Consider the following 45647-nt stretch of genomic DNA (forward strand, 5'->3'; position numbering starts at 1 on the left):
GAGACGGCGTCGTACTCGCCGGTCTTCATCAGCTTGACCATCTCGTCGGAGCTGGCGGCGACCTTGGAGTTCACCCGGCAGCCGGTCTGCTTCTCGAAGTCGGTGACCCAGTCGACCTTGGGGTCGTTGGAGCCGTCCTCGACGTAGCCGGCCCAGGCGATCAGGTTGACGCTGCCCTCGGACCTGCCGAGTTTCGACGGCGCCTTGAGATCAGGGGGGTTGAGGCCGCCGGCCGCCGAGCCGCCGCCGGAGTCGCAGGCGGTGGCGGCCAGCAGGAGTGCGGCGGCACTGGCCGCGACCTGGAGGGTTCGGGTGAGGCGCACGTCGTTCTCCCAATCGAGGTGGAGCGTCGAGGTGGAGCGGGATCAGCGGTGGTCCGGGACCGGGACGGTGTGGCGGCGGTTCCACTGGAGGCGCACCCGGGTGCCGCGGTAGGCGGCCACGTCCTCGGCGGAGGTCTCCAGGTTCTGCTGGAGGGCGGTGAGGCGGCCGCCGGCGTCGAGGTCGACGAGGAAGCGGGTGGCGTCGCCGAGGTAGACGACCTCGGCGACGGTGCCGACGGCGGTGGTGTGCTCCGGCTCGTCGGGTTCGGCGGACTCCTTCAGCACACGGATCTTCTCCGGGCGGATGCTGTAGATGCCGGGGGTGCCGACGACCCGCTGGGCGGACTCGCCCTCCAGCAGGTTGGAGGTGCCGACGAAGGAGGCGACGAACGCGGTCGCGGGGCGTTCGTAGATCTCGGCGGGGGCGCCGACCTGTTCGATGCGGCCCTGGTTGAAGACGGCGATGCGGTCGCTCATCGTCAGGGCCTCCTCCTGGTCGTGGGTGACGAAGACGAAGGTGATGCCGACCTCGCGCTGCAGGGCCTTGAGCTCGACCTGCATCTGCTCGCGCAGCTTCAGGTCGAGGGCGCCCAGCGGTTCGTCCAGGAGCAGCACCCGCGGCCGCCCCACCAGGGCGCGGGCGAGGGCGACGCGCTGGCGCTGGCCGCCGGAGAGCTGTGCGGGCCGGCGCTTGCCGAAGCCCTCCAGCCGGACCTCGGTGAGGGCCTTGCGCGCCCGTACCAGCCGCTCGGCCTTGGGGACCTTGCGGACCTTGAGGGGGTAGGCGACGTTCTGCTCGACGGTCATGTGCGGGAAGAGGGCGTAGTCCTGGAAGACCGTGTGCACGTCCCGCTCGAAGGGGGCGAGGCCCGTGACCTCCTGGCCCGCGAGCTCGATGCGTCCGGACGTAGGTGTCTCGAACCCGGCGATCATCCTCAGGACCGTGGTCTTGCCGGACCCGGACGGCCCGAGCATCGAGAAGAACTCGCCGTCCCCGATGTCCAGGTCGACCCCGGCCACGGCGTCGGTCTCCCCGAACGACTTCCGCAGATCCCGCAGCCGGATCGCACTTCCCTCCATGCAGGGGAACCTTTCTGGCGCTGTCCTCGTTTCACGGAAAGATATGAAGTCATAGTTCAAAGCTCAAGGCCCCCTTAGGGTAAAGCTTGAGTCAACACGGAAGGTGGTGGCCGTGAAGCAGCAGCAGACGGACGGCGGCGCCCGCGGAGCCGTCTTCGCCCCGGTCGACAGCCGGGCGCGGGTGGACGCGGTCGTGCGCCGCATCGGCGACGCCATCGAGCTCGGCCTGCTCGCCGACGGCGAGCAGCTGCCCGGCGAGACCGAGCTGGCCGGCCGGCTCGGGGTGTCCACCGTGACGCTGCGCGAGGCCCTCATGGCCCTGCGCCAGCAGGGCCTGGTCACCACCCGCCGCGGCCGCGGCGGCGGCTCCTTCGTGTCCCTCCCCGAGGTCCCCGGCGAGGAGCGCCTCAGGGCCCGCCTGCGCGGCTGGAGCACCGAGGAACTGCGCGACCTCGGCGACCACTGGGCGGCCCTGTCGGGCACGGCGGCACGACTCGCCGCCGAGCGCACGGAACCGGACGACCTCCTGCAACTGCGCCGCACGGCCGACGAGTTGGCGCACGCCCAGGACGCACCGGCCCGCAGCCGCGTATACGGCCGCTTCCACGTCGAGCTGGCCGCGGCCGCCCAGTCGGCACGCCTGACCCGGGAGCAGGTGGCCCTGCAGACCGAGGTCGGGGCCCTGCTGTGCCTTGTGCTCGGGGACGACGAATATCGTGAAGAGGTGGCGGACCGTCACCGCGCCGTAATCTCCGCCGTGCAGGATGGGGCCCACGATTCGGCCAGGCAGCTGGCCGAGCGGTGCGTCCTGGAGTCCACGACGCGGCTCATCGCCGTACGGATGTCCCTCTAGCCGCGCCGCGTCCGGTCACCGTCCGCTGGAGGGCGCGCATGAGGCTCGCGACCACGGCGCTCGGCACGGCAGCGGAGGAGTCGGTCGCGGCCGGGGTCGGCACCGCCCTTGAGCACGTGTTCGAAGCCGTCTCCGCCACCCGCTCCGAGACGGCCGCCCTGCTGGCCCGGGTGGCCGCCGAGGGCCGCCGCCCCGCCACCGTGGACCTCGCGGCCCTGCGCCCCGGCCTGCACACGCGGCTCGCCCGCATGGAGCTGGTGTCGGGGGTGGGCTTCGTCGCCGCGCCGGGTCTGCTCGGCGACGTACCGGCCTGGCTGGAGTGGTGGCAGTCCGACGCGCAGGGGGACGTCCGCCCGCTCCTGCTCGACCTCGACCCCGACCACTCGGCCTACGCCGACTACACGCACTGGGACTGGTTCGCCCTGCCCCGCGACACCGGCGAGCGCGCGGTGGCGGGACCGTACGTCGACTACCTCTGCTCCGACGAGTACAGCCTCACGCTGTCCGCGCCGGTCGAGCTGGAGGGCCGGTTCGCCGGGGTCGCCGCCGCCGACGTCTACCTACGGCACTTCGAGGCGGCCGTCCTGCCTCTGCTACGGCGGCTGCCCCGCCCGGCGCACCTGGTCAACGCGCGCGGCCGGGTGGCGGCCTCAGCGGACCCGGCGCATCTGGCCGGCTCCCTCACCAAGGGCCCGGACTTCGCCGCCGTGCTGGAGCGGCGGCGGCCCGCGACGGCCGGCGGCGCCCTCCTCGTCCCCTGCGGGGGCGTGCCGCTCGTCCTGGTGACGCACCCACCACTGACATGACACCGTCGGCGACCTGAACGCCGACGGGGCCAGGTCAGCGCTCGGCGGCCGGCACCACCCGCAGGTGCGCGCCCGCCGACCGCGTCCTGGGCGACCGCGGACGGTCGCGCCGGGTTTCCCGCAGCACCAGCGTCCACCGTGTGTACCCCATCTCGCGCAGGGTCCGCGGCGTCTCGTCGACGACCCGGCAGTCCGTGGCGCCCCATCGCGGATCGGGGTGGAGCAGGGGCCGCACCGCGCCGTCGTGCTCCACGGCCCGCTCCCCCACCACGCTCATCCAGCGGGGCAGGCCCTGCCGGTAGGCGGCGTCCATGATGGGATCCTGGGCGATGTCCCGGCGGATGGCCTGCAGACCGTGATCCTGGCCGTACCGCTCCACGGCGGCCGCGAAATGGGCCAGCATGGGCAGGCACCAGCTCGACTCGTGCTCGCCGAGCACGGTCCCCGCGTCGGGGTGGAACAGGACGAAGCGCAGGAAGTTCTCGCCCGGCATGGCGGAGGGGTGCGGACCCACCCCGCCGAAAAGTGACGCGAAAGCGTTGTTGGAGAGAACGACGTCCCACCGGTGGTCGAGCACGACCGACGGAAAGGGAACGGCGTCCAGGAGGGTGGCGTAGTCCTGCAGGTACGCCTGGGCCCCAAGACTCTCGGGGACGGGCCGCGGTGCCGGCCGCCGCCCTCCTGCCTGATGTGCCATCGGGAGGTCACCCCTCTTGCCTATGCGGCCTTCACGCGGCGCCTTGATCCTGCGGCCCGGACGCGAGTCGTGTCAACTATCGTGGCATTTCATGCTCGTTGACGGCTGAAACTGGCCACAGTTGTGGCGAGACCTGGATGTGAGTTCGAAACTCCCGGTAATGTCCGTCGAGTTCACGGCAACCGCTTGTGAGAATCCTGTTGGGAAACGTAGGAGATCTGTCGGTGACGGACGGCATCGAGGCTCCGGGCACCACGCCGGCGACCGCCGCGCTCTCGGCAGTCGTCGCTCGCGTCGGCACGCTCGCCGACCGGCTCGGCGTGCCGCACACGGAGATCTTCGACACCCGCCGTCTCTCGGCCGCCTCCGGTGTTCCCGAACCCGTCGTCAAGGCCCTCCTCGGCGGCCGCCCGGCCGGCGAACCGGACGTCCAGGCCCGCTTCCTGCAGCGCCTGGACCTGCTGCGCCGCACCCGGCTGAAGCCCAACGGCCGCAGGTACACCCAGCAGGAGATCGCCGACGGCGCGGGCATGTCCCGCCAGCAGGCCGGGGCCCTGATCAACGGCGACCGCCGCCCGACCATGGAGCACTGCGACGCCATCCAGCGCTTCTTCCGCGTCCACGCGGGCTTCCTCACCGCCGAGGACCCCGAGGCCCTGACCACCGCGCTGCAGAGCACCGAGCAGGACCTCCTGCAGCGGCTGGCCGAGCGCGACGAGGCCGGCACCGCCGCGGACCCGCTGGAGAAGCTGCTGCAGGACCACGGCGTGCGCGGCATCGCCTGGCGGGCCGCCCAACTGCCCACCGACCAGCACCGCGACAAGGTGGCCGAGTGGCTGGACATGCTCCTGGAAGGCGTCAAGCGACCCGAGGGCTAGGGCCTGACGTTCGGATCAACACGACAGGCCCTGGAGCCCTCGGCGGCTCGCTCGGCGTGCCGGTGTCACGTGGCGCTGCGTTCGCTCGCCTCCCGCAGTCCCCGCTCCGCTCCGCGCGCCGGGCCCTGGCCGACCAGCAGCTCCCGCCACCGCTCCCGGCTCCAGTGCGCCGCCTCGGTGCCCTCCGTGAACTCCTCGACCAGCGCCACGAACCGCCCCGGATCACTGTGGAACGGGAAGTGCCCGGCACCCTCGAAGATCTCCAGCCGACTGCCCGGCATCGCCTCGTGCGCCCGGTACGCGTGCCGCACCGGCACCACGCTGTCCCGGTCGCCCCACAGCAGCATGGTCGGCATGCCCTGCGTCAGGTAGCAGCGGTCGAGCATGGTCACCACCTGGCCGCGCCAGTCGACCACCGCCCGCAGTGTACGGATGAACGCGTTGCGGGACGTCTCGTCCGGCAGCGCGTCCACCAGCGTGAGCAGTTCGGAGGCGTCCTGCCCGAGATCGGTGTCCAGCAGTCTCATCAGCCGTACCGCCGCCCCCACTTGCCACCGCATTCCCGGCAGTCGCAGCGCGGAGAGCGCCAGATGGGCTCCGGGCAGCGACACGAACCGCAGGACGGGGTTGACCTCCCGGCCCACTCCGCCCGCGCTGACCAGGATCAACCGCTCGGTCCGCTCGGGGAACTGATAGGCGAACTGCATGGCCACGCCGCCGCCCAGGGAGTGCCCCACCAGCGTCGCCGACTCGATGCCGAGAGCGGTGAGCAGATCGCGCACGCCGTTCGCGTACGCGGCCACCGAGTAGTCGGCCCGGGGCTTGTCCGAGTCCCCGTGGCCGAGCAGGTCGGGCGCGATGACCGTGTGCGTCCGGGCGAGATCGGGGATCAACTCGGCCCAGGTGGCCGAGGAGTCGCCGATCCCGTGGATGAGCACCAGCGCCGGCCCCTGTCCCGCCCTGCGGAAGGCACGCCGGTATCCGTGCACCACGCGATGGTGCAGCTGAAGTTCGCCGTCGCGCACCGGACGCAGCCGTGCGGCGCGCACCGGACGCGGGAGCGGGACGTCGACCATGCGCACGCCTCCCCTTCCCGGGCCGCCCCAAGGCGGCCGAAAGCCCTTGGCTCCAGCCTAGAACCGCTTTCCGACAAGGGATTTCGGGGACGTTTCACCTCCGCTAAGCGGGCGAACCGAAGCGTCCTCGAAGCCCGTTGTCAGTGGCGGACGGCAAGCTGGACCCACGCACTCGAGTGAATGCGTGACCGATGACGCCGACACGGGGAGAGCCGACGATGCCGACTGCTGTACTGACCGACCGCGAGCGCACCGCCGTCCAGGCCTACCTGCGGCTGTTGCACACCGTACGAGCCGCCTTCGACGCTCCGCCCGGTGAGGTCCGACCACCCGTGGTACCGCCGTCCGTGCTCGCCGAGGCGGAGCAGGCGCTGGCGGCGGCGGGACTGACGGGGAACGAGGAGGAGTTCTTCCGGCTGCTGCAGAGCTGGTGTCCGGAGCCGTGAAGCCGTGGGGCGAGAGCGCCGACCGGGGGCTCAGGCGGGGTGCGGGACCGTGACCGCCGTCGCCACGAGCCCTCGCTGCGCGGTCCAGCGGCCCTCGAAGTGCCCCAGCCTGCGACCGCCCACCACCGGTCCGGGGACGAGGAGTTCGGCGCGGAAGCCGCCGTGCCGCGGCCGGCCGGCGCCGGCGAACACCTCGATGTCGGCCTCGGTGAAGTCCAGCCAACGCCCGGTGAGGGGGAACCACGCCTTGTAGACGGACTCCTTGGCGCTGAACAGGAGCCGGTCCCAGTGCACCTCGGGGCGCTCCTCGGCGAGGCGGCGCAGCCGTGCCGTCTCGCCGGGCAGGAACACGGCGTCCAGGACCCCGTCCGGCAGGGGCTGGTCGGGTTCGGCGTCGATGCCGATGGAGGCCAGGTCGGTGAGGCGGACCACGGCCGCGGCGCCGTAGCCGTCGCAGTGGGTCATGCTGCCGGCCAGGCCGGCGGGCCAGCGGGGCGCTCCGCGTTCGCCGGGCAGCAGGGGCTGCGGGGGGACGCCGAGCTTCTCCATGGCGCGGCGGGCGCAGGTGCGCACGAGGGTGAACTCGTGGCGGCGCTTGGCCACCGCCCGGCTGACGACCTCCGCCTCCTCCGGGTACAAGTGTCCGGGCTCGGTGCCGTCGTCGCCGTGCGCCTCCACGACCACCACCTCGTCCGGCAGCAGCTCCTCGATCACCCGTCCCCGACCTCCCTCGTCCGGCCCCGGCCGCACGGCTCGTCCCCAGGATCCCTCATCCGGTGTCGCCGTTGCGCGGCAGCACCGGCCGCAGCCGTGCCGGTGGCAGCGACCGCTCGCGCCACTCCCGGGGGTAGCCGACGGAGACCTCCTCGAAGCGGACGCCGTCCTGCCAGGTCGTCCGGGGGATGTGCAGATGGCCGTAGACCATGGTCCGCACGCGGTGGCGCAGGTGCCAGTCGGCGGTCAGCGCGGTGCCGCACCACATGGCGAACTCCGGGTACCACAGCACGTCGCAGGGGTGCCGGTGCAGGGGGTAGTGGTTGACCAGGACGGTGGGCAGGTCGCCCGGGAGGGCGGCGAGCCGGCGTTCGGTCGCGGCGACGCGGGCCCGGCACCAGGCCTCCCGGGACGGGTAGGGGTCGGGGTGCAGGAGGTATTCGTCGTTGCAGACGATGCCGGTGCCGTGCGCGTGGGCGAGTCCCTCGTCCTTGGTGGCGCAGCCCGCCGGCAGGAACGAATAGTCGTACAGGAGGAAGAGCGGTGCGACGGCCACGGGCCCGCCGGGGCCCTCCCAGACAGGATAGGGGTCCTCGGGTGTCGTGACGCCCAGGTCACGGCACATCTCGACGAGGTGGTCGTAGCGGGCGACGCCGCGCAGCGCGACGGGGTCCTTCGGATGCGTCCACAGTTCGTGGTTGCCCGGCGCCCAGATCACCCGGGCGAACCGGCTCGCGAGGGTCTTCAGCGCCCAGCGGATGTCGGCGACGGTCTCCGAGACGTCGCCGGCGACGAGCAGCCAGTCGCCGTCGGACCCGGGGCGCATCGCCTCCACCAGGGCCCGGTTCTCCGGGTACCCGACGTGCAGGTCGCTGATGGCCAGCAGCTGCCCGGCGCCCTCGGCCGTCGACGTCACCTCTCGCCCCCTCCACGCCTGTCACACGTGCGGACGCGACCCACGGGACCACATTCGCGGCGTGCGGACAAGGCGGCATCCGGGGCCGTGCGCAGGTCCGCGCGGGGGCGGGCCGGTGCGGTCGGGCGGTAGCGGCCGATCCGTAACACGCGCGTTGCACGCGCAGCCCCGGGAAAGCCGTATGATCGCCCCACCACCACCGCTATGCATCTCCCTTCACAGGGGCGGTTTGGTGACCCTCCATCTCCCCTGCCCGGGCACGGGCTGCTCCGCCCTGCCCGCGAACCGTGAAAGGACGGCTTGCATGGTCTCTCGCGTACGCGTCTGGCTCAACCGCACGTACGCGGAGAACGTGTTCTTCATGGATCAGCTGCGGCGAAATCCGAGTGATCGCGCGGTCGAGATCCATGCGACGCACGGCGACGCGGACTCGCCCGTGCTGGCCGCCGCCGACACCGCCGAACTGGAGCCGGAGGGCCTGTCCTCCGCCGCCTACGTCGAGTACGCGCTCGCCCAGTGCCGGCGCCGCGGCATCGACGTGTTCGTGCCCCGGCTGGAGCAGTCGGCGATCGTCGCGCACCGCGCGGACTTCGAGGCGGTCGGCACGGCGCTGCTGGCGCCGCCGCCGGAGGCCGTGGCCGTCTTCGAGGACAAGGTGATCGCCTACGAGGCCGTGCAGGCGATCGGGGTGCCGGTGCCGCCGTGGTGGCGGGTCCGCGGAGTCGACGAACTCGTCGCCGCCGTCGAAGAGTTGGAGGCGGCGGGGCACAAGGCGTGCTTCAAGCCGGCGTCCGGCGCGGGCGGGGTGGGCTTCCGGGTGATCACGCGTGCGCCCTTCTCGATGGCGCAGCTGACCGGCTTCCCGAGCCCGTACGTGCCCTTCGACCTGGTCGTCTCCGCGCTCAAGGACAGCGACGAGCCGGTGGACTGGCTGGTGATGCCGCGGCTGGAGCAGCCGGAGGTGTCGGTGGACTGCCTGACCGGGCCGGACAACCGGGTGCGGCTGGCCATCGGCCGGACGAAGAACGGCCGTCGGCGCGGGTTCACGCTCAACGAGCAGTGGCTGGAGCCGGCGCGGCGGATCGCTGAGGGCTTCGGGCTGCACTACCTGTCCAACATCCAGTTCCGGATGTTCGGTGACCGCCCGGTGCTGATGGACGTCAACACGCGGCCCGCGGGCGGGCTGCACCAGCTGTCGCTGTGCGGGGTCAACGCCCCCTGGGCGGCTGTGCAGTTGGCGCTCGGGGAGGACCCGGGCGAGATGGCGCCGCCCTTCCTGGGGCAGGACTACACGGTGGTGTCGGGGCCCCGGCCGCTGCGTGCGGTCTCCCTTCCCCAGCAGCGGGCCGAGGAGACCGGGACGCTGCTTCCGGCGGTGCCCGCGCAGACGTCGGAGCCGGTCGAGGTCACGCCTTCCGGGGCGGCCGGCCGGGCCATCGCGCCCGCTTAGGGCCTGCCGTTTGGATCCGCTCGGGTCGGCCACGACGCACCGTCTCCTGCAGCCGACCTGATCCAAACGACAGGCCCTAGATCTCACCTCCACACCGGTCTGGACCAATCGCGGCGCAACGTCTTGACACCGTGACTGGTCCAGACCAACTTGGTTGCGCACACCCTGCTCTTCTCTCTGCACTCCCGAACACCCCCATTTCCCCAGGGAGATCGCGTGCGCGACACACTCAGACGTTCCAGACACCGGCTCCTCGCCCTGGTCGGCTCCGCCGCTCTCGCGCTCGCCGGGGCCATCGCCCTCCCGGGCACGGCCCAGGCGGCCAACATCCTGACCAACCCCGGCTTCGAGTCCGGCAGCCTCTCCCCCTGGACCTGCACCGGGAACCTCGGCTCGGTCGTCTCCTCCCCCGTCCACGGCGGCTCCAAGGCCCTGCAGGGCGCGGTCACCGACAGCGACAACGCGCAGTGCACCCAGACCGTCGCGGTGCAGCCCAACACCACCTACTCGCTCAGTGGCTGGGTGCGCGGCTCCTACGTCTACCTGGGCGTCAACGGCGGTGCGTCGACCTGGACCACCTCGCCGTCGGCGTACAGCCAGTTGAGCGTCTCCTTCACCACCGGTGCCTCGCAGACCAGCGCGCAGATCTATGTGCACGGCTGGTACGCGCAGGGGACGTACTACGCCGACGACATCAGCCTCGACGGGCCCGGCGGGGGCGGCGGGGACACCCAGGCGCCCAGCACGCCCACCGGGCTGACCTCCACGGGCAAGACGTCGTCGAGCGTGTCGCTGAAGTGGAACGCCTCGACCGACAACGTCGGCGTCACGGCCTACGACGTCTACAGCGGCTCCAACAACGTGCTCTCCGTCTCCGGCACGTCCGCGACGGTCAGCGGGCTCTCGCCCAGCACGGCCTACACCTTCACCGTCAAGGCGCGGGACGCGGCCGGGAACACCTCCGGCGCCTCCAACTCCGTGAGCGTGACGACCGACGCGGGCGGCGGGGGCGGGACCGGCTTCAAGCAGGCCGCGCCGTACCTGTACGAGGGCTGGGGCGACCCGCCGAACCCGTCGACGGTGATGAGCGCGACCGGCGTCAAGTGGTTCACGATGGCGTTCGTGCTGGACTCCGGTGGCTGCACCCCGGCCTGGGACGGCAGCCGGGCGCTGACCGGCGGCGTCGACCAGACCGCCATCAACCAGATCCGTTCCGCCGGCGGTGACATCGTGCCGTCGTTCGGCGGCTGGCAGGGCAGCAAGCTCGGCGCCAACTGCTCCTCCGCGAGCGCGCTCGCCGGGGCCATCCAGAAGGTGATCGACGCCTACGGCCTCAAGGCCGTCGACATGGACATCGAGAACACGGACGAGTTCGAGAACGAGGCCGTGCAGGCGAAGATCCTGACCGCGCTGAAGACCGTCAAGGCCAACAACCCCGGCCTGAAGACGATCGTCACCTTCGGGACCACCACCACCGGGCCGACCTACTACGGCAACCGGCTCATCGAGCAGGCCCAGTCGCTCGGCGCGAACATCGACGTCTTCACCATCATGCCGTTCGACTTCGGCGGCGGCTCGGACATGTACGGCAACACCGTCAACGCGGCCGAGGGCCTGAAGGCGAAGCTGAAGTCGACGTTCGGCTGGGACGACGCGACCGCCTACGCGCACATCGGCATCTCCGGCATGAACGGCCTGTCCGACCAGCAGGAGAACACCACCCCGGCGATCTGGACCCAGATCAAGGACTGGTCCAACGCCCACCACATCGCGCGGCTCGCGTTCTGGTCGGTCAACCGCGACCGGCCGTGCCCGGGCGGGGGCGTGGTGAGCAACTGCTCCGGCATCAGCCAGAACAACTGGCAGTTCACCTCGATCACGGCCGGCTTCACCGGCTGAGCCGTCGCCGTCAGGGGCGTGGGGGTGTCCCGACCGGATACCCCCACGCCTTCGCCAACTCCGCCAGCCGGGGCGGCAGTTCGGCCCCGGCGTCGGCGGTGCGGGCGGGCTGGACGCGGCCCGACCTGATGGTCGCGGACCAGTCGCCGAGCTGGGGCCGGAAGGTGCCGTGGTCCTTGCCGCCGTAGTCGAGCATCGCGGGCTCCCACGCGACGCCGAGGTAGGCGCACAGGGCGCGGGTCGCGCCCTCCGGGTCGGCGGTGAGGTCCTCGTACCGCAGCACGTGGGCGTCCAGGTTCCGCCGCGCCTCCTCCAGTTTCTCGGCGTAGCCGAGGACCTCGGCGCGGACGGCCGCGTGGTCGGGGTCGGTGCGCCGGTCGGTCAGCGAGGCGATGACGGCGCCGGGGTGGCGGAGCAGCAGGATGTACCGGGCGTTGGGCCAGCATCGGTGCAGGCGCGGCCAGATGAGCGCGTTGGGCGGCGTCTTGTCGACGATGACGTCCTTGCCGCTGCGGGTGAGTTCGAGATGCAGCACCCGGTCCCACAGCAGGTGTTCGAGTTCGTCCTTGTCGAGTTGGAGGGCTTCCATCGCGTCCGCGGTGAACTCGCGGGAGAGATGGACGTGCAGGGTGCGCAGGTGCATCTCGTGCGGGGCGCGGACGCGGCTGTGGCTGTTGAGCAGCACCCTGAGCAGGGTCGAGCCGGAGCGCACCGAGGACAGCACGAAGACCGGCGACTCCACCAGCCGCGGGGCGGGCGGGGCCGCGTAGGCCGGCTTCGCGCCGCGCGGGGAGGGGATGGCGTCGAGCGTCCGCCGCGGCGGACTCACGGCCTGCGCCATCAGCCTCCCCCGCCGCCTCAGACCCTTTCGTATCGCGGACATACGCCGGTCACGCACGCTGACACCTCTCTCTTGCCGTTGGCCCGCATCCCAGAGGGGGCGGGCGAACGGCAGGTGTCGCGCAGCAGAACGGCCCTGGTCGCAGACCTCCACGAGGCGTCTGCGACCAGGGCTTTTACCGCTTTCTTAAGATTCGATGGAAATCATCGCCGGACGGGTCAGCCCCGTCGCAGCCTGAGCGTGAGGATCTGGAAGGGCCGCAGGGCGACCGGGACCCCGTCCTCGGTCGTCTCCGCGTCCTCCAGCGGGCGCTCCAGCAGGTCGGTCACCTGGGCCCCGGCCAGCGGGAAGCCGGTGCGCAGGACGCCGGTCGCGCGGCCGCCCCGGGACTCGTAGAGCCGTACCACCACGTCGCCGGACTCGTCGTCGGCCAGCTTCACGGCCTCGACGGTGACGCCCTCGCCGTCGACCGAGACGACCGGCTGGTGCACGCCCGCCGAATCGGCCACCCGCAGCGGCAGGTTGAGGGCGTAGCCCTCGGCCACCGCGTCCTCGATGCTCGCACCGGGCAGCAGGGAGTAGGTGAGGCGGTGGCGGCCCTGGTCGGCGCCCGGGTCCGGGATGCGCGGGGCGCGGACCAGGCTGAGGCGGACCGTGGTGGTCGTACCGCCGTCCTCGCGGACCGTGCGGGAGACGTCGTGGCCGTAGGTGGAGTCGTTGATGACCGCGACGCCGTAACCGGGCTCCCCGACGTGCACCCAGCGGTGGCCGGAGACCTCGAAACGGGCCGCCTCCCACGTGGTGTTGGTGTGCGTGGGCCGCTGGATGTGGCCGAACTGGATCTCTGCGGAGGAGTGCGCGGCCCGGATGTCGACCGGGAAGCCCGCCTTGAGGAACTTCTCCGCCTCGTGCCAGTCGATGTCCGTCTCGAAGTCGATGCGGGGGCTGCCGGCGCGCAGCGTGATCGTCTGGACGATCTTCGAGCCCTTGCCGAAGGAGCGCGTGACGCGGATCGAGCCGAGCAGCGGGTCGTCGTCGACGACCTCCACGGAGTCGGCGTCGAGGAGGTCCGTGTAGCGGTTCTTGTAGTGCTTGTCGACGTCCCAGGCGTCCCAGTAGTTGGGCAGGTCGGTGTGCAGGCGCAGCAGGTTGCCCGCCTCGGCGAGGACCTCCCGGCCGGCCCTGAGGTCGAGGACGGACGAGAGGGTGCCGTCCTCGGCGACCTCGACCCGGACCAGGCCGTTGTCGAGGACGCGGCCCTCCACCGTGACGGGGGCCGGGGGTTCGGCCGCCGCGACCGGCGCGCTGCCGTTCGCGGGCACCTCGACGAACGTCGGGAAGCCCGTCGCCGTACGGATGACCTCGGCGCGGTCGAAGGGGCTCGTGTTGAACACCCGGGTGCCGCCGGCGCCCAGCGCGGCCACCGCCTCGGCGGTCAGGGCCTCCAGCTCCTCGGCCACGCGCGCGTATTCGGCCTCGGCCTCGCGGTGGACCCAGGCGATGGACGAGCCGGGCAGGATGTCGTGGAACTGGTGCAGCAGGACCGTCTTCCACAGCCGGTCCAGCTTCTGGTACGGGTAGGCGTAGCCCGGCGCGTGCAGCGCGGCGGTGGTCGCCCACAGCTCCGCCTCGCGCAGCTTGTGCTCGCTGCGGCGGTTGCCCTGCTTGGTGCGGGCCTGCGAGGTGTAGGTGGCGCGGTGCAGCTCCAGGTAGAGCTCGCCGACCCACACGGGCGCGTCGGGGTACTCGGCGCGGGCCTTGGCGAAGAACTCGTCGGGGTGCTCGACGACGACCTTGGGCGAGCCCTCCAGGTCGGCCAGCCGGCGGGCCCGCTCCATGATCTCGCGGGTGGGGCCGCCGCCTCCGTCGCCCCAGCCGAAGGGGGCGAGGGAACGGGTGGCGTTGCCCTTCTCGGCGTAGTTGCGGACCGCGCGGGACATCTCCTCGCCGCTGAAGCGGGCGTTGTAGGTGTCGACCGGCGGGAAGTGGGTGAAGATCCGGGTGCCGTCGATGCCCTCCCACCAGAAGGTGTGGTGGGGGAAGGTGTTGGTCTGGTTCCAGGAGATCTTCTGGGTGAGGAACCACTCGTTGCCGGCGAGCTTGGCGAGCTGCGGGTAGGCGGCGTTGTAGCCGAAGGAGTCGGGCAGCCAGACGCCCTTGGTCTCGATGCCGAAGTGCTCGATGAAGAACCGCTTGCCGTGGATCAGCTGGCGGGCGATGGCCTCGCCGCCGGGCAGGTTGCCGTCGGACTCCACCCACATGCCGCCGACCGGCGCCCACTGGCCCTTCTTCACGGACTCCTGGATGCGGGCCCACACGTGCGGGTAGTTGTCGCGCACCCACTCGTACTGCTGGGCCTGCGAGCAGGCGAAGACGAACTCCTCGTACTCGTCGGCCAGGGCGGTGACGTTGGAGAAGGTGCGGGAGGTCTTGCGCTTGGTCTCCCGGATCGGCCACAGCCAGGCGGAGTCGATGTGGGCGTGGCCGACGCCGGAGACGATGTGGGCGCTGGCGTTGGCGGGCTTGGACAGCACCGGCCGCAGGGCCTCGCGCACGGCGGCGGCCGAGCCGGCGACGTCGTCCAGGTCGAGCAGGTCCAGGGAGCGGTCGAGGGCGTGCAGGATCTCGTGCCGGCGCGGGTCGTGCTCGCCGAGCTCCACCATCAGCTCGCGCAGCACCTGCAGGTCGAGGTCGAGGTGGAAGACCTCCTCGTCGAGGACGGCGAGGTCGGCGCGCCGGAAGGTGTACAGCGGCTTGTCGCCGGCCGTGAGGACGTCCCCGAGCGGGGTCGGCGCGGTGAAGTCGTTCGCGAGGATGTCGGGGTTGGAGGCCGCCTCGACCAGGTAGTCGATCGGCTCGCCGCCGGCCGCCGGGTTGGCGACGGGTACGTACTGGTTGAGCGGGTTGACCGCCTTCAGCGGGCGTCCGTCGGGCAGGTGGACCAGGGCCTCGGCCTGGTTGCCGGGCCAGTCGCCGGTGAAGCCGAGGTCGATGACCGCCTCGACGCGCCGGCCGGCCCACTCCGCGGGCACCTGTCCGCTCATCCGGAACCAGGTCGTGCCCCACGGCGGGCCCCAGGGGGTGTCCATGGCGAAGGGCGCGTAGCGCTGGGACGCGGCCTCCTCGAAGGAGACGGGCTCGCCCGGCGCCTGCCAGGACTCGACCGACATCGGGACGGTGGCCGCGTAGAGCGCGGGCTTGATGCGCTGGGTGTGGAGGCGCTCGGCGCGCTCCTCGATCCGGCGGCGTTCGTCGTGCATCAGGGGTCTCCAGTGAGGCGGCGGGAGTGGCGGGGAAGGACCTGGAAAGCGCTTTCCAGGTGCCGGTCACCTAAGGTACGCGAGGCCAGGATGGACCGCGGTGTAGCCCTCCACCAGACGTCGGGCCACGTTCACGGAGTCGACCAGCGGGTGCAGCGCGAACGCCTTGGCGGCCGTGGTGCGGGAGCCGGACTCGGCGGCGGCCAGCACCTCGCGCTCGACGGCCTTGACCGCGCAGACCAGGCCGGTGGCGTGGCCGGGCAGCGGGTCGACGGCGACCGGGTGGGCGCCGTTCGCGTCGACGAGGCAGGGCACCTCGATGACCGCCTCGGAGTCGAGCACCGAGAGGGTGGTGCGGTTGCGGACGTTGAGGATCAGGGTGGTGCGCTCGTCGCGGGCGATGGCCCGCATCAGGGCCAGGGCGACCTTCTCGTAGCCGCCGGAGAGGTCGTCGGCGTCGCGCTCACCGGCGCCGGCGGTCTCCCGGTTCTCGGCCATGTACGTCGCCTCGCGCTCGGCGCGGGTGCGGTCCCACAGCTCCAGGGCGGAGCCGTCCGAGCGCTCGACCTGCTCGTAGAAGCCGGCCTGCTGGTCGCGCAGGAAGGTACCGCGGGTGCGCTCGGCCTGCTGGTAGGAGCGGACGGCCTCGCGGTTGAAGTAGTAGTAGTGCAGGTACTCGTTCGGGATCGCGCCGAGGGAGCGCAGCCAGTCGACGCCGAAGAGCTTGCCCTCCTCGAAGGAGCCGAGCAGGTCGGGGTCGGCGAGCAGGCGCGGCAGCTCGTCCCGGCCGGCGACGCGCAGGCCGCGCACCCAGCCGAGGTGGTTGAGGCCGACGTAGTCGATCCACGCCTCCTTCGGGTTCGCGCCGAGCACCCGGGCGATACGGCGGCCGAGGCCGACCGGCGAGTCGCAGATGCCGATGACGCGGTCGCCGAGGTGGCGGGACATGGCCTCGGTGACCAGGCCGGCGGGGTTGGTGAAGTTGATGACCCAGGCGTCGGGGGCGAGGCGGGCCACGCGCCGCGCGATGTCGACGGCGACGGGGACGGTCCGCAGGCCGTAGGCGATGCCGCCGGCGCCGACCGTCTCCTGGCCGAGGACGCCTTCGGCGAGGGCGACCCGCTCGTCGTCCGCCCGCCCCTGCAGGCCGCCGACGCGGATCGCCGAGAAGACGAAGTCGGCGCCGCGCAGGGCGTCGTCGAGGTCGGTCGTGGCGGTCACCGCGGGCGCGTCCGCGACCGGGGCGGCCTGCTCGGCCAGCACCCGGGTCACCGCGGCGAGCCGGCCGGCGTCCAGGTCGTGCAGCACGACCTCGGTGACCCTGCCCTCGCCGCGGTCGCCCAGCAGGGCGCCGTACACGAGCGGCACACGGAACCCGCCGCCGCCCAGAATCGTCAGCTTCACTTGCGCACCTTTCCTGCCACGACGACCTCGACGCCCGCCTCCTGGAGGGAGGAGCGGGTCACCGGGTCGGCCGGGGCGTTCGTGACCACCACGTCCAGGTCCTCGGGACCACAGACCTTCGCCATGCCCGTACCCGGGAACTTGGCGGCGTCCGCGAGCAGGACGACCTTGTCGCTCGCCTTGATCATGGCCCGTTTCACCGGCACCTCGACGACCGTCGTGTCCATCACCTGCCCGCCGGGACGCACTCCACTGGTGCCCAGGAAGAGCCAGTCGGCATGCAGCTGGCGCAGGTTGTCCTCGGTGAGGAAGCCGACGAGGGAGCGGTACTCGCGGCGGACCATGCCGCCGAGCAGGACCAGCTCGATGCCCTCGTCGTCGGCGAGCTCCTCGTAGACGACGAGGTTGCTGGTGATCACCGTCAGCCGGCGGCCGTGCAGCTGCCGGGCCAGCCGGTAGGCCGTGGTGCCGATGTCCAGCAGCACCGACTGGCCGTCCGCGACCATGGCGGCGGCCCGCTCGGCTATGGCGTCCTTCTCGGCCACGCGCACTTCGGCGACCTCGGCGAAGGGCTGGTCGCCCTCCTCCACGACGGCGCCGCCGTGCACGCGGGTGAGCAGGCCGTCCTCCTCCAGCTTGACCAGGTCGCGCCGGATGGTGGCGGGACTCACGGCCAGCTGCTCGGAGAGATCGGTCACGGACGCGGGGCCGCCGGAGCGCAGGGCCCGCAGGATGAGTTGGTGTCGTCGTTCTGCCAGCACGCCGTGCACACTACTCGTCATCTTCAATCAAATCTATGCTCGCTTCTGCTCGGGTATTGACCAATCTCATGGATCGGCGCACGATTCCCGTCATCGAAATTGACGGGTTTTGACGAGAGGCGTTCCCGTGGACGACGACAGGCCCGATGTGCTGCTGACCGGGCTGCTCTTCTACGACCTCGTCCTCACGGGGCTCGGGAAGCCGCCGACGCCGGGCGAGGAGATCTGGACGGCCGGCATGGGCTGCGGCCCCGGCGGCATCGCCAACCTCGCGGTGGCCGCGTCCCGGTTCGGTCTGCGCACCTCGCTGGCCACGGTCTTCGGCGACGACTTCTACGGCGAGCTGTGCCGGGACGTGCTGTGCGACCAGGAGGACATCGACCTCTCGCTCTCCCGGACCGCGGACGGCTGGCCCACCCCCGTCACCGTCTCGCTCGCCACCGGCGACGACCGGGCGCTCGTCACCCACGGCCAGGAGCCGCCGTACTCGCAGGACGCGCTGATGGGCGACCCGCCCGAGGCCCGCACCGCCCTCGTCCACCTCGAGGCCGAACCCCGCGAGTGGCTCACCAGGGCCGCCGCCAACGGCACCCGCATCTACGCCGACGTCGGCTGGGACCCCACCCAGGAGTGGTCCACCGACCTCCTGGACCAGCTCAAGCTGTGCCACGCCTTCCTCCCCAACGAGACCGAGGCGATGGCCTACACCCGCACCGACAGCGCGGTCGCGGCCCTCGGCACGCTCGCCGAACTGGTGCCGGTGGCCGTGGTCACCCGGGGCGGGGCCGGGGCGGTCGCCGTCGACCAGACCACCGGCGAGTACGCGGAGGTGCCGGCCCTCGCGGTCGACGTGCTGGACGCGACGGGCGCCGGTGACGTGTTCGGCGCGAGCTTCGTCGCGGCCTCGCTCGGCGGCTGGCCGCTTCAGGAACGGCTGCGGTTCGCCGTCCTCGCGGCCGGGCTGTCCGTCCAGCGGCACGGCGGCGCGCTCGCCGCCCCCGGCTGGTACGGCGTCGACCGCTGGTGGCGGTCGCTGACCGATCCCGGGCTGCGGCGCGCCTACGGCTTCCTGGCCGACCGCCTTCCCGCGGACCCCGGCCCGCCCGTGCGGTACGCCCCCGTCACCCCGCCGGCCCGCCACCCCTGACCGCGCGGCTCCCCCACGAGCCCCGCGGACGCTAGCCCCTCCTACGAACGTTGCGAAAAGACCCGAAAGGCGGTGGGAGCTGTGCGGCTCTCACGAAGAGGCCTGCTGCGCGCGGGCCTGGCCGGTACGGCCGCCACGGCGCTCGGCGGCCTGACCTCCGGCTGCGCCGTGCCGACCGGTTCCACCGGCCGGAACATGGTCCTGTGGTACTGGGACGGCGGTCTCGGCGACACCGTCGTGAAGAAGGCCAAGGCCCGCTACGACTCCTCGGTCGACCTCCAGGCCATCAAGATCGGCGGCTACTACCGCTCCAAGCTGATCACCACGCTGGCCGGCCGTGCCCACATCCCCGACATCGCGGGCCTCAAGGGCGAGGACATGGCCTCCTACCTGCCCGACGCCGACCAGTTCGTGGACCTGCGCACGCTCGGCGCCGACAAGTACGAGAGCCGGTACCTGCCGTGGAAGTGGCGGCAGGGCATCGCCGACGACGGCAGGATGGTCGGCTTCCCCATCGACTGCGGCCCGGTCGCGCACTTCTACCAGTACGAGGTCTTCCGCAAGGCCGGACTGCCCTATGAACCCGCCGACGTCTCCAAGGAGTTGAACACCTGGGAGAACTTCTTCGCGGCGGGCGAGCGGCTGCGGAAGCGAATCCCCGGCACCTCGCTGCTGACCGACGTCAACTCGGTCTTCGAGAACGTGGTGCAGCAGGGCGCCAAGCGGTACGTGGACAAGGACCGCCACTTCATCGGCGACCAGGAACACGTGCGCCACGCCTGGGCGCTGGCGGTAGAGGCCAAGCGACGCGGGATCGTCTCCAACCTCGTCACCGGCACCCCGGACCAGATCTCCGCGGTGGACACCGGCAAGCTGCCCAGCCAGCTCGGCGCCTCCTGGGCGACGTACGACATCAAGAACGGCAATCCGAAGACCAAGGGACGATGGCGGATCGCCGACATGCCGGTGCGGCCGTCGAACAACGGCGGCTCGTTCCTGTCGATCACCAAGGCGTGCCGGGAACCGCAGCAGGCGTTCGAGATCATCTCCTGGATGCTCGACGCGGCCAACCAGGCCTCGGGTTACGTCGACGCGGGCCTGTTCCCCTCCACGCCCGCCTCCTACGGGCTGCGGCAACTGCGCGAGCCCGACCCGTTCTTCGGCGGCCAGGTCACGACGGACGTCTTCGGTCCGGCCGCGCAGAAGATCGCCGTCGCCTACAACAGCCCGTTCGACGTCGCGCTCGGGCAGCCCATCAAGGACGAGATCAAGAACGTCGGCGTCCTCGGCAAGGACCCGGACAAGGCCTGGAGTGACGCCATGAGCAAGTGCCGGCGCATCGCGAAGCACCTGGGGGTGAGCCACTGATGGCCACCGCCCTGGAGAAGCCCCCCGTCGTCGCGGAGCGCACGCCGACGGCCCGTCCCCGCTCGGGGATGCGCAAGTACTGGCACCTGTACGCCGCGATCTCCCCCTTCTACCTGCTCTTCCTCGCCTTCGGCCTGGTCCCCGTCGGCTTCTCGCTCTACCTGTCCTTCCACCGCTGGGACGGTCTCGGCTCCATGGAGTGGGCGGGCCTGTCGCAGTACCGCTACCTGCTGAGCGACAGCGACTTCTGGAGCTCGATCGGCACCACCCTGATCATCTGGGCGCTGGCCACCTTCCCCATGATCTTCCTGGCGATGGTCACGGCGGTGATGCTCAACTCCGCGGTCCGCTTCAAGAACGTCTACCGCTTCGCCTACTTCCTGCCGAACGTCACCTCCGTCGTCGCGATCGCCATCGTCTTCGGCTCGGTGTTCTCCACCAACTTCGGCCTGGTGAACGCCCTGTTGCAGGCCGTGGGGCTGGACCAGGTGGCCTGGCTGAACACCCCCTGGGGCATCAAGGTCGCCATCGCGACGCTGATGACCTGGCAGTGGACGGGCTACAACGCGATCATCTTCCTCGCGGGCCTGCAGACCGTCCCGAGCGAGCTGTACGAGGCGGCGCGGGTGGACGGCGCGAACCCCGTGCAGACGTTCTTCCGGATCACGCTGCCCCTGCTGCGCCCGACCCTGCTGTTCGTGCTGGTGGTCTCGACCGTCACCGGTCTGCAGAGCTTCACCGAGGCGCAGGTGCTGCTGCAGAACACCTCGAACGACTCGACGTTCTCCGGCGGCCCGGGCCACGCGGGCCGGACGATGGTCCTCTACTTCTTCCAGCAGACCTTCGACAACAACGACTTCGGCTACGGCGCCGCCGTGGCGTGGGGGATCTTCCTCGTCGTCGTCATCTTCTCGATCATCAACTGGCGCCTGGTGCGGCGCCGGGGCGAAGACTAGGGAGGCCGGGACACCATGGCATCCATCCAGGACACCAAGCGCCCCAAGGGCATCAGGGGAACGCGCGGCCGGGGCGTCGCGCTGCACGCGGTCCTCGTCGCCGGACTGCTGCTGTCGGCCTTCCCGTTCTACTGGGCCGTCATCATGTCGACGCACACGTCGACCGAGATCTTCTCCTACCCGCCGAAGCTGCTGCCCGGCCCGCACTTCCTGCGCAACGTCCGCGCCCTCTTCGACAACGTCGACTTCTTCGGCTCGATGCTCAACTCGCTGCTGGTGGCGGGCTCGGTGACCGTTCTGGTCCTGTTCTTCGACTCCCTCGCCGCCTTCGTCTTCGCCAAGTTCCACTTCCCCGGCCGCAGGCTGCTGTTCGGGCTGCTCATGCTGATCTTCATGGTGCCGACGCAGCTGGCCATCATCCCGCAGTTCGTGATGATGGCGAGGATCGGCTGGATCGGCTCGATGACGGCGCTGATCGTGCCGGCGGCGGCCAACGCCTTCGGCATCTTCTGGATGCGCCAGTACATGCGCAGCGCCATCCACGACGAGCTGCTGGACGCCTCGCGCATCGACGGGGCGCACTTCCTGCGCCAGTACTGGCACGTGGCCCTCCCGGTGGTCCGGCCGGGCCTGGCCTTCCTCGGCATCTTCACCTTCATGGGCCAGTGGAACGACTACGCCTGGCCGCTGGTCGCCCTCACCAACCCCGACAACGTCACCCTCCAGGTGGCCCTGTCCCAGCTCAACGGCGTGCACGGCACCACCGACTACGGCATGGTGATGACCGGCGCGCTGCTCGCCCTCGTCCCCCTGCTCATCGTCTTCGCGATCGGCGCCAAGCAGATCATCGGCGACCTCGGCAAGGGGGCCATCCGTTGAGCGACCCGCTCCTCGCGCTGCGCCCCTGGGAGGCCCCCGAGGTGACCTCCTGGGGGCGGCTGCCGATGAACGCCGTCGACCGGCGGGCCGGGGCGCTCTGCCTGGACGGCGACTGGCGCTTCCAGCTGCTGCCCGCTCCGGGCGCGCCGGCCGACGGCGCCTGGTCGTCGTCGTACGTCCCCGGTGCCTGGACCATGCAGGGCACGGACGACCTGCCGCAGTACACCAACGTCCGCATGCCGTTCGACGACATCCCGCCGCACTCCCCCGCGGCCAGTCCGACGGGGGTGTACGAGCGTGACGTGGACGTGCCCGCCGAGTGGGCCGGGCGGCGGATCGTGCTCCAGGTCGGCGCCGCCGAGAGCGTGCTGCTGGTGCACGTCGACGGCCGGCCCGTCGGCCTCTCCAAGGACTCCCACCTGGCCGCCGAGTTCGACCTCACCGGCGTCGTCCGCCCGGGCGGGCGGTCGGTGCTGCGGCTGACGGTCGTGAAGTGGTCGGACGCCTCGCACATCGAGGACCAGGACCAGTGGTGGCACGGCGGCCTCACCCGGTCGGTGCTCCTGTACGCGACCGACCCGCTGCACCTCGCCGACGTCACCGTCAGGGCGCGGCGGGACGGGGAGCTGCGCGTCGACTGCCGGGTGCGCGACGCGCGCGGCCCGCTGCCCGCCGGCTGGTACGTCAGCGCCGAGCTGGACGGCCGGCTCCTCACCCAGGACGCCGAGTTCGACCGGGTCAACGCCGAGGACGACCGGGTCTCCGGCTTCCTCGGCGAGGCCCGCGTGCACTGCCTCGTACCCGAGGTGCGCACCTGGAACGCCGAGACGCCCGAGCTGTACGGCCTCACCGTCCGCCTGCACCGCGCCGACGGCACCCTCGCCGACGCCTCGCACCACCGGGTCGGCTTCCGCGACGTCGAGATCGCCGGCCGGGACCTGCTGGTCAACGGCGAGCGCGTGTACATCCGGGGCGTCAACCGGCACGACTTCCATCCGCTGACCGGCCGGACGGTGTCGTACGACGACATGCGCGCCGACCTGGTCCTGCTCAAGCGCTTCGGGTTCAACGCGATCCGCACCTCCCACTACCCGAACGACCCGGCCCTGTACGACCTCGCCGACGAACTCGGCTTCTACGTCGTCGACGAGGCGGACATCGAGTCCCACGACCACGCCCACGAGATCGCCGACGACCCGCGCTACCTGAACGCCTTCGTCGACCGGGTCTCCCGGATGGTGCTGCGCGACAAGAACCACCCGTCGGTGATCATCTGGTCGCTGGGCAACGAGTCCGACTACGGCGCCCACCACGACGCCGCGGCCGGCTGGGCGCGCCGGCACGACCCGACCCGGCCCCTGCAGTACGAGGGCGCCGCCAAGCTCGACTGGGCGGCCACGGACGACTGCTCCGACATCGCCTGCCCCATGTACGCACCGCTGGAGGACTGCGTCGCCCACGCCCTGTCGGGCCGGCAGACCAGGCCGCTCATCCAGTGCGAGTACTCCCACGCCATGGGCAACAGCAACGGCACGCTCGCGGACCATTGGGCGGCCATCGAGTCCACTCCGGGTCTTCAGGGCGGGTTCATCTGGGAGTTCTGGGACCACGGCATCCTGCAGCGTGTGAACGACGGCAGACCGGCCGGGCGTGGGGGCGCCGGGCTCTATGACAACGGTGTCGCCGCGCCGGGCCATCGCTGGGCGTACGGCGGCGACTTCGGCGAGACGATCCATGACGGCGCCTTCATCGCGGACGGGGTCGTCTTCCCCGACCGCACCCCCAAGCCCGCCCTGTACGAGCACCGCGAGATCGCGGCGCCGGTGCGCATCGAGTGCTTCCGGCACGAGGGCATCGTCCTCGGCAACCACCAGCACTTCCGCGGCCTGGACTGGCTGGCCGGCACCTGGGAGCTCTCCCTCGCCGACGGCCGTACGCTGACCGCGCCCGCGGACCTGCCCGGCCTCAGGCCCGGCGAGACGGCCGCCGTGCCGCTGCCCTTCGAACTGCCCCGCGACGGCGGCGAGGCCTGGCTGACCCTGCGGGTGACGACCGCGGAGGACCAGCCGTGGGCGCCGCGCGGCACCGAGGTGTGCCTGCCGCAGGTGCGCCTGCGCGGGCCCGCCGTCGCCGAGGACGCCGTCGTGGCCGGGTCCGTCGAGGTCGACGGCGAGGGCCTGCTCGTGCATCCGTCGCTGACGGCCGCGCCCACGCTGTCCCTGTGGCGGGCGCCCACCGACAACGACGAGCTGGGCGGCATGGCCCCGCGCTGGCGGACCTGGGGGCTGGACTCGCTCGTCCGCAAGCTCGTGTCGGTGCGGGCGGACGGCGGCCGGGTGACCGTGGACGCCGAGTACGCCGGCACGGCCGGCGTCGTGCGGCACCGGCAGGTGTTCACCCCGGTCGAGGGCGGCATCAGGATCGAGGAGGAGACGGAGCTGCCCGAGGAGTTCGACGACGTGGCGCGGGTCGGCACGGTCTTCGAGACGGCGCCGGGACCGGACCTGCTGGAGTGGTTCGGGCAGGGGCCGTGGGAGTCGTACCCCGACCGGTGCGCGGGCGCACCCGTCGGCCATCACTCGCTGCCGGTGGAGGCGACGTTCACGCCGTACCTGCGTCCGCAGGAGAGCGGCGGCCGGCACGGTGTACGGCGGTTCACGCTGTCGGCGCCCGACGGCACCGGCCTCGCGGTCGTGCTGGACGCACCCCGGCAGGTCTCCGTCACCCGGTACCGGGCCGAGGACCTGACCGCCGCACGGCACCACGACGAACTGGTGCCCCGTCCGGGCTGTGTCGTGCACATCGACGCGGCGCACCGGGGCCTGGGCACGGCCTCGTGCGGCCCCGACACCTTCCCCTCCTACCGCGTCCCGCCGGGCGTCCACCGCTGGAGCTGGACGCTGCGCGTGCGGTGACCCCGCCTCTCTGTCCCCTGTCCCAGGTGACATGTCCTTTTCTCACGGAGCACATGTGTGCACTTCGCATGACCACCCGCAGGGCGAGGCCGCGCAGGCCGGCGCCGGACGACGCGGTCTCCTCAGGGCCACCGCGCTGCTGGGCGCCGCCGCGGCCACCGGCCTGGCCCTGCCGGCCGGCGCCGAGGCGGCCCCCGCGAGCGCGCGTGCCCGGCGGCCCGATCCCGGCAGCCGCCGCTTCACGCTCGCGGTGATGCCGGACACCCAGTACCTCTTCGACGGTCCCAGCATCGACAAGGCGCCGGTCGAGGCATCGCTGCGCCATCTGCTGGAGCACGGCCGGGAGGAGAACCTCGTCTTCCTCTCCCACCTGGGCGACCTCACGCAGAACGGCGCGCAGGCCGAATGCGCCGCGATCGGCGAGGCGTTCGGGCTGCTGGAGCGGCGGGGCGTGGGCTACAGCGTCCTGGCGGGCAACCACGACGTAAAGTCCTCCTCGGACGACCAGCGCGGCCCGACGCCCTACCTGGACACGTTCGGTCCCCGGCGCTTCAAGGGCAAGCCGACGTTCGGCGGGGCCTCCGCCGACGGCTACAACACCTACCACCTGTTCCGGGCGGCGGGCCGCGAGTGGATGGTCCTCGCGCTGGACTGGCGGCTGTCGGACCAGGGCTACGCCTGGGCGAAGGACGTGCTCGCCGCCCACCCGAGGACGCCGGTCATCCTCACCACCCACGAACTCGTCGTCTCCGAAGACCAGTTGTCGGATTACGGGCAGCAGCTGTGGGACCGGCTGATCGCGGACCACGACCAGATCTTCCTCACCCTCAACGGCCACTACTGGCCGGCGGCCCGCGCCACCCGCAAGAACGCCGCCGGCCATGACGTGCACCTGCACCTCACCAACTACCAGAACCGCTACTTCGGCGGCGCGGCGATGATCCGGCTGTACCGCTTCGACCTGGACCGGGGCGTCATCGACGTGGAGACGGTCTCCCCGTGGATCCTCGGCCGGGCCAAGCAGGGCCTGAACGAGCTGGAGCGGCAGGAGATCGAGCTGAGCGGCGACGCCGACCGCTTCTCGGTGGAGATCGACTTCGCCGACCGGTTCTCCGGCTTCGACCCCGTGCCGGCCCGCGCGGCGCGGCCGGTGTCGCGGATGCTGGTCCCGGGCACGGTCGCCTACTGGCGGTTCGAGTCACCCGTCGCCGGCACCGTCCGCGACCTGTCCGGACGCGGCAACGACCTCGCCCTCGTCACGGTGGGCGGCGGCTCGCTCGGCTGGTCCGCCGACCACCATCCCGACCAGCCCGGCCACGGCAGCCTGGAGTTCCAGGGGTTCAAGTCGCCGCTGAAGGGCGCGTACCTGCGCACGGTCGACGGCGCGCCGCTGAACTCGGCGACGTTCGAGGGCGGTTACACCATCGAGGCGTTCTACCGGCTTCCCGCCGACTGGGACCCGGACCACCACGCCTGGTCCGGCATCGTCGGCCGCACCGGCACGGGCGGCGCCGCCGGCAAGAGCGGCGACGACCCCGACGAGCCGCTCGCCACCCTGTCCCTGTCCAACGACCGCGAACCGCAGTGGGCGATGCGCCCGCTGAACCAGCAGGGCATCGCCACCAACTGGGGCCAGGAGACACCGCTGGAGACCTGGTGGCACCTGGCGGTCGTCAACGACGGCCGGCACACCACGCTGTACGTCGAGGGCTGCCCGGTGGTCCGCAACCCCAAGGCCCCCGCGGTCGGCATCGCCTCGGTCGGGCTGCCGTGGCTGCTGGGCGGCTACGAGTACGCCGGAAGGATCGACCAGATCCTGCACGGCCGCCTCGGCGACGTCCGGATCGTCTCCCGGGCGCTGCCCGTCACCTCCTTCATGAACCACTGAGCGCACAGGAACCGAAGATGACCGAGCAGCGACTGCCCGCCTGGGCCGACCCGTCCGTCTCCCCCGCCCGCCTCGACGCCCAGGGCGTGTCGAGGCGCCGACTCCTGCGCCGTGCCGGCCTGTTCGGCGCCGCCTTCGCCATCGGATCGGCGGCCACGCCCGCACTCGCCTCCCCACGGGGCGGCTTCGGCGGCGAGGACCCCCGGCTCGCCTACCTCGTCGGCGACCACCACGTGCACTCCGTCTACAGCCACGACGCCAAGTACACGTTCTCCCAGCAGGCACGGGCCGCGGCGAAGTACGGCCTGGACTGGATGGTGTTCAACGAGCACTCCAACTTCGGGCACGCGAACCACGGCGCCAAGCTGGAGCACGCCGAGATCGTCAGGGCCCGCGCGGAGAACCCGCGTCAGCTGATCTTCCAGGGCCTGGAGTGGTACATCCCGGCCGCCGAGCACTGCACGGTGTTCGCCGCTCCCGGCCCCCACGAGACCGACCTGCTCACGCAGTTCGAGCTCGCCTACGACGGCAAGCTGCTGGGCTACACCGAGGGCTCCGCGGGCGCCGCGGACACCGCCCGCAACGAGGCCCACGCCATCAAGGCGATCAAGTGGCTGGCCGAGCAGCGCCGTTCGGGTTACGTCGACGACGTCCTCGTCCTCGCCAACCACCCGCTGCGCCTGGGCATCGACTCCCCGCACGAGATGCGCAACTGGCGGGACGCGGCCCCCGAGATCATGATCGGCATGGAGGGCGCGCCCGGCGCCCAGGGCGCCGCGATCCCCGGCTGGCGCGGCAGCACCTCGATCCGCGGCGAGTACGAGAACAAGCCGACCGCGCAGTCCTGGGCGGGCTACGCGGCCGACGCGTTCCTCACGTACGGCGGCTTCGACTGGGCGACGGCGACGGTCGGCGGCCTGTGGGACTCGATGCTCGCCGAGGGCCGGCTGTTCACGATCACCACCAACTCCGACAACCACCGCACGGTCTTCGACACCTGGAAGAACGGCGACTGGCCGGCCGGGCAGAACTTCGACAACACCGGCAAGCTGCCCGACCCGGTGAACACCGACACCCCGCAGCCCGGAAGCGACTTCTGGCCGGGCGAGTTCAGCCGCACCCACGTGGGCGTGACCCGCTACGGCTACCGGGCCGTGATGGCGGGACTGCGTGCGGGCCGGGTCTGGCTGGACCACGGGCACCTGCTGGACGGGCTGGACGTCCGGCTCAGGCGGGACTGCGACGCGGGCCGGGGCGTCACGCTCGGCGGCCGGCTCCGCGTCCGCAAGGGCGAGCGGATCACGCTGTACGTCACCGTCACCACGGCGTCCCGGCCCAACCCCCAGGGCATCCTGCCCGAGTTGGCGCACGTCGACGTGATCCGGGGCGCGGTGCGCGGCCCGGTGGCCGACCGGGACACCTGGCGGGCGCCGGACACCAGGGTCGTACAGACCGGGGACGTCTCCGGCCGCAAGGGGACGTACACCCTGCGCATCCCGCTGACCGCCGGCGAGGAGTCCTTCTACGTCCGGCTGCGCGGCAGCGACGGCAACCGGCACGGCGCGGGCTACCTGGGCGCCGCCGTCGACCCGAACGGCCCCGTTCCGCACGAGCCCGGGAACGGCGACCCGTGGGCGGACACCTGGTTCTACTCGAACCCGATCTTCGTCGACGTGGCGGGTGACTGAGCGGCGCTGATCGACGACGTCGTACCGTGGGCCGCATGAACGGTGAGGAATCGTCCTTGCGGCCCCAGTCGCTGCTGCTGACGTTCCTGGGCGACCAGGTGCTCGGGCGGGACGCCTGCGTGTACTCCGGCAGCGTCATCGACGTCTTCGAGCGCGCCGGCGTCGGCGAGCAGGCGACCCGCTCCACCCTGACCCGGATGGTCAAGCGCGGCCTGCTGCGGCGCCAGCGCGAGGGACGCCGGATGTACTTCGGGCTGACCGAGCACTCCACGGCGGTCCTGCGGGACGGCGAGCGGCGCATCTGGCAGACCGGCGCCGTCAACCGCGACTGGGACGGCACCTGGACCCTCCTCGGCTTCTCCCTCCCGGAGTCCTGGCAGCGCCAGCGCCACGACCTGCGCTCCAAGCTCACCTGGAGCGGTTTCGGCCCCCTGTTCAGCGGCCTGTGGATCGCCCCCGGCGAGGTCGACGTCGCGGAACTGGTCTCCGAGCTCGGCCTCTCCGCGCACGTCAAGGTCTTCCGCGCGCACGCCGACGCCGGGATGGACATCGGCGCGATGATCGAGGAGACCTGGGAGCTGGCCGAACTCGCCGAGCGGTACACCGCCTTCGTGCGCCGCTGGCAGCCGTGGGAGACCGCTTCCCCCGACGCCGACGAGGCCCTCGTGCTCCGCCTGCGCCTGCAGGCCGAGTGGCTCCAGATCATCCGCCGCGACCCGCGTCTGCCGGTCAAGCACCTGCCGGACGACTGGCCGGCGGAACAGGCCGAGAAGACGTTCCGCGCGGTCCACGACCGGCTGACGCCCCTCGCGCGGGACGCCGCGACCCGCCTTCTCGACCTGGTGCCGGTCCGCCCGGATCAGGCGTAGAACCGCGACAGGCTCTGCAGCACCGCGGCCGGCTTGCTCCCGCCCTCGATCTCGATGGTGCCGTCCACGGTGATCTGCACGCCGCCCGGCACCTCCTCCACCTCGGCCAGCCGCGCGGCCAGCCGGATGCGCGACCCCACCTTCACCGGGGAGGGGAAGCGGACCTTGTTCAGGCCGTAGTTGACCTTGGTGGTGACGCCCTGGACGTCCAGGAGCTCGGTGAACAGGGGGATGAACAGCGAGAGGGTGAGGTAGCCGTGGGCGATGGGGGCGCCGAAGGGGCCCTCGGCGGCGCGCTCGGGGTCGACGTGGATCCACTGGTGGTCGCCGGTGGCGTCGGCGAAGGTGTCGATGCGCTCCTGGGTGACCTCGATCCATTCGCTGGTGCCCAGGTCGCTGCCCGCGAGCTTCTTCAGTTCGTCGATGCCGTTCACGGTGAGGCTCATGAGATTCCTTACTGGTTTCCGAAGCGCTTGCGCACGCGGGACTTGAGGAGTTTTCCGGAGGCGGTGCGCGGGAGTTCGTCCGCGAGGACCACCGACTTCGGGATCTTGTACTTGGCGAGGCGGCCGGCCAGGGTGGCCAGCACCTCGTCGGGGTCGAGCGAGGCGCCCTCGCGGGGCACGACGACCGCCCGCGGCACCTCGCCCCACTTGTCGTCGGGGACGCCGATGACCGCGCACTCGACGATGTCCGGGTGGGCGAGGAGCTGGTCCTCGATCTCGGCCGGGTAGACGTTCTCGCCCCCGGAGATGATCATGTCCTTGATGCGGTCGACGATGAAGACGTATCCGTCCTCGTCGACGCGGGCCGCGTCGCCGCTGCGGAACCAGCCGTCCGCGAAGGAGGCGGCCGTCTCCTCGGGCAGCCCCCAGTAGCCGGGCATGACATGGGGTCCGCGGACCACGACCTCGCCGGTCTCGTCGACGTCCACGGGGGTGAGGTCCGGCCGGACCACCCGGACGTCGCTGAAGAAGTGCGGGACGCCCGCCGAACCCGCCTTGCCCACCGCGTGTTCGGCGTCCAGGAACAGCGTGCCGGGGGACGCCTCCGTCATGCCGTAGCCCTGGAGGAAGGTGAGCCCGCGTTCCTGGTAGGCGGCGATCAGCGGCGTCGGCACCGGGGAGCCGCCGCAGGTCAGGATGCGCAGCGAGGAGAGGTCCGCGGACGGCCAGCGGGGGTGGCGGGCCACCTGCTCGAACATCGTCGGGACGCCGAACATGAAGGTGATCCGGTGCTCCTCGATCAGGTCGAAGGTGGCCTCCGGGTCGAAGGCCTCCACCAGGACGCAGGCGCCGCCCTTGAGGAGCACCGGCAGCGTCAGCATGTTCAGGCCGGCCGTGTGGAACAACGGCGCGGAGACCAGGGCGCGTTCGTCGGCGATCAGGTCGGTGTCGACGAGGACGTTGACCGCGTTCCAGGTGAGGTTGCCGTGCGTGAGCATGGCGCCCTTGGGGCGGCCGGTCGTCCCCGAGGTGTACATGATGATGCAGGTGTCGTCGGGGAGCACCGGTTCGTCGACCGGTTCGTGCGAGGCGGCGGCCACGGCCTCCTCGTACTCCGCGCCCACCTCGATGTACGTACGTACGTCCGTGTCGCCCGGCAGTCCGGCGACCAGACCGGCGTGCGAGGGGCCGTAGACGAGTGCCTTCGCGCCGGAGTCGGAGAGCTGGAAGGCGATCTCCGGGCCGGCGAGGCGGGTGTTGAGCGGGACGAAGACCGCGCCGAGGGTGCCCGCCGCGAACAGGGTCTCCAGGTAGGCGGGGTGGTTCGGGCCGAGGTAGGCGATGCGGTCGCCGCGGCGCACCCCGCGGGCGCGCAGGGCGTGGGCGAGGCGGGTGGTGCGCTCGTACAGCCGTGCGTACGTGAGCGAGGTGCCGCCGTGGATCAGGGCGGTGCGGTGCGGGGTCTTGCGGGCCCGGCGTGCGGGCCACGAGCCCAGTCCCTCATTGCGCATCTACGGCCCCTTACGGCGTGGTGAGCCCGAGCAGGCGGGCGGCGTTCTCCTTCAGGATCCTCGGCCTCACCTCGTCCTTGATCGACAACTTGCCGAAGTCGGCGAGCCAGCGGTCGGGTGTCAGGACGGGGAAGTCGGAGCCGAAGAGGACCTTGTCCTTCAGCAGCGTGTTGGCGTACTGCACGAGCTGCGGCGGGAAGTACTTCGGCGACCAGCCGGACAGGTCGATGTGCACGCCCGGCTTGTGCGTGGCGACGGCGAGGGCCTCGTCCTGCCAGGGGAAGGACGGGTGCGCCAGGATGATCTTCAGATGGGGGAAGTCGGCGGCGACGTCGTCGACATGGAGCGGGTTGGAGTACTTCAGGCGGATGCCGCCCCCGCCGGGGACGCCGGCGCCGATGCCGGTCTGGCCGGTGTGGAACAGGGCGATGGTGCCCGTCTCCTCGATCACCTCGTACAGGTCGTAGGCCACCGAGCGGTCGTTGGGGAAGAAGCCCTGGATGCTCGGGTGGAACTTGAAGCCCTTGACCCCGTACTCCTCGACCAGGCGGCGGGCCTGCTTCACGCCCGCCTTCCCGCGGAAGGGGTCGATCGAGGCGAAGGGGATGAGGACGTCCGCGTTGGCGGCCGCCGCCTCGGCGACCTCCTCGTTCGGGACGGGCGCGGTGCCGGTCGCGGACTCGGCGTCGACGGTGAAGATCACCGCCGCCATCCTCCGCTCGCGGTAGTACGCGGCCGTCTCCTCCAGGGTCGGCTTCCGCTTGCCCTCCACCTTGAAGTAGGCGGAGGACGCGTCGTGCAGGTCGTCGTCCAGGGAGGAGTGCCCCTTGGAGGAGACCTCCGCGTGGGTGTGGACGTCGATCGCGACCAGATCGTCGACGTTCATCGAGGGGGACATCACGCCTCCGGGAACTGAGGCGCCGGGATGCCGACCGTCTGGAGCTCGGCGCCGACCGAGGTGGGGAAGGCGTCGGCCAGCGCCTCGGGGGTCCAGCCGCCGTCGGCGTACGCCGCCCTGACCTCCTGCGGATGCGACCAGAGTGCCACCTTGTCGCCACCGATGCCGATGGCCTGCCCGGTGATGGAGCGGGCCGCCTCGGAGGCGAGGAAGGGCACCAGGGCGGCACAGTCCTCAGGGGTGCCGAAGCCCTCGCCCTTGCGGAGGAAGGCCGGGAGCGGCTCGCCGTTGCGCATGGCCTCGATGTACGGGGCGAACGCGGGAATGGTCTCGGTCATGGCGGTCGCGGCGACCGGCACGATCGCGTTGACGGTGATGTTCGCCCGGCCCAGCTCCATCGACCAGGTGCGGGCCATGGCGGCGATGCCGGCCTTGGCGGCGGCGTAGTTCGTCTGCCCGAAGTTGCCGCGCTGCCCGGCCGGGGAGCCGACCAGGATCAGGGTGCCGCCCTCGCCCTGCTCGCGCATCCGGACGGCGGCGGCGCGGGCGCAGGTGAACGTGCCCTTGAGGTGGGTGGTGATCACCGCGTCGAAGTCGTCGTCGGTCATCTTCCACAGCACCTTGTCGCGCAGGATGCCGGCGTTGGTGACCAGGACGTCCAGCCGGCCGAACTCCGCCACCGCCCGGTTCACCAGCCGCTCGGCGGCCTCGCTCGTGCCGACCGGGACGACCTCGGCGACGGCCCTGCCGCCCGCCTCGACGATGGACTTCACGGCCGCCTCGGCCACGGCCTCGTCGACGTCGTTGACGACCACGGAGGCTCCGTGGGCGGCCAGGGCGTGCGCGTAGGCGAGGCCGAGGCCCCGGCCGCTGCCGGTGACGACGGCGACCTTGCCGGTGAGATCGATGCTGGGCACGAGTGGGTCCCTTCACGAGCTGATGCGGGTGGTGCGGCTTGTGTGGGTGGTGCGGGTGGTGCGGGTGGTGCGGGTGGTGCGGGTGGTGCGGCCGTACGACGCCGACCGCGGCTCCGAGATCGAAGCTAAGAGCAATAATTGTTAACGTCAATAGTTGTTGGCGACCCACAGGTGCGACATGCTGGAATCGCCACGACGCACCGAGCCGAGGGAGCCCGCCATCACACGCCAGCACGTCACGAACCCGAGCCCCATCGACGCGGACGAGCCGTGGATGCGCGGACTGCACGCGGACACGGGCTACCTGCTCTACCGCCTGGGCCTGCGCTCGGGTCAGTTGTTCAACACGTTCCTGCAGGAATCCGGGCTGCGCCTGCGCCACTACGCGGTGCTGCGCTTCCTGGCCGGCTCCGACGGCGCCCTGCAGCGGGAGCTGAGCACCCGCCTCGGCTACGACCCGAGCGCGATCGTCGGCCTGGTCGACGACCTGGAGAAGCTGGGCTTCGCCGAGCGCCGGCCCTCCCCCGACGACCGCCGCAGCCGGATCGTCGTCCTCACCACCGAGGGCCGCGCCTTTCTGCGCGACACCGACGAGGCGGGCCTGCGCGTGACGAACGACCTGCTGGGCCCCCTCGACCCGGCCGAACGGGAGGCGCTGCACGGCCTGTTGCTGCGGATCGCGGGGGACGGACTCGGCTGAGATGTTGTGCAAGTTATTGACTGCCGACACTTGAGTGCCTAACTTCACGGTGGCCTCGTCCCGCACTCCCCCCACGGAAGGGACCTCTGTGAAGACCCGCACCTGCCTCGCCGTACTGACCCTCGCCCTGAGCGCGGCCACCGCCCTGCCCGCCGGAGCGGCCACCGACACCCATCTGTCGGGTCAACTCCCCTCGGGCGCCGCGTACGTGATGGACGTCCCCGCCGCCTGGAACGGCACCGTGCTGCTCTACAGCCACGGCTACACCCCCGCCGGAGTCCCCAACCCGGCCCAGAACGCGCCCGGTTCGGGCACCCGGACCACACTGCTCGCCGAGGGCTACGCGCTCGTCGGCTCCTCGTACGCCACCACGGGCTGGGCGGTGACGGACGCCGTGCCCGACCAACTGGCCACGCTGGACCTGTTCACACGGAAGTTCGGACCGGCGCGGCGCACCCTCGCCTGGGGCACCTCCTACGGCGGCTTCGTCACGACGGCCCTCGCCGAGCGGCACGCCGACCGCTTCGACGGCTCGCTGTCGATGTGCGGGCTGGTCCAGGGCGGGGTCGCCAACTGGAACAGCACGCTGGACCCCGTCTTCGCGCTGCGGACACTGCTCGCGCCCGGCGAGGACATCCCGCTCACCGGTTTCGCCGACCAGGCGTCCGCGGCCGCCGCCGCGAAGTCGCTGAGCTCGAAGACCGCCGCGGCCCAGCAGACGCCCGCCGGGCGTGCGCGTATCGCCCTGGCCGCCGCCCTGCACAACATCCCCGGCTACAACGACGCCTCGCAGACCGAGCCCGGCCCGGCCGACTGGAACACCCGGGAGGCCAACCAGTACACGGCGGTGAACGGACTGCTGCAGCTGCCCGCCTTCAGCTGGCGGCAGGAGGCCGAGAGCCGGGCGGGCGGCAACATGTCCTGGAACACCGGCGTCGACTACACGTCGATGCTGGGCCGCTCCCCGCTGTACAAAGAGGTGACCGAGCTCTACAAGGAGGCGGGACTGTCCTTGCGCACCGACCTCGCGGCCCTCGCCACCGCGCCCCGGATCTCCGCCGACCCCGCGGCCGTCCGGTGGATGCGGCGCACCAGCGTGTTCGGGGGCCGTCTCACCGACCCCCAGCTGGACATCCACACCACCGGCGACGCCCTGATCCCGGTACAGGCGGAGAGCGCCTACCGGCGGGCGGCCGGCGCGGCGGGCCGGGGCCCCCTGCTCGCCCAGGCCTACGTCGACGGACCCGGCCACTGCGCCTTCACCGACGGCGAGATGCTCGGCGCCCTGCACACCCTGGAGCACCGGCTGGACACCGGCCGCTGGGACGCCTCGCCGGGCACGCTCAACGCCCGCGCGGCGCAGGAGGACCCGGGAAGCGCACCGCGGTACGTGACCTACCGCCCGGCCGCCTACCCCCGCCCCTACGACCTCGCCCACCCGGGAGACGCCCGGCCATGACCCTGCGCTCGGCCCCCGACCGGCTGCTGTCCGTCCTCGCCGCGTTCGACCACGAACACCCGGCGCTGTCCCTGACGGACATCAGCCGGCGGGCCGGGCTGACCCTGACCACCGCACACCGGCTGGTGGGCGCCCTGACGGAGTGGGGCGCCCTGGAGCGGGACGCCTCCGGCGTCTACCACGTCGGGCTCCGGCTGTGGGAGGTCGCGGCCCTCGCCCCGCGCGGGCTGGCCCTGCGGCAGATCGCGCTGCCGTACCTGGAGGACCTGTACGAGGCGACGCACGAGAACGTGCAGCTGGCGGTGCGGGACGGGTCGGAGGTCGTCTACATCGAGTGGATCTCGGGGCGCTCGGCCGTCGGCGTGCACATCCGGGTGGGGGCGCGCTGGCCGCTGCACGCCACCGGCGTCGGGCTCGCGCTGCTGGCGCACGCGGGCCAGGAGGCGCAGGAGGAGTACTGCGCGGCCCCGCTCGCCCGCTTCACGCCGTACACCCTGACCGATCCGGCGGGACTGCGCCGGATGCTCGCCGAGGTGCGCCGCACGGGGGTCGCGGTGAGCGCCCGGCAGGTCACCGAGGACGCCCTGTCGGTGGCCGCCCCGGTGCGCGGGCCGGGCGGCGAGGTGGTCGCCGCGGTGTCCGTGGTGGTACCGCACGCCGACGCGCAGGTACCGGTCCTGGTACCGGCCGTCCGGCTCGCGGCCCGCGGCATATCGCGGGCACTGGGGTGGCGGCCACCGAAGGAACCGTAGAGGTCGGGAAGGGTCCGGAGGGCCGGAGGGGTCGGGGGGCCGGGGGGTCCGGAGGGCCGGAGGGGCCCGGCGGGCCGGAGGGGTCGGGGGGCCGGAGGGGTCGGGGGGCCGGGGGGTCCGGAGGGCCGGAGGGGCCCGGCGGGCCAGAGGGGCCGGGGGGTCCGGAGGGCCGGAGGGGTCGGGGGGCCGGAAGGGTTCCGGCGGGCCGGAAGGGCCGGGGGCCGGAAGCGTCAGAGGGCCGGAGGGATCCGGAGGGGCCGGGGGCCGGAAGCGTCAGAGGGCCGGAGGGATCCGGAGGGGTTCCGTTCGAATATCCCTCTCGTCGGTGAGGCCGGTGGGCGGATGTGCTCGGGATACTGGGACCGCCCCGCCCCGAGGAGCCGCCCATGTCCCCGCAGTCCTGGTACGGGCGGGTCGCCGCGCGGCTGCGCACGGCCGCCCCGTACGCCGTCGACACCGCTCTCGCCGCGCTCGTGCTGTTCGCCGTCTCCCTGCAGTGGCTCTTCCCCGACGAGGGCGACGACCGGCTGTCCTGGCAGGGCTGGCTGCTGGGCGCCGCGACGGCGGTGCCGCTGGTGTGGCGGCGCCGCGCGCCGTTCGCGACCGCGTGGGTCGTCTCCGCGGCCACCCCCGCGATGGCGGTCTACCACGCGCCGCCGCCGGACGTGGTGTGGGGCGGCCTGGTCGTCCTCTACACCGTCGCCTCGCTCTCGCCGCCCTGGCAGCGCCGCCTGATGCTGACGGGCTGGCTGGTCGGCGCCACCCTCACCATGCAGCACAAGGAGCACGCCCGGCCCTTCGAGTACGCCTTCCACCTGCTGACCATCCTGTGCGCGTACGGGCTGGGCACGATGGCCCGGGACCGGCGCGCCCACACGGAGGCGGTCGAGGACCGGGCCCGGCGCCTGGAGCGGGAGCGGGCCGCCGACACCGCGCGGGCGATCGCCGAGGAACGGTCCCGGATCGCCCGGGACATGCACGACGTCCTCGCGCACGCGGTGAGCCTGATGGTGGTGCAGGCGGAGGCCGGACCCGTCGTGGTACGCAGCGATCCCGAGCGCGCGGAGGCGTCCTTCGACGCCATCGCGTCGGCCGGCCGGGACGCGATGGCGCAGCTGCGGCGGATCCTCGGCGTCCTCAAGGAGGAGCCGGCGAACGGCACTTCACCGCAGCCGGCGGTCGCGGGGGTGCCCGCGCTGGTGCGTCAGGTCGCCGAGACCGCGGGCCTGCGGGTGGAGTTGCGGACGCGCGGCGAGCCGCGGCCGCTTCCGGCCGACGCCGAGGTCGCCGCCTACCGGGTGACGCAGGAGGCGCTGACCAACACGGTGAAACACGCCTACGCTTCCTGCGCGACGGTCGAACTGGACTGGACGGAGGACGCGTTGACGCTCACGGTGACCGACGACGGACGGGGGCCGGCGGCCCCGGACGGCGGACACGGGCTGATCGGCATCCGGGAGCGGGCCGCCGCCTGCGGGGGCAGCGCCGAGGCGGGCCGCGGTCCCGACGGCGGCTTCCGCGTCGTCGTACGGCTGCCCGTCGTGGACGAGCGGCGGGCGGGAGTGCGGCAGCGGGGGCGGGCGTGAGCATCAGGGTGGTCGTCGCCGACGACCAGGAGCTGGTCCGCAGCGGCTTCAGCATGATCCTCGAGGCGCAGGCGGACATCGAGGTGGTCGCCGAGGCGGGGGACGGCGCCGAGGCGGTGGCGGCGGTGCGGCGGCACGGCCCCGACGTGCTGCTCCTCGACATCCGGATGCCGGTCATGGACGGGCTGGAGGCGGCGCGCCGGGTGTGCGCGCACTCCGGCTGCAAGGTCGTCATGCTGACCACGTTCGACCTCGACGAGTACGTCTACGAGGCGCTGTCCGCGGGGGCCAGCGGCTTCCTGCTCAAGGACGTGCGCCGCGACGACCTGGTGCACGCCGTGCGCGTGGTCGCGGCCGGCGACTCCCTGCTCGCGCCCGCGGTGACCCGGCGCCTGGTGGCGGACGTGGTGCGCCGCCGCCGCGCGGAGGCCGCCGCGTCGGTCACCCCGCAGCGCCTGGAGGTCCTGACCGCCCGCGAGGTGGAGACGCTGCGGCTGCTGGCCCGGGGCCTGTCCAATTCCGAGATCGCCACGGCGTTCTTCGTCAGCGAGCACACCGTGAAGACCCATGTCAGCAACGTTCTGGGCAAGTTGGGGCTGCGGGACCGGGTGCAGGCGGTGATCTGCGCCTACGAGACGGGGCTGGTGACGCCGGGCGGTCCCTGAGCCCGGACACGCCGCCGGGCCGGCTTCCGGCTACGGCGCCCGGTCGCCCAGTTCCTCGAACAGGGTCAGCTGGAGGGCGCCCGGGGCGTCGAGCCGGGAGTTCAGGGAGTTCCAGGGGGTGCGGGTCGGCTCGGCGAGGACCTCGGCCCCGGCGGCCGACAGCCGTGCCGTGGCGGCGGTCGCGTCGTCGACCTGGAGGGCGACCCGGACGGGGCCGGCGACGCGGCGGCCCACCTCGACGTCGTCGATGAAGGCCGCGTGCCCGGGGTCGGTCAGTTCCAGCGTGGCCCGGCCCGCCTCCAGGATGGTGACCCGCCCGTCGGGGGAGGAGAACGCGGCGCGCTCGGGCAGGCCGAGGACGTCGCGGTAGAAGCGCAGCGCCTCGTCGTAGTCGGGTGCCGTGACGACGAGCCGGAGCTCGCGGACGGCTGGTTCCTCGGACATGCGGACTCCTCCGGGATCGCGGACGGCCTTCCCCCTCAACCCCGGCGGCCCCGCGGTCGATTCCCGTCGCCTCCCTCCGGGGAGTGAGCCGGGCCGTCGTCTCCCCCGCGCGGGCGATCCCCCGAAACCGCTCCCTCCGGCGATCCTCCGGCACCCCGCCCGGCAGCAGTCTGAGGGCGATGACAACCGACGACCCGCCGGGAGGCGCCGTGCTCTCCTCACTCGCCCGGACGGCGACCCGCCGCCCGCTGACCGTCATCCTGCTGTGGGTGCTCTTCCTGCTGCTCGGCTTCGGGCTGGGCACGGGCGTCTTCGGGCGGCTGTCCGACAACGTGCCCGAGGTCCCGGGCACCGAGTCGGAGCAGGCCGCCCGGTACCTCGACCGCGCCGACCCGGCCGGTGAGTCGATCACCGGCGTCGTGGCGGGAACCGCCGTCACCGCACCCGGGCTGCGCGCCCGGGTCGAGCGGGCCGTCGCCGACGTGCGCGGCATCGAGGGGATCGCCGCCGTACCGGACCCGTACACGACGGACGGGCTCACGGCACGGGACGGGCGGGCGCTGATCGTCCCGGTCACCCTCGACGGCGGTCTCGGCGACGACGCCGAGAAGAAGGCCGTGGACGCGGCCGTCGACCGCATCGAACGCATCGACGCCCCCCAAGTGCACGTCAGCGGGGGCCCGTTGCTGGGCCGGCAGCTGGGCGAACGGGCCCAGCACGACGTCCGCGACGCCGAGTTGATCTCGCTGCCGGTCGTCCTCGCCCTGCTGCTGGTCGTGTTCGGCGGACTGCGCGCGGCCGCGCTGCCGCTGGTGATCGCGGTCAGCGGGATCGCGGGCGCCTTCCTGGCGCTGTTCGGCTTCAGCCACGTCACCGACATCTCGGTGTACGCGATCCAGGTGACCACCATGCTGGGGCTCGGACTCGCCGTGGACTACGCCCTGTTGATGCTGGTCCGGTTCCGCGAGGAGCGCCGGCACACCCCGGACGTCGACGAGGCCGTGCGCCGCACGGTCGCGGCGGCCGGGCGGACGGTGCTGTTCTCCGGGCTCACGGTCACGGTCAGCCTGACCGGGCTGCTGGTCTTCCCCAGCGTGTTCCTGCGCAGCATGGGCCTGGCGGTGGCCGCCGTCGTCGTCATCGACATGCTGGCCGCGCTGACGCTGCTGCCCGCGCTGCTCGCCCGGTTCGGCGGCAGGATCGCCCCGGCGAAGGCCCGGCCGGCGGGCGAGGAGGGCCGCTTCTTCGCCCGGGTCGCCCGTTTCGCGGCCCGCCGCCGTGTCGCCGTCCTGGCGGTGGTCGTACCGGCCCTGCTGGTGCTGGCCCTGCCCGTCACGGGCCTGCGGATCGAGATCGGCGACGCCACGCAGCTGCCCGCCACCACCGAGGCCCGGCGGCTGTACGACACCGTGGACGCCCACTTCCCGCCGGGCACCGGGGTCTCGCCGGTGACGGTGGTGCTGAAACCCGGCACCGATGCCGCCACCGCCGGCCGGATCCGCGCCTTGTCGCCCACCGCCCGTTCCCGCGCGCTGCCGGGCGGCGCCACCGTCGTCCAGCTGCAGCCGTCCGGACGAGCGGACGGGGCCCGGGCCACCGCGCTGGTGGAGGCGGTGCGCGAGCTGCGAGGTGGGGAGCCGGTGCAGGTCACCGGGCCCGCCGCGCGTCTGGTCGACTTCCGCGCGATGCTGGCCGACCGGGTGCCGTGGGCGGCCCTGACCGTCCTCGTGGGCATCTTCGTCCTGCTGTTCGCGTTCACGGGTTCGGTCCTGATCCCGCTGCGCACGATCCTGACGACGCTGCTGAGCCTGGGCGCGGCGCTGGGCGTGGTGGTGTGGGTGTTCCAGGACGGCCACCTGGCGGGCCTGCTGGGCGCCGAGGGCCTGGGCGCGCTGAGCCTGACGGCGCCGCCGCTGATCGTCGCGATCGCCTTCGGGCTCGCCATGGACTACGAGCTGTTCATCCTGGCCCGGATGCGCGAGGCGCGGCGCGCGACGGGTGACGACCGGGAGGCGGTGGTGACCGGGCTGCGCCGTTCCGGCCGCGTGGTCACCTGCGCGGCGCTGCTGCTGGCCGTCGTCTTCGGCGCGTTCATGACGGGCGGTTTCTCGCCCATCCTGCAGATCGGCCTCGGCCTGACGCTGGCGGTCCTCGTCGACGCGACGGTCGTCCGGATGCTGCTGGTCCCGGCGACGATGGCGCTGCTGGGCCGGTGGGCGTGGTGGGCGCCGAGGCCGCTGCACCGGGCGCACGAGCGGATCGGGCTCGGCGAGGAGGCCCCGGCCCCGGAGACGGCCGTGGTGGGGAGCGGGTCCCGGACTCCGTGACGGCAGGACGCCTGCCCACTCGCCCGAGCGAGGGAGATCTTCGGAGCGGCTACGGCGATCGCGAACCGCTGCGCGGAGCCGGGTGCGGCGACGGGCGACGCGGCCGCGGCGACGTACCTCTTCGAGGAGCTCGCCACCGGCCCCGACGGATGCGTGTGGGCCGGCTCCGGCCGCTCCTCACGGGAATCTCAGGGAGCGGCCCGGGGATTCAAAGGATCAGCACATCTGCGCGGCGCAGGATGCACCCGGAAAAGGTGGATATCCCAGGAAGGCCTGAAGTGGGCGTCTCGCACATATCGAACCGGTCGCAGCGGCAGTCGCACAGGTGGTCCCGGCGGGGGCTGCTCGGGGCGCTCGGCGTGGCGCCGGCCGCCGCGGTCCTGACGGCGTGCAGCGGCTCGGCGGGCGCGTCGGAGGGCACGGAGGGCGCGGCGGAGGCATCCGCGACGTCGACGCCGTCCGCCGCCGCGAAGAAGCCCGTCGTCTCGGTCACGCCCGCCGACGGCACCCGCAAGGCCGGTTTCTCCAGCCCCGTCGAGGTCACCGTGAGCGACGGCACCCTGGCCTCGGTGAAGGTCACCGGCAACGACGGCTCCACGCTGGCCGGTTCCCTCGACGCCGCCAGGACGAGGTGGACCTCGGTGAGGAACCCGTACTCGGGCACGAAGTACACGGTCACGGCCACGCCGGAGGGCGCCGCCGCGCAGACGGCGAGCTTCACCACCAGGTCGCCGGGCGAGACCTTCGTGGGGTACTTCACGCCCGAGGCCGGATCGACCTCGGGCGTCGGCATGCCGGTGTCGATCAACTTCACGCACGCGGTGAAGGACCGGGCGGCCGTCCAGAAGGCGATCACCGTCACCGCCGAGCCGGCGGTGGAGGTGGTCGGCCACTGGTTCGACGACACCCGGCTCGACTTCCGTCCCGAGACCTACTGGGCGGCCGGGACGAAGATCACGCTCAGTCTGCGTCTGAAGGACGTGGAGGGCACGGACGGCGTCTACGGCGTGCAGCAGAAGGACGTCACCTTCCACATCGGCCGGGAGCAGATCAGCACGGTCGACCTGTCCAGCAAGGAGATGACGGTCCGGCGGGCCGGCCGGACCGTCGCCACCTATCCGGTCTCCGGCGGCAACGCCCAGCACACCACCTGGTCCGGGATCATGGTCATCAGCGAGCGGTTCCGGCAGACCCGCATGGAGTCCTCCACGGTCGGGCTCGGCGACGAGTACGACATCTCCGACGTCCCGCACGCCCAGCGCCTGACCACCTCCGGCACGTTCGTGCACGGCAACTACTGGGCGGCCACGTCGGTGTTCGGCCACCAGAACACCAGCCACGGCTGCGTGGGTCTGCACGACGCCAAGGGCGCGGGCGACGCGTCCGTGGACGGTTACAGGTTCTACGCGTCCTCGATGCTCGGTGACGTCGTCATCGTGAAGAACTCCGGTGAGAGGACGGTCGATCCGGCCAACGGGCTCAACGGGTGGAACCTGTCGTGGGCGGACTGGAAGGCGGGGAGCGCGGTTTAGCACGATTGCGGCGTTCAGGGTGTGAACTTCCGTGCCGCGAAAAGACTTTCCTTGCTTTAACTCTTGACGACCCCGGTACCGGGGAGCACATTGGGCCCACCCTGAGAGCGCTCTCATCCGGCGCTCTCGAACGCACCCGCAGCCCCCTCACCCCGTACCCGGGAGGCACCCCCATGAGTGCAACCTCCGGCAGGCCCAGACGGCGACGCACGCTCGTCGCCGCCCTCAGCACGCTCGGCCTGGCGGCCGTGCTCGCCACGGCCGCCACCCAGTCCGCGGACGCCTCCGCGCCCACGCCCCCCTCGGGCTGGACACAGGTCTTCGCCGACGACTTCAACGGCTCGGCCGGCACCGGCGTCAACACCACCGACTGGCTCTACGACACCGGGACCTCCTACCCCGGCGGCGCCGCCAACTGGGGCACCGGCGAGGTCGAGAGGATGACCAGCAGCACCAGCAACGTCGCCCTCGACGGAAGCGGCAACCTGAAGATCACGCCGCTGCGCGACGCGGCCGGCAACTGGACCTCGGGCCGCATCGAGACCAACCGCACCGACTTCCAGCCCCCGGCCGGCGGCAAGCTGCGCGTCGAGGCCCGCATCCAGATGCCCAACGTCACCGGCGCCGCGGCCGCCGGCTACTGGCCCGCCTTCTGGATGCTGGGCGCGCCCTACCGCGGCAACTACCAGAACTGGCCGAGCGTCGGCGAGCTCGACATCATGGAGAACGTCAACGGCATCAACAAGACCTGGGCCACCATGCACTGCGGGACGGCCTCCGGCGGCCCCTGCAACGAGACGACGGGCCTGGGCAATTCGACCGCCTGCCCCAACTCCACCTGCCAGTCCGGCTTCCACACCTACACCATGGAGTGGGACCGCTCGGCCAGCCCCGAGGCGATCCGCTTCTACGTCGACGGCGTCAACTACCAGACGGTGACGGCCAATCAGGTGGACGCGACGACCTGGGCCAACGCGACCAACCACGGCTTCTTCATCATCCTGAACGTGGCGATGGGCGGCGGTTTCCCGGCGGCGTTCGGCGGCGGGCCGACCAGCGCGACGGAGTCCGGCCACCCGATGCTCGTGGACTACGTCCAGGTGCTGTCGACCGGTGGGAGCGGTACCACTCCCCCGCCGTCCGGCAACCGCGACGCCTACAGCGCCATCCAGGCGGAGTCCTACGACAGCCAGTCCGGCGTCACCACCGAGGCCACCTCGGACACCGGCGGCGGCCAGGACGTCGGTTACATCGCGAACGGCGACTGGGCTCTCTACAAGGGCGTCAACTTCGGTTCCACCGCGGCCAAGCAGTTCTACGCCCGGGTGGCCAGCGGCGCCGCGTCCGGGGTCAGCGGCCTGGTCCAGGTCCGCCTGGACAGCGCCACCAGCACCCCCATCGGCAGCTTCGCCGTCGGCAACACGGGCGGCTGGCAGTCCTGGACGACGATCCCGGCCAACATCAGCTCCGTCACGGGCACGCACGACGTCTATCTGACCTTCAGCAGCGGCCAGCCGGCGGACTTCGTGAACGTGAACTGGTTCGACTTCGGGCACTGACACCGCCCGGCACCGAAGAGGGGCTTCACGCACCGGCGTGGAGCCCCTCCTTCATGTCCTCACCGCAGTTCCGCCCGGAACGCCGCCGGTGTCATCTCCGTGTGCTGCTGGAAGAACTTGGAGAAGTTCGCCGCGTCCGGGAAGCCGATCGCCGCTCCCACCCGGCCGATCGGCATGTCCGTGTGGGCGAGGAGCCGTTTGGCCTCCAGGATGACGCGTTTGTCGATGAAGCCCTTCGGGGTCTCGCCGGTGGCGGCGCGGACCGCGCGGACGAGGGTGCGGCGGGAGTAACCGAGGGCGTCGGCATAGGCGCTGACGCTGTGATTGGTGGCGAAGCCCTTCTCCACGGCATCGCGGAAGAGGGTGAAGGTGGTGTCCGACTGGAGCCGGGCGGCCTCGGCGGAGCTGGTCGCCAGATGGGCGAGGCGGAGCAGGAACGCCGTGAGGGAGTGGCGCAGGACGGCGGTGTGCAGGCTCGGCGGCAGGGTCTCGGTGTCCTCGTACTCGCGCGCGAGCTGGGCGAGGGCCGCGCGCAGGGCGGCCTGCTGGGCCGGGCCGGGGCGGAGCAGCGGCGGGAGGTCGTAGCGGTAGAGGCCGGTGGCCTCCACGGTGGCGCGCGGGAGGAAGCCGGGCTGCATGGTCAGCACGGTTCCGCGGTACTCGCTGGTCCGGGAGAAGCGGTGGACCTGGCCGGGGCGGATCCACAGCAGGTCGCCGGCCGTCGCCTCGTACTCGGCGAAGTCGATCATATGGCGGACGGGGCCGGCGTCGAAGAGCATCACGACATGGAAGTCGATGCGGTGGACACGATGCAGGGGGGCGTCGGCGTGCCAGGTGCGGTCGGTTCCCATCGGGCCCACCTGCATCCCGACGCCCCGCACGCTCAGCTCGACCGGGAAGGGGAACGTTCTGATCGCGTCCACACCGCCGTCACCGTCTCCGCCTTGGATGCTTCTGTCCGCCATGTCCCTCTACCGCCGCCCGGCTGCTGCTTTCGGTGTCCCACTTTCACCACAGGCTGGCACACGAGGACCTTCCCCCGTAAAAGTCAGACTTTTAAGTTTGAACGAGTCAGGCCAGCAATCCCGCTCAGATCGAGGACTTCTTGAAGATGAGTACGCAGACACCGGACAGCTTCGAATGGACCGAACTCGACCGTCGAGCCGTCGACACCGCCCGTCTGCTCGCGGCCGACGCCGTGCAGAAGGTGGGCAACGGCCACCCGGGCACCGCGATGAGCCTCGCCCCGGCGGCGTACACGATCTTTCAGAAGTTGATGCGTCACGATCCGGCCGACCCGGAGTGGACCGGCCGTGACCGGTTCGTCCTCTCCCCCGGCCACACCTCGCTGACCCTCTACACCCAGCTCTTCCTCGCCGGGTACGAGGTCGAGCTGGACGACCTCAAGGCGTTCCGCACGCACGGCTCGCGGACCCCCGGCCACCCGGAGTACGGGCACACCGCCGGTGTGGAGACCACCACCGGCCCGCTCGGCCAGGGCGCCGCCAACGCCGTCGGCATGGCGATGGCCGCCCGCTACGAGCGCGGTCTGTTCGACCCCGAGGCCCCCGAGGGCACCTCCCCCTTCGACCACACGATCTGGGCGATCGTCTCCGACGGCGACCTGGAGGAGGGCGTCTCCTCCGAGGCCTCCTCGATGGCCGGCCACCAGAAGCTCGGCAACCTGGTCTTCCTCTACGACGACAACCACATCTCCATCGAGGGCGACACCGCGAC

At 72.0% G+C, this 45647-nt stretch carries 39 protein-coding genes (1 of these 39 only partly in view); 23 read left to right on the top strand and 16 right to left on the bottom strand.

Annotated elements, in window-relative coordinates; translation table 11 throughout:
* Nucleotides 1–323, bottom strand: partial view of an ABC transporter substrate-binding protein gene (locus M8J74_RS21575; RefSeq protein WP_249838012.1) — the beginning only. 871 nt of this gene lie to the left of the window's left edge; 323 of the gene's 1194 nt are visible here — the first part of the coding sequence; its start codon is at nt 321–323; its stop codon lies off the left edge, out of view.
* Between the two features lie 42 nt (nt 324–365).
* A complete protein-coding gene (locus M8J74_RS21580) occupies nt 366–1403 on the bottom strand; it encodes an ABC transporter ATP-binding protein (RefSeq protein WP_249838013.1) in 1038 nt (345 codons plus the stop codon).
* A 112-nt stretch (nt 1404–1515) separates the two neighbouring features.
* Here M8J74_RS21580 and M8J74_RS21585 point away from each other — a divergent pair, with 112 nt between their 5' ends.
* Together M8J74_RS21585 and M8J74_RS21590 are read left to right on the top strand one after the other, a co-directional pair.
* The gene (locus tag M8J74_RS21585) at nt 1516–2256 is read left to right on the top strand and encodes a FadR/GntR family transcriptional regulator (RefSeq protein WP_249838014.1); all 741 of its coding nucleotides are present in this window, start codon (nt 1516–1518) and stop codon (nt 2254–2256) included.
* 38 nt (nt 2257–2294) lie between these two features.
* Nucleotides 2295–3062 (top strand): cache domain-containing protein, encoded by a 768-nt coding sequence (locus tag M8J74_RS21590; RefSeq protein ID WP_249838015.1) that lies wholly within the window; start codon nt 2295–2297, stop codon nt 3060–3062.
* 34 nt (nt 3063–3096) lie between these two features.
* On the opposite strand, the gene M8J74_RS21595 is transcribed toward M8J74_RS21590, so the two are convergent.
* The gene (locus tag M8J74_RS21595) at nt 3097–3759 is read right to left on the bottom strand and encodes an MmyB family transcriptional regulator (protein ID WP_249838016.1); all 663 of its coding nucleotides are present in this window, start codon (nt 3757–3759) and stop codon (nt 3097–3099) included.
* A gap of 224 nt (nt 3760–3983) precedes the next feature.
* On the opposite strand from M8J74_RS21595, the gene M8J74_RS21600 reads away from it, so the two are divergent.
* Entirely contained in the window at nt 3984–4637 is a 654-nt protein-coding gene (locus M8J74_RS21600; protein ID WP_058921991.1) for a helix-turn-helix domain-containing protein, read from the top strand.
* A 65-nt stretch (nt 4638–4702) separates the two neighbouring features.
* On the opposite strand, the gene M8J74_RS21605 is transcribed toward M8J74_RS21600, so the two are convergent.
* Nucleotides 4703–5713 (bottom strand): alpha/beta fold hydrolase, encoded by a 1011-nt coding sequence (locus M8J74_RS21605; RefSeq protein ID WP_249838017.1) that lies wholly within the window; start codon nt 5711–5713, stop codon nt 4703–4705.
* A 218-nt stretch (nt 5714–5931) separates the two neighbouring features.
* On the opposite strand from M8J74_RS21605, the gene M8J74_RS21610 reads away from it, so the two are divergent.
* Nucleotides 5932–6159: a hypothetical protein gene (locus tag M8J74_RS21610; protein ID WP_249838018.1), complete on the top strand. Its 228-nt coding sequence runs from the start codon at nt 5932–5934 to the stop codon at nt 6157–6159.
* A gap of 30 nt (nt 6160–6189) precedes the next feature.
* Here M8J74_RS21610 and M8J74_RS21615 read toward each other — a convergent pair whose 3' ends face one another.
* Nucleotides 6190–6873, bottom strand: a complete 684-nt coding sequence (locus M8J74_RS21615) for a 4'-phosphopantetheinyl transferase family protein (protein WP_249838019.1) — start codon at nt 6871–6873, stop codon at nt 6190–6192.
* Nucleotides 6874–6928: 55 nt separating this feature from the next.
* The gene (locus M8J74_RS21620; protein WP_249838020.1) at nt 6929–7789 is read right to left on the bottom strand and encodes a metallophosphoesterase family protein; all 861 of its coding nucleotides are present in this window, start codon (nt 7787–7789) and stop codon (nt 6929–6931) included.
* A gap of 304 nt (nt 7790–8093) precedes the next feature.
* Here M8J74_RS21620 and M8J74_RS21625 point away from each other — a divergent pair, with 304 nt between their 5' ends.
* Together M8J74_RS21625 and M8J74_RS21630 are read left to right on the top strand one after the other, a co-directional pair.
* Complete coding sequence (locus tag M8J74_RS21625; protein ID WP_249838021.1) at nt 8094–9239, top strand: ATP-grasp domain-containing protein; 1146 nt, start codon at nt 8094–8096, stop codon at nt 9237–9239.
* Nucleotides 9240–9455: 216 nt separating this feature from the next.
* Nucleotides 9456–11138, top strand: a complete 1683-nt coding sequence (locus M8J74_RS21630; RefSeq protein WP_249838022.1) for a carbohydrate binding domain-containing protein — start codon at nt 9456–9458, stop codon at nt 11136–11138.
* 10 nt (nt 11139–11148) lie between these two features.
* Here the strand turns inward: M8J74_RS21630 and M8J74_RS21635 are convergent, their stop codons facing one another.
* The 4 genes from M8J74_RS21635 to M8J74_RS21650 all read right to left on the bottom strand — a co-directional run bounded on the left by M8J74_RS21635 (nt 11149) and on the right by M8J74_RS21650 (nt 17404).
* Nucleotides 11149–11979, bottom strand: a complete 831-nt coding sequence (locus M8J74_RS21635; RefSeq protein WP_249838023.1) for a sulfotransferase family protein — start codon at nt 11977–11979, stop codon at nt 11149–11151.
* Nucleotides 11980–12197: 218 nt separating this feature from the next.
* Nucleotides 12198–15239, bottom strand: coding sequence for an alpha-mannosidase (locus M8J74_RS21640; RefSeq protein ID WP_249838024.1), 3042 nt, complete (start codon nt 15237–15239; stop codon nt 12198–12200).
* A 66-nt stretch (nt 15240–15305) separates the two neighbouring features.
* Nucleotides 15306–16643, bottom strand: coding sequence for a 6-phospho-beta-glucosidase (locus M8J74_RS21645; RefSeq protein WP_249838025.1), 1338 nt, complete (start codon nt 16641–16643; stop codon nt 15306–15308).
* Nucleotides 16640–17404 (bottom strand): DeoR/GlpR family DNA-binding transcription regulator, encoded by a 765-nt coding sequence (locus tag M8J74_RS21650; protein ID WP_249838044.1) that lies wholly within the window; start codon nt 17402–17404, stop codon nt 16640–16642. Before M8J74_RS21650 ends, M8J74_RS21645 begins: the two co-directional genes overlap by 4 nt.
* A 127-nt stretch (nt 17405–17531) precedes the next feature.
* Between M8J74_RS21650 and M8J74_RS21655 the strand changes: the two genes are divergently transcribed.
* The 8 genes from M8J74_RS21655 (at nt 17532) to M8J74_RS21690 (ending at nt 29114) form a co-directional block, all read left to right on the top strand.
* Nucleotides 17532–18551, top strand: coding sequence for a carbohydrate kinase family protein (locus tag M8J74_RS21655; RefSeq protein ID WP_249838026.1), 1020 nt, complete (start codon nt 17532–17534; stop codon nt 18549–18551).
* Between the two features lie 81 nt (nt 18552–18632).
* Nucleotides 18633–19919: an ABC transporter substrate-binding protein gene (locus tag M8J74_RS21660; protein ID WP_249838027.1), complete on the top strand. Its 1287-nt coding sequence runs from the start codon at nt 18633–18635 to the stop codon at nt 19917–19919.
* The gene (locus tag M8J74_RS21665) at nt 19919–20875 is read left to right on the top strand and encodes a carbohydrate ABC transporter permease (protein ID WP_249838028.1); all 957 of its coding nucleotides are present in this window, start codon (nt 19919–19921) and stop codon (nt 20873–20875) included. The genes M8J74_RS21660 and M8J74_RS21665 overlap by 1 nt, the downstream gene beginning before the upstream one ends.
* A 15-nt stretch (nt 20876–20890) precedes the next feature.
* Nucleotides 20891–21754, top strand: a complete 864-nt coding sequence (locus M8J74_RS21670) for a carbohydrate ABC transporter permease (RefSeq protein ID WP_249838029.1) — start codon at nt 20891–20893, stop codon at nt 21752–21754.
* The gene (locus M8J74_RS21675) at nt 21751–24669 is read left to right on the top strand and encodes a glycoside hydrolase family 2 TIM barrel-domain containing protein (RefSeq protein WP_249838030.1); all 2919 of its coding nucleotides are present in this window, start codon (nt 21751–21753) and stop codon (nt 24667–24669) included. The genes M8J74_RS21670 and M8J74_RS21675 overlap by 4 nt, the downstream gene beginning before the upstream one ends.
* Before the next feature lie 55 nt (nt 24670–24724).
* Nucleotides 24725–26557 carry a LamG-like jellyroll fold domain-containing protein gene (locus tag M8J74_RS21680; RefSeq protein ID WP_249838031.1) on the top strand — a complete coding sequence of 611 codons (1833 nt, stop codon included), beginning with the start codon at nt 24725–24727 and terminating at the stop codon, nt 26555–26557.
* 17 nt (nt 26558–26574) lie between these two features.
* A complete protein-coding gene (locus M8J74_RS21685; protein WP_249838032.1) occupies nt 26575–28245 on the top strand; it encodes a PHP domain-containing protein in 1671 nt (556 codons plus the stop codon).
* A gap of 35 nt (nt 28246–28280) precedes the next feature.
* The gene (locus M8J74_RS21690) at nt 28281–29114 is read left to right on the top strand and encodes a PaaX family transcriptional regulator (RefSeq protein WP_249838033.1); all 834 of its coding nucleotides are present in this window, start codon (nt 28281–28283) and stop codon (nt 29112–29114) included.
* Here M8J74_RS21690 and M8J74_RS21695 read toward each other — a convergent pair.
* The 4 genes from M8J74_RS21695 to M8J74_RS21710 are packed head-to-tail and all read right to left on the bottom strand — an operon-like array spanning nt 29105 to nt 32886.
* A complete protein-coding gene (locus M8J74_RS21695; protein WP_249838034.1) occupies nt 29105–29560 on the bottom strand; it encodes a MaoC family dehydratase in 456 nt (151 codons plus the stop codon). The two genes, M8J74_RS21690 and M8J74_RS21695, sit on opposite strands and share 10 nt — an antisense overlap.
* Nucleotides 29561–29568: 8 nt before the next feature.
* Complete coding sequence (locus tag M8J74_RS21700; RefSeq protein ID WP_249838035.1) at nt 29569–31071, bottom strand: acyl-CoA synthetase; 1503 nt, start codon at nt 31069–31071, stop codon at nt 29569–29571.
* Between the two features lie 10 nt (nt 31072–31081).
* Nucleotides 31082–31957: an amidohydrolase family protein gene (locus tag M8J74_RS21705; protein ID WP_249838045.1), complete on the bottom strand. Its 876-nt coding sequence runs from the start codon at nt 31955–31957 to the stop codon at nt 31082–31084.
* Between the two features lie 11 nt (nt 31958–31968).
* Nucleotides 31969–32886 (bottom strand): SDR family NAD(P)-dependent oxidoreductase, encoded by a 918-nt coding sequence (locus M8J74_RS21710; RefSeq protein WP_308406083.1) that lies wholly within the window; start codon nt 32884–32886, stop codon nt 31969–31971.
* 274 nt (nt 32887–33160) lie between these two features.
* Between M8J74_RS21710 and M8J74_RS21715 the strand changes: the two genes are divergently transcribed.
* The 5 genes from M8J74_RS21715 to M8J74_RS21735 all read left to right on the top strand — a co-directional run bounded on the left by M8J74_RS21715 (nt 33161) and on the right by M8J74_RS21735 (nt 38048).
* Nucleotides 33161–33586: a MarR family winged helix-turn-helix transcriptional regulator gene (locus tag M8J74_RS21715; RefSeq protein WP_249838047.1), complete on the top strand. Its 426-nt coding sequence runs from the start codon at nt 33161–33163 to the stop codon at nt 33584–33586.
* Between the two features lie 88 nt (nt 33587–33674).
* Nucleotides 33675–35045, top strand: coding sequence for an alpha/beta hydrolase family protein (locus M8J74_RS21720; protein WP_249838036.1), 1371 nt, complete (start codon nt 33675–33677; stop codon nt 35043–35045).
* Nucleotides 35042–35797: an IclR family transcriptional regulator gene (locus tag M8J74_RS21725; protein WP_249838037.1), complete on the top strand. Its 756-nt coding sequence runs from the start codon at nt 35042–35044 to the stop codon at nt 35795–35797. The genes M8J74_RS21720 and M8J74_RS21725 overlap by 4 nt, the downstream gene beginning before the upstream one ends.
* Before the next feature lie 386 nt (nt 35798–36183).
* Nucleotides 36184–37383 carry a sensor histidine kinase gene (locus tag M8J74_RS21730; protein ID WP_249838038.1) on the top strand — a complete coding sequence of 400 codons (1200 nt, stop codon included), beginning with the start codon at nt 36184–36186 and terminating at the stop codon, nt 37381–37383.
* The gene (locus M8J74_RS21735) at nt 37380–38048 is read left to right on the top strand and encodes a response regulator transcription factor (protein WP_249838039.1); all 669 of its coding nucleotides are present in this window, start codon (nt 37380–37382) and stop codon (nt 38046–38048) included. The genes M8J74_RS21730 and M8J74_RS21735 overlap by 4 nt, the downstream gene beginning before the upstream one ends.
* Before the next feature lie 30 nt (nt 38049–38078).
* Here the strand turns inward: M8J74_RS21735 and M8J74_RS21740 are convergent, their stop codons facing one another.
* Complete coding sequence (locus tag M8J74_RS21740) at nt 38079–38492, bottom strand: VOC family protein (protein ID WP_058922014.1); 414 nt, start codon at nt 38490–38492, stop codon at nt 38079–38081.
* Between the two features lie 209 nt (nt 38493–38701).
* On the opposite strand from M8J74_RS21740, the gene M8J74_RS21745 reads away from it, so the two are divergent.
* From M8J74_RS21745 to M8J74_RS21755, 3 genes are all read left to right on the top strand, one after another.
* Nucleotides 38702–40819 (top strand): MMPL family transporter, encoded by a 2118-nt coding sequence (locus M8J74_RS21745; protein WP_249838048.1) that lies wholly within the window; start codon nt 38702–38704, stop codon nt 40817–40819.
* 278 nt (nt 40820–41097) lie between these two features.
* Nucleotides 41098–42351, top strand: a complete 1254-nt coding sequence (locus M8J74_RS21750; protein WP_249838040.1) for a L,D-transpeptidase — start codon at nt 41098–41100, stop codon at nt 42349–42351.
* Between the two features lie 173 nt (nt 42352–42524).
* Complete coding sequence (locus M8J74_RS21755) at nt 42525–43910, top strand: glycoside hydrolase family 16 protein (RefSeq protein WP_249838041.1); 1386 nt, start codon at nt 42525–42527, stop codon at nt 43908–43910.
* 59 nt (nt 43911–43969) lie between these two features.
* Here the strand turns inward: M8J74_RS21755 and M8J74_RS21760 are convergent, their stop codons facing one another.
* Nucleotides 43970–44875 carry a helix-turn-helix transcriptional regulator gene (locus M8J74_RS21760; protein WP_249838042.1) on the bottom strand — a complete coding sequence of 302 codons (906 nt, stop codon included), beginning with the start codon at nt 44873–44875 and terminating at the stop codon, nt 43970–43972.
* Between the two features lie 146 nt (nt 44876–45021).
* On the opposite strand from M8J74_RS21760, the gene M8J74_RS21765 reads away from it, so the two are divergent.
* The coding region (locus M8J74_RS21765; protein ID WP_505016706.1) for a thiamine pyrophosphate-binding protein at nt 45022–45647 on the top strand (626 nt) is incomplete at its 3' end.

Origin of the sequence: Streptomyces panaciradicis (assembly GCF_023516615.1) — a bacterium.
Classification (GTDB): domain Bacteria; phylum Actinomycetota; class Actinomycetes; order Streptomycetales; family Streptomycetaceae; genus Streptomyces; species Streptomyces panaciradicis.

Excerpts from the sequence above, each read along its gene's own strand:
- M8J74_RS21755 (WP_249838041.1), top strand. The coding sequence starts at position 42,525 with ATGAGTGCAACCTCCGGCAGGCCCAGACGGCGACGCACGCTCGTCGCC.
- M8J74_RS21760 (WP_249838042.1), bottom strand. The coding sequence starts at position 44,875 with ATGGCGGACAGAAGCATCCAAGGCGGAGACGGTGACGGCGGTGTGGAC.
- M8J74_RS21580 (WP_249838013.1), bottom strand. The coding sequence starts at position 1,403 with ATGGAGGGAAGTGCGATCCGGCTGCGGGATCTGCGGAAGTCGTTCGGG.
- M8J74_RS21725 (WP_249838037.1), top strand. The coding sequence starts at position 35,042 with ATGACCCTGCGCTCGGCCCCCGACCGGCTGCTGTCCGTCCTCGCCGCG.
- M8J74_RS21670 (WP_249838029.1), top strand. The coding sequence starts at position 20,891 with ATGGCATCCATCCAGGACACCAAGCGCCCCAAGGGCATCAGGGGAACG.
- M8J74_RS21605 (WP_249838017.1), bottom strand. The coding sequence starts at position 5,713 with ATGGTCGACGTCCCGCTCCCGCGTCCGGTGCGCGCCGCACGGCTGCGT.
- M8J74_RS21595 (WP_249838016.1), bottom strand. The coding sequence starts at position 3,759 with ATGGCACATCAGGCAGGAGGGCGGCGGCCGGCACCGCGGCCCGTCCCC.
- M8J74_RS21730 (WP_249838038.1), top strand. The coding sequence starts at position 36,184 with ATGTCCCCGCAGTCCTGGTACGGGCGGGTCGCCGCGCGGCTGCGCACG.
- M8J74_RS21665 (WP_249838028.1), top strand. The coding sequence starts at position 19,919 with ATGGCCACCGCCCTGGAGAAGCCCCCCGTCGTCGCGGAGCGCACGCCG.
- M8J74_RS21685 (WP_249838032.1), top strand. The coding sequence starts at position 26,575 with ATGACCGAGCAGCGACTGCCCGCCTGGGCCGACCCGTCCGTCTCCCCC.
- M8J74_RS21690 (WP_249838033.1), top strand. The coding sequence starts at position 28,281 with ATGAACGGTGAGGAATCGTCCTTGCGGCCCCAGTCGCTGCTGCTGACG.
- M8J74_RS21640 (WP_249838024.1), bottom strand. The coding sequence starts at position 15,239 with ATGCACGACGAACGCCGCCGGATCGAGGAGCGCGCCGAGCGCCTCCAC.
- M8J74_RS21740 (WP_058922014.1), bottom strand. The coding sequence starts at position 38,492 with ATGTCCGAGGAACCAGCCGTCCGCGAGCTCCGGCTCGTCGTCACGGCA.
- M8J74_RS21590 (WP_249838015.1), top strand. The coding sequence starts at position 2,295 with ATGAGGCTCGCGACCACGGCGCTCGGCACGGCAGCGGAGGAGTCGGTC.
- M8J74_RS21695 (WP_249838034.1), bottom strand. The coding sequence starts at position 29,560 with ATGAGCCTCACCGTGAACGGCATCGACGAACTGAAGAAGCTCGCGGGC.
- M8J74_RS21715 (WP_249838047.1), top strand. The coding sequence starts at position 33,161 with ATGCGCGGACTGCACGCGGACACGGGCTACCTGCTCTACCGCCTGGGC.
- M8J74_RS21700 (WP_249838035.1), bottom strand. The coding sequence starts at position 31,071 with ATGCGCAATGAGGGACTGGGCTCGTGGCCCGCACGCCGGGCCCGCAAG.
- M8J74_RS21625 (WP_249838021.1), top strand. The coding sequence starts at position 8,094 with ATGGTCTCTCGCGTACGCGTCTGGCTCAACCGCACGTACGCGGAGAAC.
- M8J74_RS21610 (WP_249838018.1), top strand. The coding sequence starts at position 5,932 with ATGCCGACTGCTGTACTGACCGACCGCGAGCGCACCGCCGTCCAGGCC.
- M8J74_RS21635 (WP_249838023.1), bottom strand. The coding sequence starts at position 11,979 with ATGGCGCAGGCCGTGAGTCCGCCGCGGCGGACGCTCGACGCCATCCCC.
- M8J74_RS21705 (WP_249838045.1), bottom strand. The coding sequence starts at position 31,957 with ATGAACGTCGACGATCTGGTCGCGATCGACGTCCACACCCACGCGGAG.